At 59.1% G+C, this 57,394-nt stretch carries 55 protein-coding genes (2 of these 55 cut by a window edge); 35 read left to right on the forward strand and 20 right to left on the reverse strand.

The window, feature by feature from the left end; all coding sequences use genetic code 11:
* The 3 genes from AB4N48_RS24160 to AB4N48_RS24170 all read right to left on the reverse strand — a co-directional run.
* Window positions 1–174, reverse strand: partial view of a TerC family protein gene (locus AB4N48_RS24160; protein WP_041476497.1) — the beginning only. Its footprint begins 594 nt before the window's first position; only the first 174 of its 768 coding nucleotides appear in the window; it begins with the start codon at window positions 172–174; the stop codon falls past the left edge of the window.
* 85 nt (window positions 175–259) lie between these two features.
* A complete protein-coding gene (locus AB4N48_RS24165) occupies window positions 260–1,567 on the reverse strand; it encodes a CitMHS family transporter (protein ID WP_076564783.1) in 1,308 nt (435 codons plus the stop codon).
* A 381-nt stretch (window positions 1,568–1,948) separates the two neighbouring features.
* Entirely contained in the window at window positions 1,949–2,299 is a 351-nt protein-coding gene (locus AB4N48_RS24170; RefSeq protein ID WP_460094430.1) for a DOPA 4,5-dioxygenase family protein, read from the reverse strand.
* Between the two features lie 81 nt (window positions 2,300–2,380).
* Between AB4N48_RS24170 and AB4N48_RS24175 the strand changes: the two genes are divergently transcribed.
* A complete protein-coding gene (locus tag AB4N48_RS24175; RefSeq protein WP_041476500.1) occupies window positions 2,381–3,046 on the forward strand; it encodes an NAD(P)-dependent oxidoreductase in 666 nt (221 codons plus the stop codon).
* A gap of 23 nt (window positions 3,047–3,069) precedes the next feature.
* Here the strand turns inward: AB4N48_RS24175 and AB4N48_RS24180 are convergent, their stop codons facing one another.
* Complete coding sequence (locus AB4N48_RS24180) at window positions 3,070–4,020, reverse strand: choline sulfate utilization transcriptional regulator (protein ID WP_460094431.1); 951 nt, start codon at window positions 4,018–4,020, stop codon at window positions 3,070–3,072.
* A gap of 114 nt (window positions 4,021–4,134) precedes the next feature.
* Between AB4N48_RS24180 and betC the strand changes: the two genes are divergently transcribed.
* The 3 genes from betC (at window position 4,135) to AB4N48_RS24195 (ending at window position 8,411) form a co-directional block, all read left to right on the forward strand.
* Window positions 4,135–5,649, forward strand: a complete 1,515-nt coding sequence (betC, locus tag AB4N48_RS24185; protein WP_460094432.1) for a choline-sulfatase — start codon at window positions 4,135–4,137, stop codon at window positions 5,647–5,649.
* Between the two features lie 16 nt (window positions 5,650–5,665).
* A complete protein-coding gene (gene choX / locus AB4N48_RS24190; protein WP_041476503.1) occupies window positions 5,666–6,586 on the forward strand; it encodes a choline ABC transporter substrate-binding protein in 921 nt (306 codons plus the stop codon).
* A 256-nt stretch (window positions 6,587–6,842) separates the two neighbouring features.
* Window positions 6,843–8,411, forward strand: a complete 1,569-nt coding sequence (locus tag AB4N48_RS24195) for a SulP family inorganic anion transporter (RefSeq protein ID WP_252885082.1) — start codon at window positions 6,843–6,845, stop codon at window positions 8,409–8,411.
* Between the two features lie 77 nt (window positions 8,412–8,488).
* On the opposite strand, the gene aroE is transcribed toward AB4N48_RS24195, so the two are convergent.
* Both aroE and hemF read right to left on the reverse strand, forming a co-directional pair.
* On the reverse strand, window positions 8,489–9,310 hold the full coding sequence (gene aroE / locus AB4N48_RS24200) for a shikimate dehydrogenase (protein WP_460094433.1): 822 nt from the start codon (window positions 9,308–9,310) through the stop codon (window positions 8,489–8,491).
* A gap of 9 nt (window positions 9,311–9,319) precedes the next feature.
* Complete coding sequence (gene hemF, locus AB4N48_RS24205) at window positions 9,320–10,234, reverse strand: oxygen-dependent coproporphyrinogen oxidase (protein WP_024014963.1); 915 nt, start codon at window positions 10,232–10,234, stop codon at window positions 9,320–9,322.
* A gap of 150 nt (window positions 10,235–10,384) precedes the next feature.
* On the opposite strand from hemF, the gene AB4N48_RS24210 reads away from it, so the two are divergent.
* The gene (locus AB4N48_RS24210; RefSeq protein WP_122506322.1) at window positions 10,385–11,362 is read left to right on the forward strand and encodes a quinone oxidoreductase family protein; all 978 of its coding nucleotides are present in this window, start codon (window positions 10,385–10,387) and stop codon (window positions 11,360–11,362) included.
* Between the two features lie 179 nt (window positions 11,363–11,541).
* Here the strand turns inward: AB4N48_RS24210 and AB4N48_RS24215 are convergent, their stop codons facing one another.
* The 4 genes from AB4N48_RS24215 to AB4N48_RS24230 form a co-directional block, all read right to left on the reverse strand.
* A complete protein-coding gene (locus AB4N48_RS24215; protein WP_056791154.1) occupies window positions 11,542–12,210 on the reverse strand; it encodes a hypothetical protein in 669 nt (222 codons plus the stop codon).
* 261 nt (window positions 12,211–12,471) lie between these two features.
* The gene (locus tag AB4N48_RS24220) at window positions 12,472–13,029 is read right to left on the reverse strand and encodes an L-threonylcarbamoyladenylate synthase type 1 TsaC (RefSeq protein WP_039757175.1); all 558 of its coding nucleotides are present in this window, start codon (window positions 13,027–13,029) and stop codon (window positions 12,472–12,474) included.
* A 55-nt stretch (window positions 13,030–13,084) separates the two neighbouring features.
* Window positions 13,085–14,182 (reverse strand): DNA-processing protein DprA, encoded by a 1,098-nt coding sequence (dprA, locus tag AB4N48_RS24225; RefSeq protein WP_236167870.1) that lies wholly within the window; start codon window positions 14,180–14,182, stop codon window positions 13,085–13,087.
* An 84-nt stretch (window positions 14,183–14,266) separates the two neighbouring features.
* Window positions 14,267–15,292, reverse strand: coding sequence for a LysM peptidoglycan-binding domain-containing protein (locus tag AB4N48_RS24230; RefSeq protein WP_460094434.1), 1,026 nt, complete (start codon window positions 15,290–15,292; stop codon window positions 14,267–14,269).
* Between the two features lie 159 nt (window positions 15,293–15,451).
* Between AB4N48_RS24230 and def the strand changes: the two genes are divergently transcribed.
* From def to AB4N48_RS24255, 5 genes are all read left to right on the forward strand, one after another.
* Window positions 15,452–15,958: a peptide deformylase gene (gene def, locus AB4N48_RS24235; protein WP_095182315.1), complete on the forward strand. Its 507-nt coding sequence runs from the start codon at window positions 15,452–15,454 to the stop codon at window positions 15,956–15,958.
* Window positions 15,959–16,014: 56 nt separating this feature from the next.
* Entirely contained in the window at window positions 16,015–16,974 is a 960-nt protein-coding gene (gene fmt / locus AB4N48_RS24240) for a methionyl-tRNA formyltransferase (RefSeq protein ID WP_095182317.1), read from the forward strand.
* Entirely contained in the window at window positions 16,971–18,281 is a 1,311-nt protein-coding gene (gene rsmB, locus AB4N48_RS24245) for a 16S rRNA (cytosine(967)-C(5))-methyltransferase RsmB (RefSeq protein ID WP_252887062.1), read from the forward strand. The genes fmt and rsmB overlap by 4 nt, the downstream gene beginning before the upstream one ends.
* 21 nt (window positions 18,282–18,302) lie before the next feature.
* Entirely contained in the window at window positions 18,303–19,679 is a 1,377-nt protein-coding gene (trkA, locus tag AB4N48_RS24250; protein ID WP_016772381.1) for a Trk system potassium transporter TrkA, read from the forward strand.
* A 149-nt stretch (window positions 19,680–19,828) separates the two neighbouring features.
* Window positions 19,829–20,143 (forward strand): tetratricopeptide repeat protein, encoded by a 315-nt coding sequence (locus tag AB4N48_RS24255; protein WP_041476513.1) that lies wholly within the window; start codon window positions 19,829–19,831, stop codon window positions 20,141–20,143.
* A gap of 57 nt (window positions 20,144–20,200) precedes the next feature.
* Here AB4N48_RS24255 and AB4N48_RS24260 read toward each other — a convergent pair whose 3' ends face one another.
* Together AB4N48_RS24260 and tag are read right to left on the reverse strand one after the other, a co-directional pair.
* Window positions 20,201–21,088, reverse strand: a complete 888-nt coding sequence (locus AB4N48_RS24260) for a lysophospholipid acyltransferase (protein WP_460094435.1) — start codon at window positions 21,086–21,088, stop codon at window positions 20,201–20,203.
* 41 nt (window positions 21,089–21,129) lie between these two features.
* A complete protein-coding gene (gene tag, locus AB4N48_RS24265) occupies window positions 21,130–21,687 on the reverse strand; it encodes a DNA-3-methyladenine glycosylase I (RefSeq protein WP_460094436.1) in 558 nt (185 codons plus the stop codon).
* Window positions 21,688–21,768: 81 nt separating this feature from the next.
* Here tag and glyQ point away from each other — a divergent pair, with 81 nt between their 5' ends.
* The 4 genes from glyQ to AB4N48_RS24285 all read left to right on the forward strand — a co-directional run bounded on the left by glyQ (window position 21,769) and on the right by AB4N48_RS24285 (window position 26,181).
* Entirely contained in the window at window positions 21,769–22,722 is a 954-nt protein-coding gene (glyQ, locus tag AB4N48_RS24270; RefSeq protein WP_003187265.1) for a glycine--tRNA ligase subunit alpha, read from the forward strand.
* A complete protein-coding gene (glyS, locus tag AB4N48_RS24275; protein WP_056791129.1) occupies window positions 22,719–24,773 on the forward strand; it encodes a glycine--tRNA ligase subunit beta in 2,055 nt (684 codons plus the stop codon). The genes glyQ and glyS overlap by 4 nt, the downstream gene beginning before the upstream one ends.
* A 4-nt stretch (window positions 24,774–24,777) precedes the next feature.
* A complete protein-coding gene (gmhB, locus tag AB4N48_RS24280; protein WP_164488352.1) occupies window positions 24,778–25,317 on the forward strand; it encodes a D-glycero-beta-D-manno-heptose 1,7-bisphosphate 7-phosphatase in 540 nt (179 codons plus the stop codon).
* An 84-nt stretch (window positions 25,318–25,401) separates the two neighbouring features.
* Entirely contained in the window at window positions 25,402–26,181 is a 780-nt protein-coding gene (locus AB4N48_RS24285) for a lysophospholipid acyltransferase family protein (RefSeq protein ID WP_041476517.1), read from the forward strand.
* Window positions 26,182–26,351: 170 nt separating this feature from the next.
* On the opposite strand, the gene AB4N48_RS24290 is transcribed toward AB4N48_RS24285, so the two are convergent.
* A complete protein-coding gene (locus AB4N48_RS24290; protein WP_460094437.1) occupies window positions 26,352–27,887 on the reverse strand; it encodes a sensor histidine kinase in 1,536 nt (511 codons plus the stop codon).
* Window positions 27,888–28,051: 164 nt separating this feature from the next.
* On the opposite strand from AB4N48_RS24290, the gene AB4N48_RS24295 reads away from it, so the two are divergent.
* Window positions 28,052–28,771 (forward strand): response regulator transcription factor, encoded by a 720-nt coding sequence (locus tag AB4N48_RS24295; protein WP_073470814.1) that lies wholly within the window; start codon window positions 28,052–28,054, stop codon window positions 28,769–28,771.
* Between the two features lie 58 nt (window positions 28,772–28,829).
* Here AB4N48_RS24295 and gyrB read toward each other — a convergent pair whose 3' ends face one another.
* Genes gyrB through dnaA form a run of 4 tightly spaced genes read right to left on the reverse strand, consistent with a single transcriptional unit; the run spans window position 28,830 to window position 35,037 of the window.
* The gene (gene gyrB / locus AB4N48_RS24300; protein ID WP_024014948.1) at window positions 28,830–31,247 is read right to left on the reverse strand and encodes a DNA topoisomerase (ATP-hydrolyzing) subunit B; all 2,418 of its coding nucleotides are present in this window, start codon (window positions 31,245–31,247) and stop codon (window positions 28,830–28,832) included.
* Window positions 31,248–31,252: 5 nt separating this feature from the next.
* A complete protein-coding gene (gene recF, locus AB4N48_RS24305; RefSeq protein ID WP_056791117.1) occupies window positions 31,253–32,356 on the reverse strand; it encodes a DNA replication/repair protein RecF in 1,104 nt (367 codons plus the stop codon).
* Between the two features lie 14 nt (window positions 32,357–32,370).
* Window positions 32,371–33,474: a DNA polymerase III subunit beta gene (dnaN, locus tag AB4N48_RS24310; protein ID WP_016772390.1), complete on the reverse strand. Its 1,104-nt coding sequence runs from the start codon at window positions 33,472–33,474 to the stop codon at window positions 32,371–32,373.
* Window positions 33,475–33,513: 39 nt separating this feature from the next.
* Entirely contained in the window at window positions 33,514–35,037 is a 1,524-nt protein-coding gene (gene dnaA / locus AB4N48_RS24315; protein WP_252868523.1) for a chromosomal replication initiator protein DnaA, read from the reverse strand.
* A 566-nt stretch (window positions 35,038–35,603) separates the two neighbouring features.
* On the opposite strand from dnaA, the gene rpmH reads away from it, so the two are divergent.
* The 5 genes from rpmH (at window position 35,604) to mnmE (ending at window position 39,525) form a co-directional block, all read left to right on the forward strand.
* Window positions 35,604–35,738 (forward strand): 50S ribosomal protein L34, encoded by a 135-nt coding sequence (rpmH, locus tag AB4N48_RS24320; protein WP_003213577.1) that lies wholly within the window; start codon window positions 35,604–35,606, stop codon window positions 35,736–35,738.
* Window positions 35,739–35,754: 16 nt separating this feature from the next.
* Complete coding sequence (rnpA, locus tag AB4N48_RS24325) at window positions 35,755–36,156, forward strand: ribonuclease P protein component (RefSeq protein WP_056791338.1); 402 nt, start codon at window positions 35,755–35,757, stop codon at window positions 36,154–36,156.
* Entirely contained in the window at window positions 36,149–36,394 is a 246-nt protein-coding gene (yidD, locus tag AB4N48_RS24330; protein ID WP_027901580.1) for a membrane protein insertion efficiency factor YidD, read from the forward strand. The genes rnpA and yidD overlap by 8 nt, the downstream gene beginning before the upstream one ends.
* A 2-nt stretch (window positions 36,395–36,396) precedes the next feature.
* Window positions 36,397–38,076 (forward strand): membrane protein insertase YidC, encoded by a 1,680-nt coding sequence (gene yidC, locus AB4N48_RS24335; RefSeq protein ID WP_041476523.1) that lies wholly within the window; start codon window positions 36,397–36,399, stop codon window positions 38,074–38,076.
* Window positions 38,077–38,157: 81 nt separating this feature from the next.
* Window positions 38,158–39,525, forward strand: a complete 1,368-nt coding sequence (mnmE, locus tag AB4N48_RS24340; protein WP_460094438.1) for a tRNA uridine-5-carboxymethylaminomethyl(34) synthesis GTPase MnmE — start codon at window positions 38,158–38,160, stop codon at window positions 39,523–39,525.
* Between the two features lie 42 nt (window positions 39,526–39,567).
* On the opposite strand, the gene AB4N48_RS24345 is transcribed toward mnmE, so the two are convergent.
* The 3 genes from AB4N48_RS24345 to AB4N48_RS24355 all read right to left on the reverse strand — a co-directional run bounded on the left by AB4N48_RS24345 (window position 39,568) and on the right by AB4N48_RS24355 (window position 43,577).
* On the reverse strand, window positions 39,568–42,003 hold the full coding sequence (locus AB4N48_RS24345; RefSeq protein ID WP_460094439.1) for a TonB-dependent siderophore receptor: 2,436 nt from the start codon (window positions 42,001–42,003) through the stop codon (window positions 39,568–39,570).
* Window positions 42,004–42,120: 117 nt separating this feature from the next.
* Complete coding sequence (locus AB4N48_RS24350) at window positions 42,121–43,071, reverse strand: FecR domain-containing protein (RefSeq protein ID WP_305381880.1); 951 nt, start codon at window positions 43,069–43,071, stop codon at window positions 42,121–42,123.
* Window positions 43,071–43,577 (reverse strand): sigma-70 family RNA polymerase sigma factor, encoded by a 507-nt coding sequence (locus AB4N48_RS24355; RefSeq protein ID WP_375122920.1) that lies wholly within the window; start codon window positions 43,575–43,577, stop codon window positions 43,071–43,073. The genes AB4N48_RS24350 and AB4N48_RS24355 overlap by 1 nt, the downstream gene beginning before the upstream one ends.
* A 569-nt stretch (window positions 43,578–44,146) precedes the next feature.
* Here AB4N48_RS24355 and mnmG point away from each other — a divergent pair.
* The 15 genes from mnmG to AB4N48_RS24430 form a co-directional block, all read left to right on the forward strand.
* Window positions 44,147–46,045: a tRNA uridine-5-carboxymethylaminomethyl(34) synthesis enzyme MnmG gene (gene mnmG / locus AB4N48_RS24360; protein ID WP_252877167.1), complete on the forward strand. Its 1,899-nt coding sequence runs from the start codon at window positions 44,147–44,149 to the stop codon at window positions 46,043–46,045.
* Window positions 46,042–46,686 (forward strand): 16S rRNA (guanine(527)-N(7))-methyltransferase RsmG, encoded by a 645-nt coding sequence (rsmG, locus tag AB4N48_RS24365; RefSeq protein ID WP_095182341.1) that lies wholly within the window; start codon window positions 46,042–46,044, stop codon window positions 46,684–46,686. Before mnmG ends, rsmG begins: the two co-directional genes overlap by 4 nt.
* An 18-nt stretch (window positions 46,687–46,704) precedes the next feature.
* Complete coding sequence (locus AB4N48_RS24370; protein WP_016772400.1) at window positions 46,705–47,502, forward strand: ParA family protein; 798 nt, start codon at window positions 46,705–46,707, stop codon at window positions 47,500–47,502.
* Between the two features lie 9 nt (window positions 47,503–47,511).
* Window positions 47,512–48,384 (forward strand): ParB/RepB/Spo0J family partition protein, encoded by an 873-nt coding sequence (locus tag AB4N48_RS24375; protein ID WP_007960777.1) that lies wholly within the window; start codon window positions 47,512–47,514, stop codon window positions 48,382–48,384.
* A 148-nt stretch (window positions 48,385–48,532) separates the two neighbouring features.
* On the forward strand, window positions 48,533–48,940 hold the full coding sequence (locus AB4N48_RS24380; protein ID WP_016772401.1) for a F0F1 ATP synthase subunit I: 408 nt from the start codon (window positions 48,533–48,535) through the stop codon (window positions 48,938–48,940).
* 16 nt (window positions 48,941–48,956) lie between these two features.
* A complete protein-coding gene (atpB, locus tag AB4N48_RS24385) occupies window positions 48,957–49,826 on the forward strand; it encodes a F0F1 ATP synthase subunit A (RefSeq protein ID WP_016772402.1) in 870 nt (289 codons plus the stop codon).
* Between the two features lie 133 nt (window positions 49,827–49,959).
* Window positions 49,960–50,217 (forward strand): F0F1 ATP synthase subunit C, encoded by a 258-nt coding sequence (gene atpE, locus AB4N48_RS24390; RefSeq protein WP_003097235.1) that lies wholly within the window; start codon window positions 49,960–49,962, stop codon window positions 50,215–50,217.
* A 58-nt stretch (window positions 50,218–50,275) separates the two neighbouring features.
* Window positions 50,276–50,746, forward strand: coding sequence for a F0F1 ATP synthase subunit B (locus tag AB4N48_RS24395; RefSeq protein ID WP_016772403.1), 471 nt, complete (start codon window positions 50,276–50,278; stop codon window positions 50,744–50,746).
* Between the two features lie 12 nt (window positions 50,747–50,758).
* Window positions 50,759–51,295 carry a F0F1 ATP synthase subunit delta gene (locus tag AB4N48_RS24400; protein WP_016772404.1) on the forward strand — a complete coding sequence of 179 codons (537 nt, stop codon included), beginning with the start codon at window positions 50,759–50,761 and terminating at the stop codon, window positions 51,293–51,295.
* Between the two features lie 21 nt (window positions 51,296–51,316).
* Window positions 51,317–52,861 (forward strand): F0F1 ATP synthase subunit alpha, encoded by a 1,545-nt coding sequence (atpA, locus tag AB4N48_RS24405; protein ID WP_016772405.1) that lies wholly within the window; start codon window positions 51,317–51,319, stop codon window positions 52,859–52,861.
* Between the two features lie 50 nt (window positions 52,862–52,911).
* Entirely contained in the window at window positions 52,912–53,772 is an 861-nt protein-coding gene (gene atpG / locus AB4N48_RS24410; RefSeq protein WP_007911960.1) for a F0F1 ATP synthase subunit gamma, read from the forward strand.
* 27 nt (window positions 53,773–53,799) lie between these two features.
* Window positions 53,800–55,179 carry a F0F1 ATP synthase subunit beta gene (gene atpD / locus AB4N48_RS24415; protein ID WP_016772406.1) on the forward strand — a complete coding sequence of 460 codons (1,380 nt, stop codon included), beginning with the start codon at window positions 53,800–53,802 and terminating at the stop codon, window positions 55,177–55,179.
* 45 nt (window positions 55,180–55,224) lie between these two features.
* A complete protein-coding gene (locus AB4N48_RS24420) occupies window positions 55,225–55,650 on the forward strand; it encodes a F0F1 ATP synthase subunit epsilon (RefSeq protein ID WP_016772407.1) in 426 nt (141 codons plus the stop codon).
* A 116-nt stretch (window positions 55,651–55,766) separates the two neighbouring features.
* Window positions 55,767–57,134: a bifunctional UDP-N-acetylglucosamine diphosphorylase/glucosamine-1-phosphate N-acetyltransferase GlmU gene (glmU, locus tag AB4N48_RS24425; protein WP_305381875.1), complete on the forward strand. Its 1,368-nt coding sequence runs from the start codon at window positions 55,767–55,769 to the stop codon at window positions 57,132–57,134.
* A gap of 205 nt (window positions 57,135–57,339) precedes the next feature.
* Window positions 57,340–57,394 carry the 5' end (the start) of a DeoR/GlpR family DNA-binding transcription regulator gene (locus AB4N48_RS24430; RefSeq protein WP_016772409.1) on the forward strand. The gene runs 722 nt beyond the window's last position, so only the first 55 of its 777 coding nucleotides appear in the window; the start codon lies at window positions 57,340–57,342; the stop codon falls past the right edge of the window.

The following is a 57,394-nucleotide window of genomic DNA, read 5'->3' on the forward strand; positions in this document are numbered from 1 at the left end:
CCGGGTGACCATGGCCAGGCCAAGACCGAAGATCCGCGTGCGCTGCTGCATGTGTTTCGGCATGCGGCTGACCAGGATCGAAATCATGATGATGTTATCGATACCGAGGACGATTTCCAGGGCGGTCAGGGTAAAAAAGGCAACCCAGATTTCGGGGTTGGTCAGCCAATCCATGTGTATTCCTTTGAGCGAGTGTTAAACCGAAACAGGTCCGGGCTTCAAACCGCGAAGCCGGGACCCGTAACGGTGAGTCTTGGGCTTATAGAGTGCTGAACAGCGGGAAAGTCCCCAACAGCAGTGCAGCAATCAGAATGCAGATGCACACCAGGATCGCCCATTTCAGGGTGAAACGCTGGTGATCACCGAAATCGATACCGGCCAGCGCCACCAACAGATAGGTCGACGGCACCAACGGGCTCAGCAAGTGGACGGGCTGGCCGACGATCGAGGCACGGGCCATTTCCACCGCAGTGATCCCATAGTGGCTGGCCGCTTCGGTCAGCACCGGCAATACACCGTAATAGAACGCATCGTTGGACATGAAGAAGGTGAAAGGCATGCTCACCAGCGCCGTGATCACCGCCAGGTACGGGCCGAGGAAATCCGGGATCACCGCCAACAGGCTCTTCGACATCGCATCGACCATGCCGGTGCCCGACAGGATACCGGTGAAGATACCGGCCGCAAAGATCAGCCCGACCACTGCCAGCACGCTGCCGGAATGCGCGGCGACGCGATCCTTCTGCATTTGCAGGCATGGGTAGTTGACGATCATCGCAATACTGAACGCCACCATGAACAGCACCGGCAGCGGCAACAGGCCGCCGATCAGCGTGCACATCAGGCCGAAAGTCAGTGCGGCATTGAACCAGATCAGCTTCGGACGGCGTGCGTCGGGGAATTGCGAGACGCTGATTTCACTGTGATCGATCTCATCGCCGACCAAGTGCAGTTCACCGAGGCGGGCACGTTCACGCTTGCCGTAGAAGTAGGCAATCACCAGGATCGCCAAGACACCGGCGGCCATGGCCGGGATCATCGGTACGAAAATGTCCGACGGATCGACATGCAGGGCACTCGCCGCGCGGGCGGTCGGGCCGCCCCACGGGGTCATGTTCATTACGCCACCGGCGAGGATGATCAGACCGGCCATGATTCGCGGGCTCATGCCGATGCGGCTGTACAGCGGCAGCATCGCAGCCACACAAATCATGTAAGTGGTCGCGCCGTCACCATCGAGGGAAACGACGAGCGCCAGAACGGCGGTACCGACCGAAACTTTCAGCGGGTCGCCCTTGACCAGTTTGAGGATCTTGCGCACGGCCGGGTCGAACAGGCCGGAGTCGATCATCAGGGCGAAATACAGAATGGCGAACATCAACATCACGCCGGTCGGCGCCAGTTTGGTGATGCCTTCAAGCATCATCGGGCCGATCTTCGGCGCGAAACCACCGAACAGGGCGAACAGGATCGGGATGATGATCAGGGCGATCAGCGCGGACAGGCGCTTGGTCATGATCAGGAACATGAACGTGATGACCATGGCGAAGCCAAGGAAAGTCAGCATGGGAATACTCCAGGCGTAGCGCGGCTAGTTGAATGAGCGGATCGGGCGGGATCAGCGCAGAACGGGAGGCGCGAGGCGTACGGGCGGAGTGACCAGCAGGAAGCGGGAGAAACGGCGGGTTGCAGAAGACATCAGAATCACCATTGTTGTTGTTAATTGGGCCGGGCCTGTGGAAAAAACACAGGGCTTGGGCCAACCGGTCTGTTGCCGGGAGTGGGGCGATCCTAATCGGGGAAGCTTTCAGCTACCTTTCGCGACCGAAAGCGATGAATGAATGGTCAACCGGCGGTCGGATGCAGCGACAGCCAATGAATACGGGACGAGAAGCGATACGAGGGAACGGATAGACAACGCTGGCTGGCAGTCTGGACATATTCGTTATCAGTTCAGTCCAAGCACCTGGTTAAAAAAAATCGACAGATCCAGCGGCCGCACCGCGCCCATCCAGATCGCGTGTTCGGTGTGGTCGAGCAGGTCATCGCCAGTGTCCGGATGCAGGAACACCACCAACCCCTTGCGGTTAAGCGCCAGCCACGGCAGCACCTCGCCGATCAGCTCGGGACCGAAAGCCAGTTGGCAGCTCCAGTCGGGGTGCGGCCCCACCGGGCGTTCGTGCACGCGGCCCATTTTCAGCGCAAACAACTGCGCGGCCTGTTCGCACAAGGCCCGCGCCTGGTCGATGGTTTGCGCGTCGAAATAGACATGGGCGTGATAGCCCTTGATCCCTTGCATCGTTTCGCCTCTCAATCGGTTCGAACCCTTGGCTGTTTCCACCGTCACAGGTCATATAGGACAACTATAAGGAAAACAGCCATGAAAAATGCCGAGACCCCAGTGGTCAAAGTGGTGCTTTATGGTGCCATGGCCAGCCTGGGCGGTGCATTGATGGCTGAATTGCTGCGTCGCCAACACGAAGTCATCGCCATTCTCGACGATCTCACCGCACTCGCGCCGCGTCCGGGGTTGCGCACCAAGACCGGCGATCTATTCGATGCCGAGCGGGTCAATCAGAGCGTCGCCGGCAGTTCGGCGGTGATCTGCCTGCTGGACGCGCCGGGGCTGCCGTTCAGCAGCGACCACGTTGAGCGCTCGGTGACGCTCGGCCCAGTGGAGCAGGTGCTGGCAGTCGACGCCTTGGTCGAAGGTTTGCAACTTGCCAGCGTGCCGCGCCTGTTTCTGGTCGGCAACTTCGGTGTGCTCGACGAGCCTGACAATGACGAGCGCCTGCAACGTCACGCTGCCGAAGAAATCCTCGAGGCGGTACAAAGCAGCTCACTGCGCTGGACCTTGGTCAATGCGCCCCATGGAGTGGCCGGATTGACCATCGAGCACTTCAGTCAGGTCGGCGGCAATCTCGAACCGGGATTGGCCGAACCGCTGGAACGCTTGAACCGTGTCGCGGTGGGGATTGCCGATGAACTGCGGTTGAACCTGCATGTGGGGCAGCATGTGAATTTTGTGGCGGCTTCTGATTCGTAAAAGATCGGACGATCTTTTGCTCTTCACACCGCAATCGAGGGCAGGGCCAGACCGTTAAGCGATTCGGCACTGCTGGCCTGTTCCGCCACTAACCAATCAACAAATTCTTGAATCAATGCACCCCGACGCTTGCGTTGCGGTAACACCACGTAATACCCCAGCCGCGACAGCGTGGTTTCCGCCAGCGGTCGGCACAGCAAACCCTGCACCAGCAAGTTATCCACAAGGTGGCGCCAACCGATTGCCACGCCTTGCCCGCCGATCGCCGCTTGGATCAATAACGTGTAATTGTCGAAGCGCAGCTGCCCCGGCGCCGGCGGCGTGGTCAGGCCAAGTTGACGGAACAGCCCGCTCCAGTCGAACCAGTTGCTGCTGTTTTCTCCACGCAGATGCAACAGCGGAAATTCCAGCAGGGCCTGCGCGGGCAACGGCAATGAACGCTCCTTGAGCAGCAGCGGGCTGCACACCGGGAACACTTCTTCGCTGAACAGCCAGTGGCTCTCACCCTGCTTGAATCGACCATCGCCAAACAGGATCGCCACGTCGATGTCGGTGCGCAGCATGTTGTGGTTGCGCTCGCTGGTGACCAGGCTGACATCGATATGCGGATTGGCCTCATGGAAGCGATGCAGGCGCGGCATCAGCCAATAAGCGGCGAAAGCGAAATCCGTGGCCACTTGCAGCACTTCATGTTGCTGCTGAGTGCTGATTGCACTCAATCCTGCATCGATATTCTGCAAACCGAGGCTAACTTGCTCGAAAAGCAGGGCGCCAACCTCTGTCAACTCGATACCCCGGTAGATCCGATCGAACAGGCGCGTACCGAGCTGCTCTTCCAGACGTTTCATCTGCTGGCTGATCGCCGGCTGCGTGGTGCCAAGCTCCACCGCAGCAGCGGTAAAACTGCGATGGCGGGCCGCCGCTTCAAAAGCGCGCAGCAGATCGAGGGAGAGGTCACCGAGGGCGTCATACATAAGCTGTACTTATCCTAGTCATTGTCCGGCGCGGGCTTTACCGGAAGAAGCATGGAATCCATGCTCGATCGCAGCACTCTCGCATAAATATTCAACATGGAATGACGCGATCACATGAAGCGCAAGAACATTCTTTTCATCATGGCCGATCAAATGGCCGCGCCAATGTTGCCGTTCTACGGCCCATCGCCAATCAAACTGCCGAATCTGTCCCGCCTCGCCGCCCAAGGCGTGGTGTTCGATGCTGCTTATTGCAACAGCCCGCTGTGCGCGCCGTCGCGTTTCACCCTGGTCAGCGGCCAGTTGCCGAGCAAGATCGGCGCCTACGACAACGCCGCTGATTTCCCCGCCGACATTCCGACTTACGCGCATTACCTGCGGCGTCTCGGCTACCGCACCGCGCTGTCGGGCAAGATGCATTTCTGCGGGCCGGACCAGCTGCACGGTTATGAAGAACGCCTGACCAGCGATATCTACCCGGCCGATTACGGTTGGGCGGTGAACTGGGACGAGCCGGACGTGCGGCCGAGCTGGTATCACAACATGTCTTCGGTATTACAGGCCGGGCCGTGCGTGCGCACCAATCAGCTGGATTTCGACGAAGAGGTGGTGTTCAAGGCGCAGCAATATCTTTTCGATCACATTCGCGAGGATGGCGAGCAACCGTTCTGCCTGACCGTGTCGATGACCCACCCTCACGATCCGTACACGATTCCCAAGGCTTTCTGGGATCTGTATGACGATGCCGATATCCCGTTGCCTACAGCCTTGAACCAGGACGAACTCGATCCGCACTCGCAACGTCTGCTCAAGGTTTACGACCTGTGGGACAAGCCGCTGCCTGTGGATAAGATCCGCGATGCACGTCGCGCCTACTTCGGCGCTTGCAGCTATATCGATGCCAATGTCGGCAAACTGCTGCAAACCCTCGAGGAAACCGGGTTGATCGATGACACCATCATCGTCTTCTCCGGTGACCACGGCGACATGCTCGGTGAGAAAGGCCTCTGGTACAAAATGCACTGGTTCGAGATGGCTGCGCGAGTGCCGCTGCTGATCAGCGCCCCGGGACAATTCGAGGCCGGCCGGGTCAGCGCCGCCGTTTCCACCGCCGACCTGCTGCCGACCTTCGTGGATCTGGCCGGTGGCACGCTTGAGCCCGACTTGCCACTGGACGGCCGTTCCTTGCTGCCGCACCTGCAAGGGCAGGGCGGGCATGACGAGGTGTTCGGCGAATACATGGCCGAAGGCACTGTGAGCCCGCTGATGATGATTCGCCGGGGCGCCTACAAATTTATCTACAGCGAAAGCGACCCGTGCCTACTCTTCGATGTGGATAACGATCCGCGCGAAGAAGAAGAGCTGAGCCAATCGCCGCAACATCGTCCGCTGTTCGAAGACTTTCTCGCCGAAGCGCGGGCCAAGTGGGACATTCCGGCGATCCATCGGGACGTACTGGCCAGCCAGCGCCGACGCCGTTTCGTCGCCGATGCGTTAACCATCGGCAAGTTGAAGAGCTGGGATCACCAGCCGCTGGTCGATGCCAGTCAGCAGTACATGCGCAACCACATCGACCTTGATGATCTGGAGCGCAAGGCCCGTTATCCACAACCCTGCCAAAACCAATAACGTTAAGGGGAAGTCCATGCGCAAGTTATCCACAGCTGTCACCGTTGGCCTGATCGCATTGAGCAGCGCCTCGGCCTTCGCCGAGCAAAGTTGCGAAACCGTGAAGATGGCCGATCCGGGCTGGAGCGACATCGCCGCGACCAATGCCATCACCGGATTTCTGCTCGACGGCATGGGCTACAAGGCCAAGGTCGACACCCTCGCGGTGCCGATCACCTTTGGCGGCTTGAAGGATGGCCAGGTGGACGTGTTCCTCGGCAACTGGATGCCGGCGCAGCAGGGCTTCTATGACAAGTTCGTCGCCACCGGTGATGTGACGCAATTGGCCAAGAACCTGGAAGGCACCGAATTCACTCTCGCCGTCCCCGACTATGTCTGGGAGGCAGGCGTGCATGATTTTGCCGACCTGAACAAATTCGCCGACAAGTTCGACAAGAAGATCTACGGCATCGGCTCAGGCGCGCCGGCGAACATTTCGCTGCAGGAGATCATCAAGAAGAACGACTTCAACATGGGCCAGTGGAAGCTGATCGAGTCCAGCGAACAGGCGATGCTCGCCGAAGTGTCGCGGGCGGTGAAGAAACAGAAATTCGTCACCTTCCTCGGCTGGACTCCACACCCGATGAACGTGCAGTTGAAAATGCGTTACCTCAAGGGCGGCGAAAAATACTTCGGCGATACCGGCAGCGTATTCACCCTGACCCGTAAGGGCTACGCCGAGGCCTGCCCGAATGTGGGCAAGTTGCTGACCAATCTTGCGTTTACCCAGGACATGGAGAACAGCATCATGGCCGAGGTGGTGAACAAGAAGATCAGCAATGCCGAAGCGGCGAAGGCGTGGATCAAGGCCAATCCGGCGGTGCTGGACAAGTGGCTGGACGGGGTGAAGACCGTGGATGGCAAGGATGCGTTGGTGGCGGTGAAGGCCAAGCTTTGATCTCAGTGTTGCTGGAATAGCGTTCGGCTGGAGATTTTTTCCCCCTCACCCCAGCCCTCTCCCCCAAGGGGGCGAGGGGGAAAGGGAGCCGATCGCTGTTGAATCAAAACTTGCGTTCAACGCCGAAATCGCAGGTCGGTGAATCTTCAACAAACAGCTCGGTCAGTCCCCTCTCCCTCAGGGAGAGGGCTAGGGTGAGGGGCCTTTACACCTGACACCCTGATAACCTTGAACAAAACCCCAACCGCGAGGACCCATGGCCTTCCCCAGCCGCCATTCACTTTTTCCTTTCCTGAGCTGGTTGCCACGGCAAACCCGCGCCAGCGTCGGGCGGGACCTGATCGTCGGCCTCAGCGGTGCGATTCTCGCCTTACCCCAGTCGATTGCCTACGCGCTGATTGCCGGGCTGCCACCGGAATACGGCCTGTATGCGGCGATCATCCCGGTGTTGATCGCCTGCCTGTGGGGTTCGTCATGGCATCTGATCTGCGGCCCCACCGCAGCGATTTCGATCGTGCTGTACGCCAGCGTCAGCCCGCTCGCGGTGCCGGCTTCCGAGGACTACATCACCCTGATCCTGCTGCTGACGTTCCTTGCGGGGATTTTCCAGTGGTTGCTCGGCTTGCTGCGCTTTGGCGCACTGGTGAATTTCGTTTCGCATTCGGTGGTACTCGGTTTCACCCTCGGCGCCGCAGTGGTGATCGCCATCGGGCAATTGCCCAATCTGCTCGGGCTGGAATTGCCGGCCAACACCACGGCGCTCGCCAGCCTGATGGATCTGCTGCGACATCTGGGGGCTGTGGATAAGCCCTCGCTGATGCTCGGCGTTGCTACAGTGATCGTCGGCGTGGCCCTGAAAAAACTCCTGCCGCGCTGGCCGACGCTGTTGCTCACGCTGGTGCTGGCCAGCCTGCTGGTGTGGATCTGGCCAGCGATGTTCGGCCATGTGCATCTGGTCAGCGCTTTCGTCGGACGCCTGCCGCCGTTCAGTACGCTGCCGCTGGATCTGGAGGTTATCCTGCGCCTGCTGCCAAGCGCGGTGGCAGTGGGCATGCTCGGGCTGGTCACCAGCCTGTCGATTGCCCGCTCGATTTCGGCGCGCTCGCAACAGTTGCTCGACGCCAATCAGGAAGTCCGCGCACAGGGTTTGTCGAACATCGTCGGCGCGTTCTTTTCCGGGTCGCTGTCCGCCGGATCGTTTACCCGCTCGGGATTGAGTTACGAGGCGGGTGCCTGCTCGCCGCTGGCCGGGGTGTTTTCGGCGCTCTGGGTGGCGCTGTTTGCGGTGTTCGGCGCAGGGCTGATCGCGCACATCCCGATCCCGGCCATGGCCGGCAGCATCCTGTTGATTGCCTGGGGTCTGGTCGATCACCGGGGCATTCGCGCCTTGCTGCGGGTCAGCCGCGCCGAGTTCGTGGTGATGGCCCTGACTTGCCTGGCGACTCTGCTGCTGGAATTGCAGACGGCGATCTACGCCGGGGTGCTGGCGTCATTGTTTTTCTACCTCAAGCGCACCTCGCAACCACGGGTGCAGCATTGGCGCGACGGTGACGACGATGTGTTGCGCGTGGGTGGTTCGATCTTTTTCGGCGCCAGCCATTACCTGCAAGTGCGCCTGCAACGCCTGCATGGCGCACGGGTGGTGATCGAGGCGCAGCAGATCAACTTCATCGATTATTCGGGGGTGGAGATGCTGCATCAGGAAGCGCGACGCCTGCTGGGCCAGGGTCGCAGCCTGACCCTGCGCCGGGCGCGGTCGCCGGTCGTGGAGGAGTTGAGGAAGCTGGAGGGGGCGGAGAAGTGCCCAATCAGGTTTGAGGATTGATCTGATATCGCGGTGGTGATGCGATTCGCGAGCAGGCTCGCTCCCACATTGATCGTATTTCAATGTGGGAGCAAAGCTTAAAGGGCCAGTTGGCGGCGCAGTTCGGCGAGTACCGGCGCGGTATCCGGGCGTACGCCACGCCACAGCCAGAACGCCTCGGCTGCCTGTTCGGCGAGCATGCCCAGACCATCCATCGCCAGCGCCGCGCCGTGCTCAGTGGCCCAGCGGCAGAACGCGGTCGGTTCCTTGCCGTACATCATGTCGTAGCACAGCGTCTGGCCTGGCTCGATCAGGCTTGGCGCAATCGGCGGCACGTCACCGGTCAGGCTGGCGGAGGTGGCGTTGATGATCACGTCCACCGGTTCGCGCAGCCAGTCGAAACCACTGGCCGACACCGGCCCGAGGTCGCAGAACAACTCGGCCAGCAGTTCAGCCTTGTCCACGGTGCGATTGGCGATGATCACCGAGGCCGGCTTCTCCGCCAGCAATGGCTCCAGCGCACCGCGCACCGCGCCGCCAGCGCCGAGCAAAAGGATGCGCTTACCGGTCAGGCTGAACCCGGCATTCACCGTCAGATCGCGGACCAGGCCTGCGCCATCGGTGTTGTCGCCGAGCAGTGAGCCATCGTCCAGTTTGCTCAAGGTGTTCACCGCACCGGCGCGCTGCGCGCGGGCGGTCAGGCTGTTGGCCAGACGGTAGGCGTCTTCCTTGAACGGCACCGTCACATTGGCGCCGCGCCCTTCGCGAAAGAACGCCTTGGCGTAGCCGACAAAATCATCCAGCGGCGCCAGCAGCGTGCTGTAGTCGAGGCGCTGGCCGGTCTGTTCGGCGAACAACTGGTGAATCATCGGCGACTTGCTGTGGCCGATCGGATTACCGAAAACGACGTAACGATCCATCACCCGTCCTCAGGCCTCGGCCAGCCAGTCGCGATCCTGCAGGAAGTAATCGGTCAGGCGCGCTTCTGCGCTGCCCGGCTCGGCCTTCCAGTCATAGCCCCAGCGCACTTGCGGTGGCAGCGACATCAGAATCGATTCAGTGCGGCCACCCGATTGCAGACCGAACAGCGTGCCACGGTCGTAAACCAGGTTGAATTCGACGTAGCGGCCTCGGCGGAATTCCTGGAATTCGCGCTGCTGGGCAGTGAAGGCGTCGTTCTTGCGCCGTTGCACGATCGGCAGGTAGGCCTCGATATAGGCATCGCCGATGGCGCGCATGAAGGCGAAACTGGTGTCGAAATCCCACTCGTTCAGATCGTCGAAGAACAGACCGCCAATGCCACGTGGCTCATGACGATGCTTGATATGGAAATAGGTGTCGCACCAGGCCTTGTAACGCGGATAGACGTCCGCACCGAACGGCGCACAGGCTTGCTCGGCGACGCGGTGCCAATGAATGCAATCTTCCTCAACGCCGTAATACGGGGTCAGGTCGAAACCGCCGCCAAACCACCAGACCGGTTCTTCGCCTTCTTTTTCAGCAATGAAAAAACGCACGTTGGCGTGGGAGGTCGGCACATGCGGATTGTGCGGGTGGATCACCAGCGACACGCCGAGCGCCTCGAAACCACGCCCGGCCAGTTCCGGCCGATGGGCGCTGGCCGAGGGCGGCAGGCCGCTGCCGAATACGTGGGAAAAATTGACGCCGCCCTTTTCGATCAGCGTACCGTTTTCCAGCACGCGGGTGCGCCCGCCACCGCCCGCCGGCCGGGTCCAGGCGTCTTCGACGAAGCATTTGCCGCCGTCTTCGGTTTCCAGTGCAGCGCAGATGCGGTCTTGCAGATCGAGCAGATAGGCCTTTACGGCGTCGGTGCGGGTCGTCATGGCTTCACCTTGAATCGGGCGGCGCCCCGGCAGGCGGGCGGCGCAAATGGGCGCGTAGCATACCATCGCAGACCGGCGCGCCGCAGTTGACGAAGATCAAGCAGGGGAGTTGGATAGAGGGCTTAGCAACGACCCAAGGAGAGCAGGCAGATGGCAAAGCGTATCCAGTTCCGCGCCCACGGCGGTCCCGAAGTGCTCGAATATGTAGACTACGAACCGGCTGCGCCCGGGCCGAATCAGGTGCGCGTGGCTAATCAGGCGATCGGCTTGAACTTCATCGATACCTACTACCGCAGCGGCCTCTATGCACCACCTGCCTTGCCGTCCGGCCTGGGTTCTGAAGGCGCCGGCACGGTCGAAGCGGTGGGCAGCGAAGTCACCCGTTTCAAGGTCGGCGATCGCGTGGCATACGGCAGCGGCCCGCTCGGCGCCTATAGCCAGCTGCATGTTCTGCCGCAGGACAATCTGGTGCACCTGCCCGATGAAATCAGTTTCGAAACTGCCGCCGGGGTCATGCTCAAGGGTCTGACGGTGCAATATCTGCTGCGCCAGACCTACCAACTGCAGGGCGGCGAAACCATTCTGTTCCACGCCGCAGCCGGTGGAGTCGGCTCTCTGGCCTGCCAATGGGCCAAAGCGCTGGGCGTGAAGCTGATCGGCACCGTCAGCTCGAAGGAGAAAGCCGAACTGGCCAAGGCCAACGGCGCCTGGGCCACCATCGACTACAGCCATGAAAACGTTGCCGAGCGCGTGCTGGCGCTGACTGACGGCAAGAAAGTCCCGGTGGTGTATGACGGCGTCGGCAAGGACACCTGGCTCACGTCCCTGGACAGCGTGGCACCACGTGGCCTGGTGGTGAGTTTCGGCAATGCTTCGGGCGCAGTCGACGGCGTCAACCTGGGCATTCTTGCCGCGAAGGGCTCGTTGTACGTCACCCGGCCTACGCTGGCGACCTACGCCAACAACGCCGAGAACCTGCAGCGCATGGCCGACGAGCTGTTCGAGATGATCATCAGCGGCAAGCTGAAGGTCGACATCAGCCAGCGCCATGCATTGGCCGATGCGGCAAAAGCACAAACCGAACTGTCGGCACGGCGCACTACCGGTTCCACGATTCTGTTGCCATAACGCTTCAAGTTGATACTCGGTGAACTCTTCCATGAGTTCGCCGAGTATCTTTCAGCTAGATCAAGTACATCTTCCGGTGAAGTTTCTTCGCCGCTGGCCTACGACCGGAAAACTTCCTGCGCAACTTCTTCGACTCGTATACAAGCCATTTCTCTGCCCACTCTTCGATTATTGGCGGATCAATACTGACGGTTGTGAACATCACGATACTCCGGCTGATGCACGTTCATGTTCACTGGCTGATCCAGGGCCATCAGAATTTGCCGCCATTCGGCGGACAACAGCCAATAATCGCCCCGGGCACGCTGCTCGATATGCATGGCGTGCGAAGCGATCGGTGTCAGGCCGAAGCGCTGAAACAGTTGCCGCTGTGGCGATCTGCACAAGGCCGTCACCCCCTGATATCCGCGATCGATCGCCCATTCGGCGGCGGTGGCGAGCAAGCCATTGATCGACACCGGCCGGTGCTGCTGGGAATGGGTAATCAAGCGACTGAATTCGACATGCCGCGCCAATGCCACAGTGGGAGACACATGATGCTGCGCCAGTGAGGCCCATTCGAACGGCGCCGGGGTTGCCCGCAGCACTGCAATGAGTTGATCTCGCTGGTAGAGCAAGAAGTGCGTACTGCGCGAGGTGATCGCCAAGCGGGTTTCCAGCGCCCGGGCTCTGGAGGTGAGCATGTAATGCTGCAATCGCAGGCGAAACTGCCGACCAATGAAACGCTCGAATTCTCCGGCGTCCGACCCCGCCTCAAGAATGGCCACACGATAGTCGGCCTGTTGATTCTTGAGTGCCTCTTGAAAGCCCTGCAGATAATCCTTGAGGTGTAAATCCGTAATATCCATTACTTCTCCGCAGCCATTAACATTTCGAAGTTGTATCAAGCACATTGAAAGAATGGATGCTTTTGAAAATCTCGCCACTGCACGCGTTCTGATAATCGCGTGGGAAAACTTACAGATATTCCAGAGTCGAAGAACCGTCTGACGCATGCAAGAACAATGGCAACGGATAAGTTTTAAACGAGTGCAGGAACAAACTGCGGGCATGCGCAAAACTCCTCGTCGATAGCGCCGAGGAGTCCGCAAAAAATAAAAAGAATGGCGTCAGTCAGGACGAACGACGTTACCGGTGGCCAGGTCGCGGATCACGCTGGGATTCTTGCGCCCGCCAAGGCTCCCGCCGAGCACCAGATCGACCTGCCCACGGAAATACTGCTCGATGCGCAAACGCGTGCGCGCGGGCGGTCGCCCCTGTGGATTGGCTGATGTCGAGATCAGCGGCCCGACCAGCGAGCACAAGTCGCGCACCTGCGGGTGATCGCTGACTCGCAGCGCCACGGTGTCATGCACGCCTGTGACCCATTCCGGCAACAGGTTCTGGTGCGGCACCAGCCAGGTGTTCGGCCCCGGCCAGGTGCTGGCCATGCGGTCGATCCAGTCCTGCGGGAAGTCCTCGAAGAGGAAATCGAACTGGCGGATATTGTCGGCGACCAGGATCAGCCCTTTGCTCACCGAGCGATTCTTGATCGCCAGCAAGCGGTCCACTGCGTCTTCGTTCCACGGGTCGCAACCCAGCCCCCAGACGGCTTCGGTTGGATAGGCAATCACCGCGCCGGCGCGAACTTCCCGCGCGGCTTGTTGCACACGCCAACTGTTGACCATGAAAAAACTCTCCACAAACAGGTTTCGCGCAGTTTACCGATCTTCATCGTAAAACCTAGCTTGACCGCGCCAACCAGCGACCGTTTTCGCATACCGCACGGCCTTCGATTTCCAGCTCGGTCAACGTTGCCAGCACTTTCGGCAACGCCCAGCCACAGCTCGCGGCCAACGCCTCGCTGGTGTGGGGCGCCGCGTGCAACAGCGTCAGCAACGGATGATCAGCCTGCGGCGGCGCTGTGGATAGCAACGGTTGCTGCCAGCCGCGCAGGGCTTCGAGGATATGTTCGATAGTCTCCACCAACACCGCCCCGTCGCGAATCAACTGATGACAACCGCGCGCGCCGGGGTGATGGATAGAGCCCGGAATGGCATAAACCTCGCGCCCTTGCTCTGCCGCCAGCCGCGCGGTAATCAACGAACCGCTGGCAACACTGGCCTCGACCACCAGCACGCCAAGGGATAACCCGCTGATGATGCGATTGCGCCGGGGGAAGTTGCTCGCGGTTGGCCCGGCGTCCAGCGGAAACTCCGAGAGCACCGCGCTTCCCGACGCAATCATCGCCTCAGCCAGGCGTTTATTGCGCTGTGGATAAAAATTCTCCAGGCCCGTGCCAAGCACCCCCACGGTCAACCCGCCAACGTCCAGAGCAGCCTGATGGGCAGCGGCATCGATGCCCAGCGCCAGACCACTGGTGATGACAAAACCGGCCCCGGCCAGACTGCGAGAAAACGCCGCCGCCGTGTCCATGCCCGGGCGCGAAGCGCGGCGGCTGCCGACCATCGCCAGTTGCGGTTTTTCCAGAATCGACGGATCGCCGGCGACGAATAACAGTGGCGGCGGGTCAGGAATCTGCGCCAGCAACGCTGGATAGTCCGCCTGGTCCCACATCAGCAAATGTTGACCGGGGCGCTCTAGCCAGCGCATTGCGTGGCTGGCGCCGTCGCGCACCGTCGGACAACGCCGTGCCTCGGCGCACGCCGCCGGCAACCCGAGCGAGCGCCAGGCACTGGCCGGCGCGCTGAGGGCTTTGGACGCCGAGCCGAAGGCTTCGAGCAGTTTGGCAAAACGCTTGGGGCCGATATCCGGCATGCGGTGCAGACGCAGACGCGCCTCCAGTTCCGCCGGGGAAATGGCCGTACTGACAGACAACATGAAGGGATCATCCTTGATCGTTCGATGCTCCGAACCATTCGGAACAAGCTGTGGATAACTCTGTTGGTAACTTGTTAAGCAAGCTTACGGATTTCGCACCTTGTCGAGCACCGCCAGCGAGCGTGAAGCATTGAGGACCAGGCCGTAACTGAGTTTGTCGTAGGTGCGGAACACCATCAGCAGGCCGGCTCGTTCATCGGGAATTTTCAGCGGTTGGCCGGTAATCCGGTCGCGCACCGTTTCGCCGGTTTTCATCACCGCCAGAACATTGCCTTCGGCCAGACCGTCACGTTTGCCCTTGTTCAGGGTGACCACGTCCATCACACCGATCTGCGTGACGCCGCGTGGCACGTCGATGATCAGGCCGTCGATGGAACGCTTCGGCGCGCTGGGCATGAAAGTCGAATTGATCGAGCGTTCTTCACCGCCGAACAAGCGGTCACCGAGGCGCACTTCCTGGGTGGTGCGTTGCAAGGCGAGAGTGGCAACGTCGCCTTCGGTGGCAACAACCTCGCCGCCGCCGATATCGTCGGCGTTGATGCCGAGGAATTCCTTGGTCTGCGGGTCGGTGTAGACCTTGCCCTGGCGGAAGATGCCGTACACCGGCTGCTCCGGATCGAAATGGCCACGGGCGAAGATGCGGTCACCGGTACCGCTGAGCACCCGTTCGGCATCGCCGGCGACGATGTACGGCGCGTTGTCGAAGTCTTCGGCCTTGTCGACGATGCGATTGCTCAGCAGAAAACTGTTGATCGATTTCAGCGGAATGCTCGGAATCGCCTCGGCCACCGGGCTGGTGCGAATCCGTGGCGAGAGCTTGATGGTGCCGCGCGACTCGCCACGATGGACGGTCAGTTGCGGCTGGCCGTTGACGTAGCTGAGGGTCAGCCTGTCGCCGGGATAGATCAGGTTGGGGTTTTCGATCTGCGGATTGGCCCGCCACAGTTGTGGCCACTGCCACGGCTCGCGCAGGTATTTGCCGGAAATGTCCCAGAGCGTGTCCCCGGAAACCACCGTGTATTGCTGTGGAAAACCATCCTTGAGTTGCACTTGCCCTTGCGCGGCGCCGGCCGAAGCCAGAAGCAGCAGGGCGAGTAGTGTTTTCCTCATGCAGTGAATCCCTTTATCATGTGCGTTCGCGTGAATCGTCAGAGCCCCCGTGGCTCGCTTCTGTTTTTCAGAAGCTACGCTTCACAACGGTAGCCTGCATCCTCGGACCCGCCAGGCCATCGACCCGACTTTACTCAACGTGTGCAGCAATCGAAGCCTATGGCCATTTTAAACATCCTCGAATTTCCGGACCCGCGTCTGCGCACTATCGCCAAACCAGTGGCTGTAGTGGACGACGAAGTGCGTCAGTTGGTCGACGACATGTTTGAAACAATGTATGAAGCGCCGGGCATCGGCCTCGCCGCGACCCAGGTCAACGTGCACAAACGTATCGTCGTGATGGACCTGTCCGAAGACCGTACCGAGCCACGGGTGTTCATCAACCCCGAGTTCGAATCGCTGACCGACGAGATGGACCAGTATCAGGAAGGCTGCCTTTCGGTACCGGGCTTCTACGAAAACGTCGACCGCCCGCAAAAGGTCAAGATCAAGGCGCTGGACCGCGACGGCAAGCCCTATGAACTGATCGCCGAAGGCCTGCTCGCCGTGTGCATCCAGCACGAATGCGACCACCTCAACGGCAAATTGTTCGTCGATTACCTGTCCACGCTCAAACGCGACCGGATCAAGAAGAAACTGGAAAAGCTGCACCGCCAGAACGCTTGATGCCCCTCTTCAAAGGCTTGCTGCGGCAAGCCTTTTTCTTTTATGAGACGCCTTTCATGACTGAGCCACTGCGCATTGTTTTTGCCGGTACCCCGGAATTCGCCGCCGAACACCTCAAGGCCCTGCTGAGCAGCCCGTACGAGATAGTTGCGGTCTACACCCAGCCGGATCGCCCGGCCGGCCGTGGGCAAAAACTGATGCCAAGCCCGGTCAAACAACTCGCCCTGGAAAATAATATCCAGGTGTTGCAGCCGCCGACCTTGCGCAATGCCGAGGCCCAGGCGGAGCTGGCCGCGCTGAAGCCGGACTTGATGGTGGTGGTCGCCTACGGTTTGATCCTGCCGCAAGCGGTGCTGGATATTCCGCGTCTGGGTTGCATCAACAGCCATGCGTCGCTGCTGCCGCGCTGGCGCGGTGCGGCGCCGATCCAGCGCGCGGTTGAACACGGCGATGCCGAAAGCGGTGTAACGGTGATGCGCATGGAGGCCGGGCTGGATACCGGGCCGATGTTGCTCAAGGTCGTCACGCCGATCAGCGCTGAAGATACCGGCGGCACCCTGCATGATCGCCTCGCCGAGATGGGTCCGCCCGCTGTGGTGCAGGCGATTGCCGGTCTGGCTGCCGGCACCCTGCAAGGTGAGGTGCAGAACGACGAGCTCGCCACTTACGCGCACAAACTGAACAAAGACGAAGCACGCATCGACTGGAGCCGTCCGGCGGTGGAGCTGGAACGTCTGGTCCGCGCCTTCAATCCATGGCCGATCACCCACAGCACGCTCAATGGCGAAGCGTTGAAAGTGCTTGCCGCATCCGTGGCCGAAGGCACTGGCGCCCCGGGTGAAATCCTCAGCGCCAGCAAAGACGGGCTGATCGTCGCCTGCGGCGCACAAGCGCTGTGCCTGACCCGCCTGCAATTGCCCGGCGGCAAGGCGCTGAACTTCAGTGACCTGTTCAACAGCCGCCGCGAGAAATTCGCCGTCGGCAGCGTGCTCGGCGCTGCGGTGGAAGCGCAATGAACCCGCGTCTGGCCGCCGCCAAGGCGCTCGCCGCCGTACTCAGCGGCAAGGCTTCGCTGAACAGCTCCCTGCCGACGCAACTGGACAAGGTCGAGGATCGTGATCGCGGTTTCACTCAGGATCTGGCCTTCGGCACCGCACGCTGGCAGCCACGCCTGTCGGCATTGGCGGAAAAACTTCTGCAGAAACCGTTCAAAGCCGCCGACGCTGATGTCGAGGCGTTGCTGCTGGTCGGTCTGTATCAACTGCTCTACACCCGGGTACCGGCCCATGCCGCGATTGGCGAAACCGTCGGCTGCGCAGACAAGCTGAAAAAGCCCTGGGCCAAAGGCCTGCTCAACGCCGTGCTGCGCAATGCCCAGCGCGAAAGCGAGACGATCTTCGCCGAACTGGAACGCGACCCGGTGGTGCGCACAGCTCACCCGCGCTGGCTGCAAAAATCCCTGAAGGCATTTTGGCCCGAGCAGTGGGAAGCGATCTGCGCAGCGAACAACGCGCATCCGCCGATGATCCTGCGGGTCAACCGCCGTCATCACAGCCGCGATGCTTATCTTGCGTTGCTGGGCGAAACCGGGATCGCCGCGACACCGTGCGTTTACAGCCGCGACGGCATCGTCCTCGAAGCTGCTGCCGACGTGCGCAGCCTGCCGGGTTTCGCCGAAGGCTGGATCAGCGTGCAGGACGAAGCCGCGCAACTGGCCGCCGACCTGCTCGATCTGGCCCCGGGCCAGCGCGTACTCGACGCCTGCTGCGCCCCTGGCGGCAAGACCTGCCACATCCTCGAAGCCGAACCGGCGCTCGCTGGCGTGGTAGCGGTGGATCTGGAAGCCAAGCGTCTGGTGCGGGTGAAGGAAAACCTTGAGCGCCTCGGCCTCGACGCTGAACTGATCGCCGCCGACGGTCGCGATACCGAGAAATGGTGGGACGGCAAGCCGTTCCAGCGCATCCTCCTCGACGCGCCATGCTCGGCCACCGGCGTGATCCGCCGTCATCCGGACATCAAACTGACCCGTCAGCCGGACGACATCGTTGCCCTCGCGCAACTGCAAGGCGAACTGCTCGACGCCATGTGGAAAACCCTCGAAGTCGGCGGCATCCTGCTCTACGCCACCTGCTCGACGCTGCCGACCGAGAACACCGAAGTCATCGCTGCGTTTCTCGAACGCACCCCCGGTGCCCGTGAACTGGATCTGGCCACAGCGGCCGGCATCAAGCAGCCCCATGGTCGCCAGTTGCTGGCCCAGCAGGGCGGGCATGACGGGTTTTACTACGCCAAGCTGATCAAGATCGCCGCCGCGCGCGGCTAAACGGATTCATGGAGTGACTGGATGAAAATCATCATCCTCGGTGCGGGACAGGTCGGCGGTTCGCTGGCCGAACATCTGGCCAGCGAGGCCAACGACATCACTGTGGTCGACACCGATGGCGAGCGCCTGCGCGACCTCGGCGACCGCCTCGATATCCGCACCGTGCAGGGCCGGGGCTCGCTGCCCTCGGTGCTGCGTCAGGCCGGTGCCGACGACGCCGACATGCTGGTAGCGGTGACCAACAGCGACGAAACCAACATGGTTGCCTGCCAGGTCGCGCACACGCTGTTCCACACGCCGACCAAAATCGCCCGGGTGCGCGAAGCGTCATACCTCAATCGCGAGGAACAACTGTTCCAGAACGAAGCGATTCCGGTCGACGTGCTGATCAGCCCCGAGCAGGTCGTGACCAACTACATCAAGCGCCTGATCCAGCATCCCGGCGCCTTGCAGGTGATCGACTTCGCCGAAGGCGCGGCGCAACTGGTGGCGGTGCGCGCCTATTACGGCGGGCCGCTGGTGGGCCAGCAACTGCGCCAGTTGCGTGAGCACATGCCGAACGTCGAAACCCGCGTAGCGGCGATCTTCCGCCGTGACCGGCCGATTTTGCCGCAGGGCGACACGGTGATCGAGGCCGATGACGAGGTGTTCTTCATCGCTGCCCGTGAGGACATTCGCGCAGTGATGAGCGAAATGCGTCGCCTCGACGAAACCTACAAACGCATCGTTATCGCCGGGGGCGGGCAGATCGGCGAGCGCCTGGCCGAGGCGATCGAAAGCCGTTATCAGGTGAAGATCATCGAGATGAGCCCGGCGCGCTGCCGCTACCTCTCCGATACCCTCGACAGCACCGTGGTCTTGCAGGGCAGTGCGTCGGATCGCGATCTGCTGCTGGAAGAGAACATCGCCGACGCCGATATCTTCCTCGCCCTGACCAACGACGATGAAGCCAACATCATGTCGTCGCTGCTGGCCAAACGGCTGGGGGCGAAGAAGGTCATGACGATCATCAACAATCCGGCCTACGTCGACCTGATCCAGGGCGGCGACATTGATATCGCCATCAGCCCGCAACTGGCGACCATCGGCACCTTGCTCGCCCACGTGCGCCGAGGCGATATCGTCAGCGTGCACTCACTACGGCGCGGCGCGGCGGAAGCGATCGAGGCGATTGCCCACGGTGATGCGAAGTCCAGCAAGGTCATCGGCAAGCCGATCGAGAAGATCGGCCTGCCGCCGGGCACCACCATCGGCGCAGTGATCCGCAACGAGAAAGTGATCATCGCCCACGACGACACGGTGATCGAAGCCGGCGACCACGTGATTCTGTTCCTTGTGGATAAAAAGCATATTCGCGATGTGGAGAAGCTGTTTCATGTGGGATTGAGCTTTTTCTGACCTGAAGACAACGTTGCCCGTGATGGCCCCTTCGCGAGCAGGCTCGCTCCCACAGTGGAATGCATTCCAAATGTGGGAGCGAGCCTGCTCGCGAAAGCGGTTTGACAGACTCGCAGGTTCTCTGACGAACAATAGAAAGGAATCCGCCAATGCTCGAATCCCTGGAAAAAATGCTCGCCAAGGGTGTGGATAACGCGCTGTTGCGCTTCGGTCTGGGCAAGGGTTATCTGGACCTGGGTGAAAACGCCAAGGCTGCCGAGCATTTTCAGCGTTGTGTCGCTTTCGATCCGAAATACTCGGCAGCGTGGAAGCTGCTGGGCAAGGCGCAGCTGGCGCTAGGCGATCACGCCGCTGCGCGTCAGGCCTGGGAACAAGGCTTGGAAGCGGCCCGCGCCCACGGTGACAAACAGGCCGAGAAGGAGATGACGGTATTCCTGAAAAAGCTTGAGCGGCAGGCGCCTTGAGCTACCGATTGAGCAAGGCGAGCCCGTCTGCATCAACCGTCACCCCATCGAAGTTGCTCAGTACCAGCGCGCCTCGCCCGGCGGACGCTTCTTGAAGCGTTTCATGCTCCACATGTACTGGCTCGGATACGCCGCAACATAACGTTCCACTACCTTGCTCATCGCCGCGCAGGACTCTGCGGTATCGGTGCTGTACATCGCTTCGGGCGCGGCTTCGAGAATGACTTTGTAGCCCGAGCCGTCAGGCAGGCGCAGGGCGTGCAGGAACACACCGACCGCTTTGCCGCCGGCCAGCATGTTCGGCACGAATTTGCTGGTCAGTGCCTGAGTGGCAAAGAACGGCACGAAAATCCCTGCGGATTCGGCCGGTTCCGGGTCGGCGGGGATGCCCACGGCACCGCCCTTGCGCACTTCCTTGATGACGCTGAGAATGCCTTCCTTGGTCGACGCCGCGACCTTGTTGCCCAGCTGCACGCGCTGTTTGCGCAGCAATTCATCCACTGCCTTGAGCTTCGGCGGACGGTAGAAAATGATCGGTTTGCACTCGCTGCAATAGAAGTGGTTGAGCACTTCCCAGTTGCCGAGGTGGCTGGTGATGCCGACCACGCCTTTACCCGAGGCCAGCGCGTCTTTCAACACATCTAGGCCTTCGACTTCGCGGACCAGATCGATCGAGCGCTGCGCCGGCCAGATCCACGCGCAGGCGCTTTCGGTCAGCGACTTGCCGATGTCCTTCAGACTCTGCCCGACCAGACGCTCACGTTCGGCCGCATCCATCTGGGGAAAACACTTCGACAGGTTGATCCGCACCACGTCGCGGGAACGGTTGGGGGTCTTCCACATGATCCAGCCGATCGCCGAACCCACGGCCTGCACGGCCCGCCATGGCAGCAGGGCAAACAGCCGCAGAGCGCCTACCAGCAAGGCGCCTTTAAACTTTTCCACAGGTCACTCCTGATCTTTGTGCTGTGCGCGAGGCGGGCATTCTAACCGGCGTTGGCGAGCTGCGCGTAGCGGTCGCAATCCTGGGTGTGGTCCATGACCATGCCCGAGGCCTGCATCAGCGCGTAGCAAATGGTCGGACCGACGAAGGTGAAGCCGGCTTTTTTCAGCGCCTTGCTCATCGCCAGCGCTTCGGGGGTGATCGCCGGGACTTCGCTGCGATCCTTGAAATGATTGATGATCGGTTGGTCGCCCACGAACGACCAGAGCAATGCCACCGGATCCTCCAGCGCCAGCCACGCCTGGGCATTGCGCCGCGCGGCGTTGAGTTTCAGGCGATTGCGGATGATGCCCGGGTCGAGCATCAGTTCGTCGAACTCGGCGTCACTCATCTGCGCCACGCGCTGCACATCGAAGCCGAACAGCACCTGACGGTAACGCTCGCGTTTGCGCAGCACAGTGATCCACGACAACCCGGCCTGGAACCCTTCGAGCAAAAGCAACTCGAACAAACCCTGCGCATCGCGCAGCGGCGTGCCCCACTCCTGATCGTGATAAGCCATGTACAGCGGATCTTCGGTACACCAAAAGCAGCGTGGCATAAGGCTCCAGGGGGCGTGCGCAGCAACGAATCGGGTATACTCCCGCTCTTTAAATCGCAGCCCAAGAAACAGGTGAATTTCGTGAGCCAGCCTACGCCAGCCGTGCGTACCTTCCAAGACTTGATCCTCGCGCTCCAGCAATACTGGGCCGAGCAAGGTTGTGTGGTACTTCAGCCCTACGATATGGAAGTAGGCGCCGGCACTTTCCACACCGCGACCTTCCTGCGCGCCATCGGCCCGGAAACCTGGAACGCCGCGTACGTGCAGCCAAGCCGCCGTCCGACTGACGGCCGTTACGGCGAAAACCCGAACCGTCTGCAGCACTACTACCAGTTCCAGGTCGTGCTCAAGCCGAACCCGGACAATTTCCAGGAACTGTACCTGGGCTCGCTCAAGCATGTCGGCCTCGACCCGCTGGTGCACGACATCCGCTTCGTCGAAGACAACTGGGAATCGCCGACCCTCGGCGCCTGGGGTCTGGGCTGGGAAGTCTGGCTCAATGGCATGGAAGTCACCCAGTTCACCTACTTCCAGCAAGCGGGCGGCATCGAGTGCTACCCGGTGACCGGCGAGATCACCTACGGTCTCGAGCGGCTGGCGATGTATCTGCAAGGCGTCGATTCGGTCTACGACCTGGTCTGGGCTGACGGCCCGTTCGGCAAAGTCACCTACGGCGATGTGTTCCACCAGAACGAAGTGGAGCAGTCCACCTACAACTTCGAACACGCCAACGTCGACAAACTGTTCGAGCTGTTCGACTTCTATGAAAGCGAAGCCAAGCGCCTGATCGAACTCGACCAGCCGCTGCCGTTGCCGAGCTACGAAATGGTGCTGAAGGCGTCGCACACCTTCAACCTGCTGGATGCGCGCCGGGCGATCTCGGTGACTGCGCGTCAGCAATACATTCTGCGCGTACGCACCCTGGCGCGTTCCGTTGCGCAAGCCTACCTGCTGGCCCGCGCCAAGCTGGGCTTCCCGATGGCGACCCCGGACCTGCGTGACGAAGTACTGGCCAAGCTGGAGGCTGCACAATGAGTGCGCAAGATTTTCTGGTTGAACTGGGCACCGAAGAACTGCCACCCAAAGCCCTGAACACTTTGGCTGATGCGTTCCTCGCCGGTATCGACAAGGGCCTGCAAGCCGCTGGCCTGAGCTACGAAAGCAAAACCGTTTATGCCGCGCCACGTCGTCTGGCTGTGCTGATCACTGCGCTGGCCACTCAGCAGCCGGATCGCAGCATCAACCTCGATGGCCCGCCACGTCAGGCCGCGTTCGACGCTGACGGCAATCCGACTCAGGCCGCCCTGGGCTTTGCCAAGAAGTGCGGCGTCGAGCTGAGCGAAATCGACCAGAGCGGTCCGAAACTGCGTTATAGCCAGAACATCGCCGGCAAGCCGACCGCGAGCCTGCTGCCGACCATCGTCGAAGATTCGCTGAACGACCTGCCGATCCCGAAACGCATGCGTTGGGGTGCGCGCAAGGAAGAATTCGTGCGTCCGACCCAGTGGCTGGTGATGCTGCTCGGTGACCAGGTCATCGATTGCACGATCCTCGCGCAGAAGGCTGGCCGTGAATCCCGTGGTCACCGTTTCCATCATCCGGAGAGCGTGCGCATCGGTTCGCCATCGAGCTACCTCGCCGACTTGCGTGCCGCTTACGTATTGGCCGATGCCAACGAGCGTCGCGAGATCATCAGCAAGCGCACCGAAGAGCTGGCCACCCGTCAGGAAGGCACGGCGATCGTGCCGCCGGCACTGCTCGACGAAGTGACTGCGCTGGTTGAATGGCCGGTGCCGCTGGTGTGCTCGTTCGAAGAACGCTTCCTCGACGTGCCGCAGGAAGCGCTGATCACCACCATGCAGGACAACCAGAAGTATTTCTGCCTGCTGGATGCCGACGGCAAGTTGCTGCCACGTTTCATTACCGTGGCCAACATCGAAAGCAAAGACCCGCAGCAGATCATCGCCGGTAACGAGAAAGTGGTGCGCCCACGCCTGACCGACGCCGAGTTCTTCTTCAAGCAGGACAAGAAGCAGAAACTCGAAGACTTCAACCTGCGCCTGCAGAACGTGGTGTTCCAGGAAAAACTCGGCAGCGTCTACGACAAGGCCGAGCGCGTATCGAAACTGGCCGCGTACATCGCCGCACGTATCGGCGGCAACGCCTCGTGGGCTGCCCGCGCGGGCCTGCTGTCGAAGTGCGACCTGGCCACCGAAATGGTTGGCGAGTTCCCGGAGATGCAAGGTGTCGCCGGTTACTACTACGCCCTCAATGACGGCGAGCCGCAGGACGTCGCGCTGGCGCTGAACGAGCAGTACATGCCACGCGGTGCCGGTGCCGAATTGCCAGCGACCCTGACCGGTGCAGCCGTGGCGATCGCCGACAAGCTCGACACTCTGGTCGGCATCTTCGGTATCGGCATGCTGCCTACCGGCAGCAAAGACCCGTATGCCCTGCGCCGTGCGGCCCTGGGCGTGCTGCGTATCCTGATCGAAAAGAAACTCGATCTAGACCTGAACGACGCCGTGGCGTTCGCCGTGACTGCATTTGGCGGCAAGGTCAAGGCGGCCGGCCTCAACGAAGCCGTGCTGGAATTCATCTTCGACCGTCTGCGTGCGCGTTATGAAGACGAAGGCGTCGACGTCGCCACCTACCTGTCGGTACGTGCATTGAAGCCGGGTTCGGCGCTGGACTTCGACCAGCGTGTGCAAGCGGTTCAGGCCTTCCGCAAACTGCCGGAAGCGGCAGCGCTGGCGGCGGTGAACAAGCGCGTGTCGAACCTGTTGAGCAAAGTCGAAGGCTCGGTACCGACCGTGGTCGAAGCCAAGTATTTCGACAACGCCAACGAGTTCTCGCTGTACTCGGCGATCCAGCAAGCGGATCAGGCCGTGCAGCCAATGGCCGCAGCGCGTCAGTACAACGAATCGCTGGCACGCCTGGCGGCACTGCGCGAGCCGGTCGACGCGTTCTTCGACGCGGTGATGGTCAATGCCGACGACGCCAATGTGCGAGCTAACCGCTACGCGCTGCTGGCGCGCCTGCGTGGCCTGTTCCTCGGTGTTGCCGACATTTCGCTGCTGAGTTGAGGGATTGCTGTTGAAACTGCTGATTCTCGATCGTGACGGCGTGATCAATTACGACTCCGATGCCTACATCAAGTCGGTGGAGGAGTGGATCCCGCTGCCCGGCTCGATCGAAGCGATCGCGCAGTTGAGCAAGGCCGGCTGGACGGTGGCGGTGGCCACCAACCAGTCGGGCATTGCTCGTGGCTATTACGACCTCGCCACCCTCGAGGCCATGCACGCGCGCCTGCGCGAGCTGGTCGCGGAGCAGGGCGGTGAAGTCGGTTTGATCGTGTATTGCCCGCATGGCCCGGATGAAGGTTGCGATTGCCGCAAACCGAAACCGGGAATGCTCAAAACCATTGCCGAGCATTACACGGTGCCGTTGACCAACGTCTGGTTCGTCGGCGACAGCCTTGGTGACCTGGAGGCCGCCAAAGCCGTCGATTCACAGCCAGTTTTGGTGAAGACCGGGAAAGGCGAAAAGACTCAGGGTAAAACCCTGCCGGTTGGCACCCTGATTTTTGACGATCTGGCGGCGATTGCCGCAGAACTTATCCACAACTAGAGTACTTCTGAATTTCCTGGCCAGGGATTGCTCGGGAGTGCGCTTGAACAGTCGGGGCATTGCCCCGTAACGGTAACCGTCGCCATGTCGATACTGCGGGCCTTCAGAATCTTTGTTTTTTACCTGCTGCTGGGCACAACAGCGTTGCTGTGGTGCAGTCTGAGCTTTTTCATCGCGCCGTTTCTGTCCTTCAAGGCGCGCTATCGTTTCATCAACGTGTACTGGTGCCGTTGCGCCCTGTGGCTGACCAAGGTTTTCCTTGGCATCCGCTACGAAATCAAAGGCGCGGAAAACGTGCCTGACCGGCCCTGCGTGATTCAATCGAACCATCAGAGCACTTGGGAGACCTTCTTTCTCTCCGCTTATTTCTCGCCATTGAGCCAAGTGCTCAAGCGCGAATTGCTCTACGTGCCGTTCTTCGGCTGGGCCATGGCAATGCTGCGCCCGATCGCCATTGACCGCGACAACCCGAAGGCCGCGCTCAAACAAGTCGCGGCTAAAGGCGACGAGCTGCTCAAGGACAACGTCTGGGTGCTGATCTTTCCCGAAGGCACACGAGTCCCCTACGGCACTGTCGGAAAATTCTCTCGCAGTGGCAGTGCGTTGGCGGTGAATGCGGCGCTTCCTGTGCTGCCGATTGCACACAATGCCGGCAAATTCTGGCCAAAAATCGGCTGGGGCAAACAGGCCGGAGTGATCACCGTGGTCATCGGCGAACCGATGTATGCCGAAGGCAGCGGGCCGCGCGCCATCGCTGATCTGAATGACCGTGTGCAGGCGTGGAACGAGAAAACCCAGCGTGAAATGGGCTCGCTGCCACCGGCGCCACAGGCACCGGCAGCGAGTGACCAGCTGGCTGTCTGAATTTTGTGGATAACCTGTGTACGCTTTTGCTAAAAAAGACCGCAATTGTTTTCTAACTTATTGATTTTCATAGATATTTATAAATTTATGAATTGAATAAAATCCGTGCATAAGTTTTATTCGGATGTAAAAAAACCGGCCGTTATAGCCGGTTTTTTTGTGCCCCTTTTTCATTCAGCGAGCAGCGGCAACTCGATAAGGAAAGTGGTTCCCGCATCGACCACGCTACGACACTCAATCGTACCGCCATGATGATCAATCACGGCTTTGACCATCGACAAACCCAAGCCCACGCCGTCGATGCCTTGGGCCGAAGAGAAACGCCGATACTGGCTGAACAGGTCAGGCAATTCATCGGCGGCAATGCCCTTGCCCTGATCGGTCAATTCGCAGCGCAGCCACTGTCCAGCACAGCTGACCTGCAGTTGCACAGTGCTGTCTGCGGGGCTGTACTTGATCGCGTTTTCCAGCAGGTTGAACAGGGCGCGCGTCAGCAATCCCTGATCGGCCAGAATCAGCCGCTCCTGGCATTGCTCATCGACCTCGTTGAGCAGCTCGATGCGTTTCTGCTGGGCGATCGGCAACGCCTGATCCAGCACGTCCAGTACCAGCATGGCGAACAATGTCGGGCGGAACTGGTAGGTTTCGGATTCAGCCCGCGCCAACAAGACAAAACCATCAGTCAGATCCAGCGCGCGGCGCACCTGACGCTCAATCTGCTCGAACAGCGGCGCATCAGCACCCGCCTGGTGACGATGCACATCCAGCAGGGCGAGGATCGCCGAATGGGGGGCGCGCAGGTCGTGGGAAAGAAAACGCAGCAGGACGCCGCGCTGCTCCTCAGCCGCACGCTCGGCACTCAAGTCCGTCAGGCTGAGCAGCCAACCGATCGGCGTATCGCCGTCGACCGGCAGCAGCGCCGCTCTTTCCAGGCGCAGACTGCGCTCCTTGTGATCGCGAAATTCCAGCAGCGGCAGGGTGGCCAGCGGCGGCCGCGGCGCTGTGGATAATTCCGGATAGCCGAGCCGTGCCAGTTGATCGAGTACGTCATCGCCCACCAGCGGAACCTCGAACAACTCTCGAGCTTTGCGATTACCCAGCAGGATCTTGCCCTGCGGATCACTGATCAGCGTCGCCACCGGCAGGTATTCCAGGCCATCGGCAATGAAGCGCCGGGTGTCGCGGGTGCGGCTCATGGCTTGTTCGAGCGCCATGATCTGGCCCTGCAAACGGTCGGCACCGGTGAAGCGGGTCCGCCGACGTTCAGGGAAGACTTTCGGTTCGCTGTCCAGACGTGCCAGCTCCCAGCCGAAATACGTCAGCACAACACTCAAGCGTCGCCAGTTCCAGATCAGGTAACCGAACAACATCCCCAGGGCTGCTGGCGTTGGCGACCACCAGTAGCGGACTTCGGCCAGCAGGGCGCTGGCGATCAGCGCACAGGCCATACCGGCCAAGGTTACCCAAAGCGCCCAACGCGGCCGCCACAGCAACAATCCCAGCACACCCGCGACCATCGCCACGGACAACAGAGCGCCGGGCGCTGGCGACGGATTGTGCAGATTGATCTGGGCGCGATAAGACAACAAGGCAGTCAGCGGCAACAGCACTAGACTTATCCACAACCACTCGCGCACCAGCCGCCGGAACAGACGCTGGACCTGGCTCGGCTCACGACTTTCACGTCGGCGTTGAGGGTTACGCATGAGGCAAAGGGCAGGGCAGTGGATAGGGTTTCATAGGTCTCTGGTCGGAGGCGTAGACCCGAAGAATCATAGCGGACGTCGACCACCGACGGGCTGCTTCTTTCATCGCGGCCGGGGAGTCGCTATTGTCGACATCCCAGCCCCAGCGACAAGGAACACCGCCGATGCGCGTTGCCATTCTGGACGACGAACCCGCCGAACTGCGCCGGGTCGAGCAAACCCTGGAGCAAATGGCCGAAGCGGGCGAGCAGCCGTGGTCACTGCACAGCTTCGAGCGCGGCGAAGACTTGTTGCGCCAGCTGCGCCGGGAAACCTTCGACCTGTTGATTCTCGATTGGCAACTTCCTGATCTCACGGGTCTGGCACTGCTGCGCTGGACCCGCGAACACATGGACGCGCCACCCGCTGCAATCATGCTCACCAGCCGCGATGGCGAGAGCGATATCGTTCAAGCCTTGAATGCCGGGGCTGACGATTATGTCAGCAAGCCGTTTCGCCCCAATGAGTTGAAGGCGAGGGTGGCAGCGGTATTGCGTCGGCATAGCCAACCGCGCAGCGCGGCGGGCGAAATACAGACGTTTCACGATCTGACTTTCGACGACGCCGAACTGACCGTCACCCGTGAAGGCAAACCGATCCTCATGACCGAACGCGAATACCGCTTGGCGCGCTGCCTGTTCAGCAACCTGGGGCGGCCATTGTCGCGGGATTACTTGTACGAGCGCTTCTGGCCGAACGAGGAGACAACTTCCTCGCGGCCACTGGATACGCATATCTACCGATTGCGCAACAAGCTCGGGCTGACAGCGGATCGGGGTTGGCAGTTGCTGACAATTTATGGGTATGGGTATCGGTTGGAGAGTGTCGGCACTGGGAATGAGTGAGGCAACAAAAAAACCCCGGCATTGGCCGGGGTTTTCCATGAGCGGGTAGCAAACAGGATCAGAAGTCCAGGTTGGAAACCGCCAGTGCGTTGCTCTCGATGAAATCTCGGCGAGGTTCGACCGCATCACCCATCAGGGTGTTGAAGATCTGGTCTGCACCGATGGCGTCTTCGATGGTGACTTTCAGCATGCGCCGCACGCTTGGGTCCATGGTGGTTTCCCACAGCTGATCCGGGTTCATTTCGCCCAGACCTTTGTAGCGCTGGATGGTGTGGCGCTTGGTGCTTTCGGCCATCAGCCAGTCGAGGGCTTCCTTGAACTCGGTAACGGCTTTCTTGCGCTCGCCACGCTGGATGTACGCGCCTTCATCGAGCAGGGTGCTCAGTTGCGCGCCCAGGGTGACCACGGTTTTGTAGTCGTTGCTGCCGAAGAAGTCGCGGTTGAAGGTGACGTAGTTCGACAGACCGTGGGAGATCAGTTCGACCTCTGGCAGCCAGACGCCACGTTCGCGATCCTCACGCAGGCTGGCCTTGTAGACCAGACCCGACTTCTCGTTGGTACGCAGACGGACTTCATACTGCGCCAGCCACTCTTGCATCGCTGCGTGGTCGCCCAAGGTTTCCAGACTGACGGCCGGCAGATAGATGAAGTGCTCGGTCAGCTCCTGAGGGTACAGACGCGACAGACGCTTGAGGGTCTTCATGACCATGCGGAAGTCGTTCACCAGACGTTCCAGCGCTTCACCGGAAATGCCCGGGGCTTCTTCGTTCAGGTGCAGGCTTGCATCTTCCAGGGCCGACTGCGTCATGTACTCTTCCATGGCGTCGTCGTCTTTGATGTATTGCTCTTGCTTGCCTTTTTTGACTTTGTACAGCGGTGGCTGGGCGATGTAGATGTAGCCACGCTCGATCAGCTCCGGCAGTTGACGGAAGAAGAAGGTCAGCAGCAGGGTACGGATGTGCGAACCGTCGACGTCAGCATCGGTCATGATGATGATGTTGTGATAGCGCAGCTTGTCGATGTTGTACTCTTCGCGACCGATGCCGCAGCCCAGCGCGGTGATCAGCGTGCCCACTTCCTGGGACGAGATCATCTTGTCGAAGCGTGCCTTCTCGACGTTGAGGATCTTGCCCTTCAACGGCAGGATCGCCTGGGTCTTGCGGTTACGTCCCTGCTTCGCAGAACCGCCCGCGGAGTCACCTTCCACCAGGTACAGTTCGGACAGCGCCGGGTCTTTTTCCTGGCAGTCAGCGAGCTTGCCCGGCAGGCCGGCGATGTCCAGCGCGCCTTTGCGGCGGGTCATTTCACGGGCCTTGCGCGCAGCTTCACGGGCACGGGCGGCGTCGATCATCTTGCCGACTACCAGCTTGGCTTCGTTCGGGTTCTCCAGAAGGAAGTCGGAGAAGTATTTGCCCATCTCCTGTTCCACTGCAGTCTTCACTTCGGAAGACACCAGCTTGTCTTTAGTCTGCGAGCTGAACTTCGGATCCGGCACTTTCACCGAGATGATCGCGGTCAGGCCTTCACGAGCGTCGTCACCGGTGGTGGCGACTTTGTGCTTCTTCGCCAGACCTTCCTGCTCGATGTAGTTGTTCAGGTTACGCGTCAGCGCCGAGCGGAAGCCCACCAGGTGGGTGCCGCCGTCGCGCTGCGGAATGTTGTTGGTGAAGCACAACAGGTTCTCGTTGAAGCTGTCGTTCCACTGCAGGGCGATTTCCACGCCGATGCCGTCTTCACGCTGGATGTTGAAGTGGAACACCTGATTGACCGCAGTTTTGTTGGTGTTCAGGTATTCAACGAACGCACGCAGGCCGCCTTCGTACTTGAACAGCTCTTCCTTGCCGCTGCGCTCGTCCTTGAGGACGATGCCGACACCGGAGTTGAGGAAGGACAGTTCACGAATGCGCTTGGCGAGGATGTCCCAGCTGAAGTGAATGTTCTTGAAGGTTTCGCTGGAAGCCTTGAAGTGGATCTGGGTACCGGTGGTTTCGCTGTCGCCAACGATGGCCATCGGTGCCTGAGGCACGCCGTGGACGTAGGTCTGTTCCCAGATCTTGCCACTGCGGCGAACGGTCAGTACCAGCTCTTCGGACAGTGCGTTCACTACCGACACACCCACACCGTGCAGACCGCCGGAGACTTTGTAGGAGTTGTCGTCGAACTTACCGCCAGCGTGGAGGACGGTCATGATGACCTCGGCGGCGGAAACGCCTTCCTCTTTATGCACGTCTACCGGGATGCCACGACCGTTGTCTTTAACGGTGATGGATTCGTCCGGGTGAATGATGATGCTGATGTCGTCGCAATGGCCGGCGAGGGCTTCGTCGATCGAGTTGTCGACCACCTCGAACACCATGTGGTGCAGACCGCTGCCATCGTCGGTGTCACCAATGTACATACCGGGACGTTTGCGTACGGCATCCAGGCCTTTCAGCACTTTAATGCTCGTTGAGTCGTACGTATTTTCTTCGCTCAATGCCTTCACTCCCGATGGTCGTGGGTCTGGGTGATACGGCCCTGTTCCACGTGGAACAAAGCGACTGGCGTTTCCGTCTGCCAGCCTTCCCTCAGTAATTCGTGATCTACACAGGTGATAAACACCTGGCAGCGTAAGTCTTCCAGCAAGCGGCACAGCGCGCGGCGGTGGCTCTCGTCCAGCTCGGACGGCAAATCATCCACCAGATAAATACACTGTCCGCGACGGGCCTGGCTGACCAGGTGCCCTTGGGCAATCCGCAGTGCACACACCACCAACTTCTGCTGACCCCGGGACAAAATGTCCGCGGCATTGTGTGCGCCCAATCTGAGACGCAAATCAGCTCGTTGCGGTCCGGCCTGGGTGTGCCCCATCTGCTGGTCCCGTTGTACGGAAGCGGCGAGTACGGCGCTCAATTCGCGGTCCTTGTCCCAGCCTCGGTAATAGCTGAGCGTCAAACCCTCGAGCTCAACCAGTTCGCTCAAGGTCTGTTCGAAGACCGGTTTCAAGGCTGTGATGTAAGCGCGGCGGTATTCATCGATTTCAGCGCTGGCCTGGCACAGTTCCCTGTCCCAAACCGCTTGCGAAACGGCGTCAAGTGTACCATGCCGCAGCCAGGAGTTTCTCTGGCGCAGCGCCTTCTGCAAACGCTGCCAAGTGGCCATGAAACGCGGTTCGACGTGGAACACGCCCCAGTCGAGAAACTGCCGGCGAATCTTCGGCGCGCCTTCCAGCAGACGGAAGCTGTCCGGATTGATCAACTGCAGCGGCAGGATCTCCGCCAACTGCGCAGCGCTACGGGCGTTCTGGCCGTCGATGCGAATCTGGAACTCGCCCTGACGGTCGCGGGAAATCCCCAGCGCACTGTGTCCGCCTTCAGCCAGCTCAACCTGACCGAATACGGTACAGGCGAGCTGTTCGTACTGAATAACGGGCAACAGCCGCGTGCTGCGAAACGAACGGGCAAGCCCCAGCAGATGAATGGCTTCCAGAACACTGGTTTTGCCGCTGCCGTTGGCGCCGTAAAGAATGTTGATGCGGGGGGAGGGGGAGAAGGTCACCGGGTGCAGATTGCGCACCGCGGTGACCGAAACACGACTTAACGACATTCAGGATCAGCTGATTACAGACGCATCGGCATGACAACGTAAGCCGAATCGTCATTGTCGGACTCTTGCACCAGCGCACTGCTGTTGGAGTCGGACAGGATCAGGCGAACCTGCTCGGTGGTCATCACGCCCAGCACGTCGAGCAGGTAGCTGACGTTGAAGCCGATCTCCAGCGAGCCGCCGTTGTATTCAACGCCCACTTCTTCTTCCGCTTCTTCCTGCTCCGGGTTGTTGGCCTGGATCTTCAACTGACCGCTGGCCAGTTGCAGACGGATACCGCGGTACTTCTCGTTGGACAGAATCGCGGTACGGCTGAACGCTTCACGCAACGCCTGACGATCGCCGAGTACCAGCTTGTCACCACCTTTCGGCAGGACGCGCTCGTAATCCGGGAATTTACCGTCGACCAGTTTCGAGGTGAAAGTGAACTCGCCAGTGGTGGCGCGGATGTGGTGCTGGCCGAGGACGATGCTGACATTGCCATCCGGCTCGGTGAGCAGACGCGCCAGTTCGAGGATACCTTTGCGCGGCACGATCACCTGATGGCGATCCGGCTGACCGATATCGGCCTGCATCGAGCACATTGCCAGACGGTGTCCGTCGGTGGCCACGGCGCGGATCACACCAGCGGAAACTTCCAGCAGCATGCCGTTGAGGTAGTAACGCACGTCCTGCTGGGCCATGGCGAAGCTGGTGCGTTCGATCAGACGACGCAGTTTGCTTTGCTCCAGGCTGCAGGTCAGCGAGCCCGGGCCTTCTTCGACGGTCGGGAAATCGTTGGCCGGCAGGGTCGACAGGGTGAAGCGGCTACGACCGGCCTTTACCACCAGCTTCTGCTCGTCGACCTTGATGTCGATCAGCGCATCGTTGGGCAGGCTTTTGCAGATATCCATCAGCTTGCGCGCCGGCACGGTGATGGAACCGGTTTCGGCCGGCTCTTCGAGTTGCACACGACCGACCAGCTCGACTTCCAGGTCGGTACCGGTCAGCGACAGTTGCTGGCCTTCGACGACCAACAGCACGTTGGACAGTACCGGCAAGGTCTGTCGGCGCTCGACGACGCCTGCGACCAGTTGCAGGGGTTTCAACAGGGCTTCGCGTTGAATGGTGAAATGCATGGTCTAGTCCCTTGCCTTAATAAGCTGCGCTGGTGTTCATCAAGTGGTCAGTGTACGCAGCAGGTTCTTGTAGTCCTCGCGGATGTCCGCGTCGGATTCCTTAAGTTCGTTGATCTTGCGGCAGGCGTGCAGCACGGTGGTGTGGTCGCGGCCGCCAAACACATCGCCGATTTCCGGCAGGCTGTGGTTGGTCAGTTCCTTGGACAACGCCATGGCCACCTGACGCGGACGAGCCACCGAGCGCGAGCGGCGCTTGGACAGCAGGTCGGAAATCTTGATCTTGTAATACTCGGCGACGGTGCGCTGAATGTTATCCACAGAAACAAGTTTGTCCTGCAACGCCAGCAAGTCTTTCAGGGATTCGCGAATCAGCTCGATGGTGATGTCGCGGCCCATGAAGTGCGAGTGAGCGATCACACGTTTCAGCGCGCCTTCCAGCTCACGAACGTTCGAGCGGATGCGCTGGGCGATGAAGAACGCGGCGTCATGGGGCAACTCGACTTTGGCCTGATCGGCCTTCTTCATCAGGATCGCCACGCGGGTTTCCAGTTCCGGCGGCTCGACCGCAACGGTCAGGCCCCAGCCGAAGCGGGATTTGAGGCGTTCTTCAAGGCCTTCGATTTCTTTCGGGTAGCGGTCACTGGTGAGAATGACCTGCTGACCACCTTCAAGCAGCGCGTTGAAGGTGTGGAAAAACTCTTCCTGGGAACGCTCCTTGCGGGCGAAGAACTGAATATCGTCGATCAGCAAGGCGTCCACCGAACGGTAGAAACGCTTGAATTCGTTGATGGCGTTCAGTTGCAGCGCTTTGACCATGTCGGCCACGAAACGCTCGGAATGCAGGTACACGACCTTGGCATTCGGATTCTTCTTTAATAGATGGTTGCCCACTGCGTGCATCAAGTGGGTTTTACCCAGGCCGACGCCACCATAAAGGAACAGCGGGTTATAGCCGTGCTTGGGATTGTCCGCCACCTGCCAGGCCGCCGCACGGGCTAGCTGGTTGGATTTACCTTCAACGAAGTTTTCGAAGGTGAACGTGCGATTCAGGTAACTGGTGTGCTTGAGCGCACCTTCTACCTGCACGGTGCGCTGCTCCGCGCGAACCGGGGCCTGCTGCGAAGCAGCACCCGCCATCGGGTCGAAGCTGTCGCGGGAAGGCTCTTCGCTGACTTCAGCGGCCTTCTGTGTGGAACGCTTGGCCGGAGCAGGGGCTGGCGTCGGTGCCGGATTGCTCGGCGGCACATTATTGGCCTGCGCCTGAGCAACCTGCGCGGCCGCCAGCGGCGCATTGGGTGCGGCACGAGGTGCCGAGCTGCGCTTGCTGCCTATTAACAAGGACAGCGCCGGCGTCGAGCCATTGCCGTGCTCATCCAGCAATTCAAGGACGCGGCCCAGGTACTTTTCGTTGACCCAGTCCAGCACGAAACGATTCGGTGCGTAGACGCGCAACTCGTCGCCTTCGGCTTCGACCTGTAGTGGACGGATCCAGGTGTTGAATTGTTGGGCAGGCAGCTCTTCGCGCAAAAGCTCCACGCACTGCTGCCAAAGTTCCACTGACACGGATATCCCCTAAGTTGAAAGCCGGTGAGGCAAAAACAAGCGGCCATTGTAGCGGCGAGCGGTTCACTTATCCACATGCAGGTAGGTCCATCTCCATCATTTATCAATGCGTTAAAGCATTAAAAGGCGACCAACGGCACATGAATAAGGCCTGTGGATAAACACCTCTGAGGACACTGGACAACTGGGGGCTAAACCCGGTGGATAACCAGCCTGTGGATAACAAGCCCTTTCACACACAGCTTTTCCGATAGCGCAGCACAGGCTGAACACGGTTTTCCACTGTAGTTGTCATTCTCTGTACACCACACAAAATAAGGCCTGATAGCAGTTATCCACAGAAGATGACGTGTCTAGCTTTTACAAGCTTTACAGAAAAGCTTTAAATAATTCCCTTCTTTATTTCTATATCAGGCTGACAGGCTTTCGAGCTGAAACCCTCCCCGGATCTATTTATAAGGAAACGCTGGTTGGAAATTGACCTGAAGGCTTGCTTTCTCTAGAATCCCCGGTCTCTTAAAACGGGGGCCATTCCGGCCCGTTGTGGACGAACCAGGTAACACGACATGAAACGTACTTTCCAACCAAGCACTATCAAACGCGCTCGTACCCACGGTTTCCGTGCTCGCATGGCTACCAAGAACGGCCGCGCAGTCCTGTCGCGTCGTCGCGCCAAAGGTCGTGCGCGTCTGGCAGTTTGATAATCCGGTACTGGAGGTGAGTCAGGACTTCAGTCGGGAAAAGCGTCTGCTTACCCCCCGGCATTTCAAGGCAGTCTTTGACTCCCCTACCGGCAAGGTTCCGGGGAAAAATCTCCTGCTCCTTGCACGTAACAACGATCTTGATCACCCCCGTCTCGGGCTGGTTATCGGGAAAAAGAGCGTAAAGCTCTCCGTTGAGCGCAATCGCCTCAAACGTCTGATGCGCGAATCGTTCCGTCTGCACCAGGATTCACTGGTCGGCTGGGACATCGTTATCGTCGCGCGCAAAGGTTTGGGTGATGTAGAAAACCCCGAATTGATTCAGCATTTCGGCAAACTCTGGAAGCGTCTGGCACGCAACAAGCCCGTTCCGGCAGTCAACACCGAAACTGTAGGGGTAGACAGTACCGATGCGTAAACTGGCCCTCGTTCCGATCCAGTTTTATCGCTATGCCATTAGTCCTTTAATGGCCAGCCACTGTCGCTTCTACCCCAGTTGTTCCTGCTACGCGTATGAAGCCATTGAAAATCATGGCCTTCTGCGCGGTGGCTGGCTGACCTTTCGTCGTTTAGGTCGCTGTCATCCGTGGAATCCCGGTGGTTATGACCCGGTTCCACCTGTCCCTACCTCCCGTTCTTCTTCGATGGCCGAGTAATCATGGATATCAAACGCACGATCCTGATCGTCGCCCTGGCAATCGTGTCCTACGTCATGGTTCTTAAATGGAACCAGGATTATGGCCAGGCTGCCCTGCCGACTCAGAATGTTGCTTCCAGTACGACTACATCCGGTTTGCCGGACACCGCCACTGGCACAAATGCTGCCAGTGACGATATTCCGCGCGCCGCCAGCGATACCAGCGCACCTGCCGAAACGCCGGTCGCCGCCAGCAAGGATCTGATTCAGGTCAAGACCGATGTGCTCGATCTGGCGATCGATCCACAGGGTGGCGACGTTGCGCAACTGACTCTGCCTTTGTACCCACGTCGTCAGGATCGTCCTGACGTTCCGTTCCAGCTGTTCGATAACGGCGGCGAACGTGTATATCTGGCGCAAAGCGGTCTGATCGGTACCAACGGCCCGGATGCAAACCCGGCCGGTCGTCCGGTTTATTCCTCGGAGAAGAAGGTTTACCAACTGGCTGACGGTCAGGATCAACTCGTCGTTGACCTGAAATTCAGCAAGGACGGCGTCAACTACATCAAGCGTTTCACCATGAAACGTGGGCTGTACGACGTCGCTGTCTCCTACATTGTGGATAACCAGAGCGCTCAGCCCTGGAACGGCGCAATGTTTGCCCAGTTGAAGCGCGACGCCAGCGCTGATCCTTCGTCGACCACTGCTACTGGCACCGCGACTTACCTGGGCGCTGCCCTGTGGACAAGTTCCGAGCCGTACAAGAAAGTGTCGATGAAGGACATGGACAAGGCGCAGCTCAAGGAAACCGTCACCGGTGGTTGGGTAGCCTGGTTGCAGCACTACTTCGTGACCGCGTGGATTCCGGCCAAGGGCGAAAACAATATCGTCCAGACCCGTAAAGACAGCAAAGGCAACTACATCATCGGTTACACCGGTCCGACTCTGACCGCTGCTCCAGGTGCGAAAGTTGAAACCAGTGCTGTGCTGTACGCCGGTCCGAAGAGTCAGGCTGTACTGAAAGAGTTGTCCCCAGGTCTGGAACTGACCGTCGACTACGGCATTCTGTGGTTCATTGCCCAGCCGATCTTCTGGCTGCTGCAACATATCCACGCCATTGTCGGTAATTGGGGCTGGTCGATCATCTTCCTGACCATGCTGATCAAAGGGATCTTCTTCCCGCTGTCGGCCGCCAGCTACAAATCGATGGCGCGCATGCGTGCCGTGGCTCCGAAACTGGCTGCGCTGAAAGAGCAACATGGCGATGACCGGCAGAAAATGTCGCAGGCCATGATGGAGCTGTACAAGAAAGAGAAGATCAATCCACTGGGCGGCTGCTTGCCGATCCTCGTGCAGATGCCGGTCTTCCTGTCGCTGTACTGGGTTCTGCTGGAAAGCGTGGAGATGCGCCAGGCGCCGTTCATGCTGTGGATCACTGACCTGTCGATCAAGGATCCGTTCTTCATTCTGCCGATCATCATGGGCGCAACCATGTTCATCCAGCAGCAGCTGAACCCGACGCCTCCGGATCCGATGCAGGCGAAGGTCATGAAAATGATGCCAATCATCTTCACCTTCTTCTTCCTGTGGTTCCCGGCGGGCCTGGTACTGTACTGGGTTGTGAACAACTGCCTGTCGATTGCACAACAGTGGTACATCACGCGTAAGATCGAAGCGGCGACGAAAAAAGCCGAGGCGTAACTTGCACTGTGGATAACACCACTCAAAGCGCCCCCTAGTGGGGCGTTTTGCTATCTGCCACTTTTGTCTGGATGCCGCTTTATGAGCACACCCCGTGAAACCATCGCCGCTGTCGCCACCGCTCAAGGGCGCGGCGGTGTGGGCATCGTCCGTATTTCCGGGCCGTTGGCCAGCGTTGCGGCAATAGCCATCAGCGGCCGAGAACTGAAACCACGTTACGCCCATTACGGACCGTTTTTCAGTGACGACCAGCAGGTGCTGGACGAAGGTCTGGCTTTGTATTTCCCGGGGCCGAACTCGTTCACCGGCGAAGACGTCTTGGAATTGCAGGGCCATGGCGGCCCGATCGTTCTGGACATGTTGCTCAAGCGTTGTCTGGAACTGGGCTGCCGTCTGGCCCGTCCAGGTGAATTCAGCGAGCGCGCCTTCCTCAATGACAAACTCGATCTGGCCCAGGCCGAAGCAATATCCGATTTGATCGAAGCCAGTTCTGCACAGGCTGCGCGCAATGCGCTGCGTTCATTGCAGGGTGCGTTTTCCCAGCGTGTGCATAACTTGACCGAGCAGCTGATCGGTTTGCGTATCTACGTCGAAGCCGCCATCGACTTCCCGGAAGAGGAAATCGACTTTCTCGCCGACGGCCATGTATTGAGCATGCTCGACAAAGTACGCGATGAGTTATCCACAGTACTGCGCGAAGCAGGGCAGGGCGCGTTATTGCGTGATGGCATGACCGTCGTCATCGCTGGGCGGCCGAATGCTGGTAAATCCAGCCTGTTGAATGCATTGGCCGGTCGCGAAGCCGCCATCGTCACCGAGATTGCTGGTACTACGCGGGATATCTTGCGCGAACATATCCACATCGACGGGATGCCGTTGCATGTGGTCGATACTGCAGGACTGCGTGACACCGATGATCATGTGGAAAAGATCGGTGTGGAACGGGCGTTGAAAGCCATCGGTGAAGCGGATCGGGTTTTGCTGGTGGTCGATGCGACCGCACCAGAAGCACTGGATCCTTTTGCTTTGTGGCCAGAATTCCTCGAATCACGACCGGATCCGGCGAAAGTCACCCTGATCCGGAACAAAGCCGATCTGACCGGTGAAGCGATTGCTCTGGAAACCAGTGACGACGGCCACGTGACCATCAGTCTCAGCGCCAAGTCCGCTGAAGGCCTCGACCTGCTGCGTGATCATCTAAAGGCGTGCATGGGTTACGAGCAGACCTCGGAAAGCAGCTTCAGCGCACGTCGCCGGCATCTGGAGGCACTGCGCCACGCCAGCGCGGCATTGGAACATGGCCGCGCGCAACTGACCCTGGCGGGCGCTGGCGAGTTGCTCGCCGAGGATTTGCGCCAGGCTCAACATTCCCTGGGTGAAATTACCGGGGCGTTCAGCTCTGATGATTTGCTCGGAAGGATTTTCTCCAGCTTCTGCATCGGCAAATAAAGAAAGGGGCTGTGGATAATCCATCCACGGCCCCTTTTTTGTTCACCAGTTATAGGACACCGTACCGAGCAAAGTACGATCCTCGCCCCAGTAACAGCGACCTGCGTCGTTGCATCCCGAAACGTATTCCTTATCGAACAGGTTCTTCGCGTTCAGATCGACACTCCAGTGTGTATCGATCTGATATCCAACAGCCGCGTCGACCAATGTCACGTCGCCGGCATCCAGTTTTCCGTAGAGAGAAGGCGAAGTGTAGGCAAACGCACTGTCGAAATAGCGCACGCCACCGGCCACATACAAGCCTTTCAGATTACCGTCGAGGAAGCGATATTTCGCCCAGGCCGACGCTTGATTACGCGGCACGCCGGTCATTTGATGGCCCTTGACCAGCGACGTCGCCGAATCCTTGGTAATTTTTGCGTCGGTGTAGGTATAAGCCGCCGTGACATTGAGGTTCTGCGTCAAATTACTGTTGAGTTCCAGCTCCACCCCTTTGGCGCGGCTTTCGCCCACCTGGCGATAGGTTGACGTCGTTGCGTCGAAATAGGTGTCGTCCTTTTTGCGCAGGTCATACACCGAAGCGGTGAAAGCGGTGTCCCAGCCCATCGGTTCGTACTTCAAACCCACTTCGTACTGGCTGCTGGTGATCGGATCAAGCGGTGCGCCGGCATTGGAAATCTGCTGCACCGGCACGAACGCTGTTGAATAGCTGACATACGGCGTCATGCCGTTGTCGAACTCATACATCACGCCGCCCTGATAGGTGAACTTCTTGTCCTCGGAGCTGATGTTGCTGCCTCGCGCCACCTTGTCGCGGAAGTCACTGTCGACCCAGTCCTGGCGCCCGCCCAGCAGGAACAGCCAGTGGTCGTACTTGCTCTGAATCTGTGCATAAACACCCTTCATCTGCTGCTCGAGCAAAGTGTTCTGCACGGCAATTGGCGTGGTCGGATCGCGCAGGTAAACCGGGTTATACACATCGATCGGCCCGACAACGCCGGCATTCCAGTCCTGGTTGAACGAGGTGCGATCGTAGCTGACGCCAAACAGCACGGTGTTTTCCAGCTCGCCCGCCTCGAACTTGCCTTCGAGCTGGTTATCCAGCGAATACACCATGGATTTGTTGAAGCGATCGTAAGCGGTCACGTTCAACCGCGTGCCGAAACCGGCGTTGTTCAGATTGCCCGGCCAGGTTTCGTGGCGGGTGATGCGCGACTGCATGTAACGCGAGTTCTGGCGGAACTGCCAGTCATCGTTGAACGAGTGGCTGAACTCGTAACCGCTGCTCCAGGTTTCCCGTTCGAAGGTATTCCAGTCCGGATCGCCGAGCATCGTGTCTTTGGATAACCGGCCGTTGGGATTGCTCAGCAACGTACCGGCGGCCGGCAGGCCAAGCTCCATGTTGGTGTGGTCTTTCTGGTAGTTGGCCAACAGCGTCAGCGTATTGAAATCGTCGAAATTCAGGGTCAGCGAAGGGGCGACATAAATCCGGTCGTCAGGAACGTGCTCGGTCTGGGTATCGGATTTGCGCCCCAGCATCACCACGCGTCCGAGAACGTTGCCGCTGTCATTGAGCGGGCCGGAGACATCTACGCCGATTTGCCGGCGATTGTTCGAGCCATAGCCCAATTGCACTTCGCCCTGAGGCGCGGCGGTCGGGCGTTTACTGACCAGATTGACCAGACCGCCCGGCGCATTTTCGCCATACAGCAGCGACGACGGGCCACGGAATACCTCGACCCGTTCAAGTCCGTACGGCTCGGTGCTGGTGTCATAGCGATTGCCCTGCACGCGCAGTCCATCGCGCAGCAGACCGTAGCCGTAATCGGTGGCGTTGAAACCACGGATATAGAACAGGTCGCCAGCCAGGCTGTCACCGGCGGCGAACGGTGGGGCGAAGATCCCCGGCACGTAGCCGAGGACGTCGGTGAGAGTCTGGGATTTCTGATCCTTGATCCGCTGCCCGGTCACCACTGACACCGAACGCGGTGTTTGCGACAGCGGCGTACTGGTTTTCGTACCGATCCGGCTGTTTTGCGCCTTGTAGCCGACGTCGGCGGCGTAATCCAGATGCATTGGATTGCCCAACTGCGCATTGATGTTGGTCGGCGCCAGTTCCAGGGCGTCACCGTTGGGCACGTTCTGCAGAATGTAACTGCCGGGTGCTTGTGGCACTGCCTGTAAACCCGAGCCTTGCAGCAATTGAGCGAAACCTTGTTCGACGCTGAAATCGCCATTTAAACCGGCACTGCGCAAGCGGCTGGTCTGCTGCGGCGAGAACGACAAAATCACATTGGCGGCAGCGGCGAACTGGCTCAAGGCACTATCCAGCGGGCCGGCGGCAATGGCGTAACGCTGGGATACCGACGCCGCGAAGGCGCTGTTGCTGATCACCAGATAAGACGCAGCGCTGGCCATCAATAAGCTGCATGCAATGCAATGTGGAGAAAAGCGCTGACGGAACGTGGGAAGACGCATGTGTGGATTAGCCCTAAGGTGGCGAAGAGCCGCGTTTATCGCGATTACCTGTAGGGCCGGGTCAGGGCGAAAAAAGATAACCCTGCTTGAAATTATTTTTCCCCAGGCATTTTTTGATCAAGCGCTATGGCTGATCGAGATCCAGTAACGGCTGAAATAGCGCACGTTGATTGGCAACGAGGCCTGAAGGTTGGCCAGCACTGCGTCGGTCGAATCGAGCCGGAAAGTCCCGGAGACCCGCAGATCCCGGGCGCGGCGATCACAATGCAATACACCACTGCGATAGCGTCCCAACTCCGCGATTACGTCGCCCAGGCGCGCGTCGAGAACGATTAACTGGCCGTTGATCCAGCCGACGTCTGATGGTTGGAAGGGATGACTGAGGCCGATATGTCGACTGTCGAAATCCGCGCCTTCGCCTGCTTTCAGAATGAGCGCAGCAGTGGATGACTGCGCGGGTTGAACGCTGACTCGATCTTCCAGCACCCCAACTCTGGTTGAGCTGGACATCTGATGCACCGAGAACCGGGTGCCCAAAGCTTGAATCCGCCCGTCGCGGGTTTGCACATAAAACGGCCGCTGATCGCCAAGCTTGCCGGTTTGGATGAGGATTTCACCGGCACGCAGTTGAATCAGGCGTTGCGCTGCGTCGAAAGAAACATCGATGGCCGAGTCGGTGTTGAGCTGGATCTGGCTGCCATCGGCCAGGCTGATGGTGCGACGCTGACCCACACCGGTTTTATAGTCGGCCCAAACGTTGCCGAGGGATGTGTGTCGTTGAGCACTCCAGCCAACGAAGCCTGTTCCCGCTGCGAGCAGCAACAGCTTGAGCACCTGCCGGCGGTGCTGACCAGTGTTATTGAGCGCACGTCGTTTCAGATCCTGCGGCAGCGTACCGAGGTGGCGCTGCAATTGTTCCATCTGGTTCCACGCCGCCAGATGCGCTGGATCGCTGTCTATCCACAACTGCCAGGCCTTTTGTTCGGCAAGGCTCGGTGGCTGAGACTGAAACTGCACGTACCAGCTGGCGGCAGTTTCCAATACCTGACGGTTTGCAGCGGCGGCCATCATGGCTGCGCCATGACCAGGGCGCACTCAGTCAGGGCGCGGATCATGTGTTTTTTTACTGTGGTCAGCGAGACTCTCAATTGCACGGCGATCTGTTGATAAGTCAGTCCGTCGACTTGCGAAAGCATGAAGATCTGCCGTGTTCGCGGACCCAGCCCGGTCAATGCTTTATCCACAGCGATCAGGGTTTCAATGATCAGCGCCCTGTCTTCTTCGCTAATGACTGACGCTTCCGGCCGAGCTGCGAGGGCCTGCAGATAAGCTCTTTCAATCGCCCTGCGTCTATAACGATCGATGACCAGGCCGCGCGCAATAGTCGTCAGGTAATCCCTCGGCTCACGAATATGAGCTGCATTGCGCGCCGCCAGAACTCGCAAAAACGTGTCATGCGCCACATCGGCTGCATCGCAGGCGTTGTGCAGTTTGCCCTTGAGCCAACCATACAGCCACGAATGATGTTGCTCGTAGATTTGCTCGATCGCAGCGGTGTGGGCGGGTAGGGGCATGGGAGAAACTGATGTTTTAATGATAATGGCTATTATTAGCTTCTGTTACGTCCTCTCACAATAGCCTTTTCATTTCCTGCCCTTGGCTTGCCGAGCGTCACTAATCCCTAGCTGACGCTTTTTTTGCGTCCAGAAAAAGACATGTTGGCGATTTTCTGTGGACTAAGACCTGTGAATAACTGCTCCTGAGGTCAGTTGATAAAGGGGGTTGAAAACTGGATATAACCCGCTCTGTGGATAACCATCCCTTTCATCCACAGGCTTACACCGGTTATCCAAGGGCCTCATTGCCACATGAGCACAGAGTTTTGAACCTCTGTACACACTGTAAAACATGGCCTGTAGCGATCTATCCACAGAAATGGTGCTCAGTAAGAATAAACATAAAAACAAAGGTTTTATAAATTTCTCTTTTTTTTATTCTTTTAACCTCGAGTTCTCCACAGCTGGTTAAATTTTGTGCAAAGGGTTCTTTAGAAAGGGCGAAGTCCCTATACTTGCCGACCAGGTCCAGAAACCTGGTTTCAATATTTCCTGAATGACCTACTTAAGCAGGCACGAGGTGCGTGGTGGATTTCCCTTCCCGTTTTGAAGTGATCGTCATCGGCGGCGGTCATGCCGGTACCGAGGCAGCACTGGCGTCAGCACGCATGGGGGCAAAAACCCTGTTGCTGACGCATAACGTGGAAACCCTCGGCGCCATGAGTTGCAACCCGGCCATCGGTGGCATCGGCAAAAGCCATCTGGTCAAGGAAATCGATGCCCTCGGCGGCGCGATGGCCATGGCTACCGACAAGGGCGGCATCCAGTTTCGTGTGTTGAACAGCCGCAAAGGCCCGGCAGTACGGGCCACCCGTGCGCAAGCCGACCGAATTCTCTATAAGGCCGCTGTCCGCGAAATCCTGGAAAACCAGCCAAACCTGTGGATATTTCAACAGGCTGCTGACGACCTGATCGTCGAGCAGGAGCAAGTCCGTGGTGTCGTCACACAGATGGGTCTGCGTTTCTTCGCCGATTCCGTGGTGTTGACCACCGGTACATTCCTCGGTGGACTTATCCACATTGGTTTGCAGAATTTCTCTGGCGGTCGCGCCGGTGATCCACCGTCGATTGCTCTGGCCCACCGTCTGCGTGAGTTGCCATTGCGTGTCGGGCGCCTGAAAACCGGTACACCGCCGCGTATTGATGGCAAATCTGTGGATTTCTCGGTGATGACTGAGCAGCCGGGTGACACTCCGATCCCGGTGATGTCGTTTATGGGCAGCAAGGAGCAGCATCCCCGTCAGGTCAGCTGCTGGATCACCCATACCAATGCGCGTACCCACGAAATCATCGCGGCGAACCTTGATCGTTCGCCGATGTATTCCGCTGCCGGTGAAATCGAAGGTGTCGGCCCGCGTTATTGCCCGTCGATCGAAGACAAGATTCATCGCTTTGCCGACAAGGAAAGCCATCAGGTGTTCATCGAACCGGAAGGTCTGACCACCCATGAGCTGTATCCGAACGGGATATCCACAAGCCTGCCGTTCGACGTGCAATTGCAGATCGTGCAGTCGATCCGCGGTATGGAAAACGCGCACATCGTGCGTCCGGGTTATGCGATCGAGTACGACTACTTCGATCCCCGCGACCTCAAGTACAGCCTGGAAACCAAAGTCATCGGCGGTCTGTTCTTCGCCGGGCAGATCAACGGCACCACCGGTTACGAAGAAGCCGGCGCTCAAGGTCTGCTCGCCGGCGCCAACGCTGCGCTGCGGGCCAAGGGCAAAGAAGCCTGGTGTCCGCGCCGCGATGAAGCGTACATCGGCGTTCTGGTCGACGACCTGATCACCCTCGGTACCCAAGAGCCGTACCGCATGTTCACCTCTCGCGCCGAGTACCGCCTGATTCTGCGCGAAGACAACGCCGACCTGCGTCTGACCGAAAAAGGGCGCGAGCTCGGTCTGGTCGATGACGCGCGCTGGGCGGCCTTCTGCAAGAAACGCGAAAGCATTGAGCTTGAAGAGCAGCGCCTGAAAAGCACTTGGGTGCGGCCAAATACTCCGCAGGGCGATGCTATTGCTGACAAGTTCGGCACGCCGCTGACCCACGAATACAACTTGCTCAACCTGTTGAGCCGTCCGGAAATCGATTACGCCGGTCTGGTCGAAGTGACCGGGCAGGGCGCCGAAGATCCACAGGTCGCCGAGCAGGTTGAGATCAAGACCAAATACGCCGGTTACATCGACCGCCAACAGGACGAAATCGCTCGTCTGCGCGCCAGCGAAGACACAAAATTGCCTGTGGATATCGATTACACCAACATCTCCGGTCTGTCCAAGGAGATCCAGAGCAAGCTCGGCGCCACACGTCCCGAAACGCTGGGCCAGGCTTCGCGGATCCCGGGCGTAACCCCGGCGGCGATTTCGCTGTTGATGATTCATTTGAAAAAACGCGGCGCGGGCCGTCAGTTGGAGCAAAGCGCTTGAGTGCCAAGGTCACTTCGCAACACGCCGAAGAGTTATCCACAGGAGCCCGCGAGCTCGGTGTCAATCTCACAGAAACCCAGCACAAATTGCTGCTGGGTTACCTGGCCCTGTTGATCAAATGGAACCAGGCCTACAACCTGACCGCCGTGCGCGATCCGGACGAAATGGTTTCGCGGCACTTGCTCGATAGTCTCAGCGTGATGTCGTTTATCGAAAACGGTCGCTGGCTCGATGTCGGCAGTGGTGGTGGCATGCCTGGTATTCCGCTGGCGATCCTGTATCCGGACTCGCAGGTGACCTGTCTGGACAGCAATGGCAAGAAAACCCGCTTTCTGACTCAGGTCAAACTCGAACTGAAGCTGGATAACCTGCAAGTTATCCACAGTCGCGTCGAAGCGTTCCAGCCTGCACAGCCATTCAACGGGATCATTTCCCGGGCCTTCAGCAGCATGGAAAACTTCACCAACTGGACTCGCCACTTGGGCGATGCCGATACACGCTGGCTGGCAATGAAGGGCGTTCATCCGGCCGATGAGCTGGTAGCATTGCCGGCAGATTTCAAACTCGATAGCGAACACGCCCTGGCCGTCCCCGGTTGCCAAGGCCAACGCCATCTGCTGATACTGCGCCGCACGGCATGATTGGGAACACAAGCAAGAATGGCTAAGGTATTCGCGATAGCGAACCAGAAGGGTGGTGTGGGCAAAACCACCACCTGCATCAACCTCGCAGCATCCCTGGTCGCGACCAAGCGACGGGTGCTGTTGATCGATCTCGATCCACAGGGCAACGCCACCATGGGTAGCGGTGTGGATAAACATGGTCTGGAAAACTCGGTCTACGATCTGCTGATCGGTGAATGCGACCTGGGTCAGGCCATGCACTTCTCCGAGCACGGCGGTTATCAATTGCTGCCGGCCAACCGCGATCTGACCGCGGCCGAAGTGGTGCTGCTGGAAATGCAGATGAAGGAAAGCCGTCTGCGCAGCGCGCTGGCGCCGATCCGTGACAACTACGATTACATTTTGATCGACTGCCCACCGTCGCTGTCGATGCTCACACTCAACGCACTGGTCGCCGCTGACGGGGTGATTATCCCCATGCAGTGCGAATACTTTGCGCTGGAAGGTTTGAGCGACCTTGTGGATAACATCAAGCGCATCGCCGAGCTGCTCAACCCGAACCTGAAAGTCGAAGGCCTGCTGCGGACCATGTACGACCCGCGCTTGAGCCTGATGAACGATGTTTCGGCGCAGCTCAAGGAGCACTTCGGCGATCAGCTGTACGACACGGTGATCCCGCGCAACATTCGCTTGGCCGAAGCACCGAGCTACGGCATGCCGGCGCTGGCTTACGACAAGCAATCGCGTGGTGCCCTGGCCTATCTGGCTCTGGCAGGCGAGATGGTTCGTCGTCAGCGCAAAAATTCACGCATTGCTGCTGCTCAGCCAACTTAAGGAATCCCCATGGCCGTCAAGAAACGAGGTCTCGGACGTGGACTCGATGCACTGCTGAGTGGTCCGACGGTCAGCGCGCTGGAAGAACAAGCCGCGCAGGCCGACACCCGCGAACTGCAACACCTGCCGCTGGACCTGCTGCAGCGTGGCAAATATCAGCCGCGCCGTGACATGGACCCGCAGGCCCTGGAAGAGCTGGCGCAGTCGATCAAGGCCCAAGGTGTGATGCAGCCGATCGTGGTGCGCCCGATTGGCGGCGGTCGCTTCGAGATCATTGCCGGTGAACGCCGCTGGCGCGCCAGTCAGCAGGCCGGGCAGGAAACCATCCCGGCGATGGTCCGCGATGTGCCGGATGAAACCGCCATTGCGATTGCGCTGATCGAGAACATCCAGCGCGAAGATCTCAATCCGATCGAAGAAGCCGTCGCCTTACAGCGCTTGCAGCAGGAATTCCAGCTGACTCAGCAGCAGGTTGCCGAGGCTGTGGGTAAGTCGCGGGTGACTGTGGCTAACCTGTTGCGACTTATTGCACTGCCTGAAGTGATCAAGACAATGCTGTCGCACGGTGACCTGGAAATGGGTCACGCGCGTGCCTTGCTCGGTCTGCCGGACAATCAGCAGGTCGAAGGGGCGCGACATGTTGTCGCACGAGGACTGACTGTGCGCCAAACCGAGGCACTGGTTCGCCAGTGGTTGAGTGGCAAACCGGAGCCTGTGGAAGCTGCAAAACCCGACCCGGATATCGCCCGTCTCGAGCAGCGTTTGGCCGAGCGCCTAGGCTCTGCGGTGCAGATTCGCCATGGCAAGAAGGGCAAAGGCCAATTGGTGATTGGTTATAACTCGCTCGACGAGCTTCAAGGTGTGCTCGCACACATCCGCTGAAACATTTCCTCATGTAGCGCGCAGTCGGAAATCACTACCTGACAGTTGAATAGGGGCAGAACCGCCCCTATACTCTGCGCGCATTTTGTCGGCACAAATTATGCCAAGTTATTGAATTTCGGCAGCCGACCATTGGAGAGCAACTGTGATGGAAACCCGCACGCCAAACCGCTTGCCTTTCCATCGCCTGGCGGTTTTTCCGGTGTTGATGGCTCAATTTGTCATTCTGCTCATTGCCGCTTTGGCGCTCTGGCAATGGCATGGAGTCGTTGCCGGATACTCGGGACTTTGCGGAGGCCTGATAGCCTTGCTGCCCAATGTTTATTTCGCTCACAGGGCATTTCGGTTTTCCGGCGCCCGAGCAGCCCAGTCCATCGTCCGGTCTTTTTATGCCGGCGAGGCAGGCAAACTTATTTTGACGGCAGTGCTGTTTGCACTGGTGTTCGCAGGTGTGAAGCCACTGGCGCCGATCGCAGTATTCGGCGTGTTCGTGCTGACGCAGTCGGTCAGCTGGTTCGCTCCCCTGCTGATGAGAACAAGACTTTCGAGACCTTAGGGCGTTTGAGGCAACCATGGCAGAGACAACCGCTTCGGGCTATATCCAGCACCACTTGCAGAACCTGACTTTCGGTCAGCTACCCAACGGCGGCTGGGGCTTTGCCCACACCGCAGCAGAAGCCAAGGAAATGGGCTTCTGGGCTTTCCACGTCGATACCCTCGGCTGGTCGGTCGCGCTGGGTCTGATCTTCGTTCTTCTTTTCCGCATGGCGGCAAAGAAAGCGACTTCGGGTCAGCCGGGTGCCTTGCAGAACTTCGTTGAAGTATTGGTCGAATTCGTCGATGGCAGCGTGAAAGACAGCTTCCATGGCCGTAGCCCGGTGATTGCACCGCTGGCACTGACCATCTTCGTCTGGGTGTTCCTGATGAACGCCGTCGACCTGGTACCGGTCGACTGGATTCCTCAGCTGGCCATCCTGATCTCCGGCGATGCCCACATCCCGTTCCGCGCCGTGTCGACTACCGACCCGAACGCGACTCTGGGCATGGCGTTCTCGGTGTTCGCACTGATCATTTTCTACAGCATCAAGGTCAAGGGCATCGGCGGCTTCATCGGCGAACTGACCCTGCACCCGTTCGGCAGCAAGAACATCTTCGTTCAGGCCCTGCTGATCCCGGTGAACTTCCTGCTGGAATTCGTCACCCTGATCGCCAAGCCGATCTCTCTGGCTCTGCGTCTGTTCGGCAACATGTATGCCGGCGAGCTGGTGTTCATTCTGATCGCTGTGATGTTCGGCAGCGGCCTGCTCTGGCTCAGCGGCCTGGGCGTTGTTCTGCAGTGGGCGTGGGCTGTATTCCACATCCTGATCATCACCCTGCAGGCGTTCATCTTCATGATGCTGACCATCGTCTACCTGTCGATGGCGCACGAAGAAAACCATTAAGACCAGTCTCGACTAGTCTGATGTTCCTCCCGGTCAAACGGGAGGGAGCTCCTTGCGGGGCAGCTGAAACGATTTTTTTTACCGCTTTAATCTAAAAAACCTAAACCATACGACGTAAAAGTCGGGAGGAAAGATGGAAACTGTAGTTGGTCTAACCGCTATCGCTGTTGCACTGTTGATCGGCCTGGGCGCACTGGGTACCGCAATTGGTTTCGGCCTGCTGGGCGGCAAGTTCCTGGAAGGCGCAGCGCGTCAGCCAGAAATGGTTCCAATGCTGCAAGTGAAAATGTTCATCGTTGCCGGTCTGCTCGACGCCGTAACCATGATCGGTGTTGGTATCGCTCTGTTCTTCACCTTTGCGAACCCGTTCGTTGGTCAGATCGCTGGCTGATTACTCGGATCTTCCGGGTAATTTGGTGTGATGGACAACGTAACTGCGAGGTGTTGGCGTGAACATTAATGCGACCCTGATTGGCCAGTCCGTTGCGTTCCTGATTTTTGTACTGTTCTGCATGAAGTATGTATGGCCTCCGGTCATCGCTGCTCTGCACGAACGTCAAAAGAAGATCGCTGATGGTCTGGACGCTGCCAGCCGTGCAGCTCGCGACCTGGAGTTGGCCCAAGAGAAAGCGGGTCAGCAACTGCGCGAAGCGAAAGCTCAGGCAGCTGAAATCATCGAGCAAGCCAAGAAACGCGGTAACCAGATCGTCGAAGAGGCTGTTGAAAAAGCCCGTATCGACGCTGACCGTGTGAAGGTTCAGGCTCAAGCCGAGATCGAACAGGAACTGAACAGCGTCAAAGACAAGCTGCGTGCCCAAGTGGGCTTGCTGGCTGTTGGCGGCGCCGAGAAGATCCTGGGTGCCACAATCGATCAAAACGCGCACGCAGAGCTGGTTAACCAACTGGCTGCTGAAATCTAAGCGAGGGCGATCATGGCAGAACTGACCACGTTGGCCCGACCTTACGCTAAGGCGGCCTTCGAGCACGCTCAGGCCCACCAGCAACTGGCCAATTGGTCAGCCATGCTCGGCCTGGCAGCAGCGGTGTCGCAAGACGACACCCTGCAGCGCGTGCTCAAGGCCCCGCGACTGACGAGCGCAGAAAAGGCCGCCACGTTCATTGACGTGTGCGGCGACAAGTTTGATGAAAAGGCACGCAATTTCATCAACGTCGTTGCCGAGAACGACCGTCTCCTGCTTCTGCCGGAGATCGCCGCTCTGTTCGACCTGTACAAGGCCGAACAAGAGAAATCGGTAGACGTTGAAGTAACCAGTGCATTTGCATTGAACCAAGAACAGCAAGACAAACTCGCCAAGGTTCTCAGTGCACGACTCAACCGGGAAGTGCGCCTGCAAGTTGCGGAGGACGCTGCCTTGATTGGTGGTGTCGTGATCCGCGCCGGCGACCTGGTTATCGATGGCTCGATTCGCGGCAAAATCGCGAAACTTGCCGAAGCATTGAAATCTTGAGTTTGAAGGGGCAGCAGAGCAATGCAGCAACTCAATCCTTCCGAAATAAGTGAAATTATCAAGGGCCGCATCGACAAGCTCGATGTGACCTCCCAAGCCCGTAACGAAGGCACTGTCGTCAGCGTATCTGACGGCATCGTGCGGATTCACGGTCTGGCCGACGTCATGTACGGCGAGATGATCGAGTTTCCGGGCGGCGTCTACGGTATGGCCCTCAACCTGGAGCAGGACTCCGTAGGTGCCGTGGTATTGGGCTCCTACCAGTCGCTGGCTGAAGGCATGAGCGCCAAGTGCACCGGCCGCATCCTCGAAGTTCCTGTTGGTAAGGAATTGCTGGGCCGCGTAGTCGATGCTCTGGGTAACCCTGTTGACGGCAAAGGTCCACTGGGCAACACCGAGACCGACGCGGTCGAGAAAGTTGCTCCAGGCGTGATCTGGCGTAAGTCGGTAGACCAGCCTGTACAGACTGGCTACAAGGCTGTCGATGCCATGATCCCTGTCGGCCGTGGCCAGCGTGAGCTGATCATCGGTGACCGTCAGATCGGTAAAACCGCTCTGGCGATCGACGCGATCATCAACCAGAAAGACAGCGGCATTTTCTGCGTCTACGTAGCCATCGGTCAGAAGCAATCGACCATCGCCAACGTGGTTCGCAAGCTGGAAGAAAACGGCGCCCTGGCCAACACGATCATCGTGGCTGCCAGTGCTTCGGAATCTCCTGCGCTGCAATTCCTGGCACCGTACTCCGGTTGCACCATGGGTGAATTCTTCCGCGACCGCGGTGAAGACGCGCTGATCGTTTATGACGATCTGTCCAAGCAGGCAGTGGCTTACCGCCAGATTTCCCTGCTGCTGCGCCGTCCACCAGGCCGTGAAGCTTACCCAGGCGACGTGTTCTACCTCCACTCCCGTCTGCTGGAGCGCGCATCCCGCGTTTCGGAAGAATACGTAGAGAAGTTCACCAACGGCGCAGTGACCGGCAAAACCGGTTCCCTGACCGCACTGCCGATCATCGAAACCCAGGCTGGCGACGTTTCCGCGTTCGTTCCGACCAACGTGATTTCCATCACCGACGGTCAGATCTTCCTGGAATCGGCCATGTTCAACTCGGGCATCCGCCCTGCAGTGAACGCCGGTGTTTCGGTATCCCGTGTGGGTGGTGCCGCTCAGACCAAGATCATCAAGAAGCTCTCCGGTGGTATCCGTACCGCTCTGGCTCAGTACCGTGAACTGGCGGCATTCGCCCAGTTCGCTTCTGACCTGGACGAAGCGACCCGCAAGCAACTTGAGCATGGTCAGCGCGTTACCGAGCTGATGAAGCAGAAGCAATACGCACCAATGTCGATCGCTGACATGGCGCTGTCGCTGTATGCCGCTGAGCGTGGGTTCCTGACTGACATTGAAATCGCCAAGGTCGGCAGCTTCGAACAAGCGCTGATTGCTTTCTTCAACCGCGATCACGCCGATTTGATGGCCAAGATCAACGTTAAAGGTGACTTCAATGACGAAATCGACGCTGGCATGAAAGCCGGTATCGAGAAGTTCAAGGCCACCCAAACCTGGTAAGCCGCAGCGGGAGCCGCGAGGCTCCCGCTTGCTAACCTGATAGGTGTTACATGGCAGGCGCAAAAGAGATTCGCAGTAAGATTGCGAGCATCAAAAGCACGCAAAAGATTACCAGCGCCATGGAAAAAGTGGCGGTCAGCAAAATGCGCAAGGCACAAATGCGCATGGCTGCTAGCCGTCCTTATGCGGAGCGTATCCGCCAGGTAATTGGGCATCTGGCCAACGCCAACCCGGAATACCGCCACCCGTTCATGATCGACCGCGAAATCAAGCGCGTCGGTTATGTCGTCGTGAGCAGTGACCGTGGTCTGTGCGGCGGCTTGAACACCAACCTGTTCAAGGCCCTGGTCAAGGACATGGCGGTAAACCGCGAAAACGGCGTCGAGATTGATCTGTGTGTAGTCGGTAGCAAGGGTGCGGCCTTTTTCCGCAACTTCGGCGGTAACGTCGTTGCAGCTATCAGCCACCTGGGTGAAGAGCCGTCGATCAATGATCTGATCGGCAGCGTCAAGGTGATGCTGGATGCCTACCTGGACGGCCGTATCGACCGCCTGTCCGTGGTGTCCAACAAGTTCATCAACACCATGACGCAACAGCCTACCGTGGAGCAGTTGATTCCACTGGTGGCAACCCCGGATCAGGATCTCAAGCACCACTGGGACTATCTCTACGAACCGGACGCCAAAGAGCTGCTTGACGGCTTGATGGTCCGTTACGTCGAGTCGCAGGTCTACCAGGCGGTGGTCGAGAACAACGCGGCTGAACAGGCTGCGCGGATGATCGCGATGAAGAACGCTACCGACAACGCCGGTGATTTGATCAGCGATTTGCAGCTGATCTACAACAAGGCGCGTCAGGCTGCGATCACCCAAGAGATCTCGGAAATCGTCGGCGGCGCTGCCGCGGTTTAACGGTTCAAATATTCAGAGGATCCAGCTATGAGTAGCGGACGTATCGTTCAAATCATCGGCGCCGTTATCGACGTGGAATTTCCACGCGACAGCGTACCGAGCATCTACAACGCGCTGACTGTACAAAGCGCGGCCGCAACCACTCTGGAAGTTCAGCAGCAGCTGGGCGACGGCGTGGTGCGTACCATTGCGATGGGTTCCACCGAGGGCTTGAAGCGCGGTCTGGAAGTCACCGACTCTGGCGCAGCCATCTCCGTACCGGTCGGTAAAGCGACCCTGGGCCGGATCATGGACGTCCTCGGTAACCCGATCGACGAAGCTGGCCCGATCGACACCGAAGAGCGCTGGGGCATTCACCGCGCAGCACCTTCGTTCGCCGAGCAAGCAGGCGGCAACGACCTGCTGGAAACCGGCATCAAGGTTATCGACCTGGTCTGCCCGTTCGCCAAGGGCGGTAAAGTCGGTCTGTTCGGTGGTGCCGGTGTAGGCAAAACCGTAAACATGATGGAACTGATCCGTAACATCGCCATCGAGCACAGCGGTTATTCCGTGTTCGCCGGTGTGGGTGAGCGTACTCGTGAGGGTAACGACTTCTACCACGAGATGAAGGACTCCAACGTTCTGGACAAAGTGGCACTGGTTTACGGTCAGATGAACGAGCCGCCGGGAAACCGTCTGCGCGTAGCGCTGACCGGCCTGACCATGGCCGAGAAGTTCCGTGACGAAGGTAACGACGTTCTGCTGTTCGTCGACAACATCTATCGTTACACCCTGGCCGGTACTGAAGTATCCGCACTGCTGGGCCGTATGCCTTCGGCAGTAGGTTACCAGCCGACCCTGGCTGAAGAGATGGGCGTTCTGCAAGAACGTATCACTTCGACAAAGGAAGGTTCGATCACCTCGATCCAGGCGGTATACGTACCTGCGGACGACTTGACCGACCCGTCGCCAGCGACCACCTTCGCCCACTTGGACGCCACCGTCGTTCTGTCCCGTGACATCGCTTCCCTGGGTATCTACCCAGCGGTAGATCCACTGGATTCGACTTCGCGCCAGCTGGACCCGAACGTGATCGGTCAGGACCACTACGACACCGCTCGCGGCGTTCAGTATGTTCTGCAGCGTTACAAAGAGCTGAAAGACATCATCGCGATCCTGGGTATGGACGAGCTGTCGGAAGCCGACAAACAGTTGGTTAACCGTGCTCGTAAGATCCAGCGCTTCTTGTCGCAGCCGTTCTTCGTGGCTGAAGTCTTCACCGGTGCTTCGGGTAAATACGTTTCCCTGAAAGACACCATTGCTGGCTTCAAAGGCATCCTCAACGGTGACTACGACCACCTGCCAGAACAAGCGTTCTACATGGTTGGCGGCATCGAAGAAGCGATCGAGAAAGCCAAGAAACTGTAATCCCGGCGCCCGGCAACGGGCGCTAATTTAGGTTGAGGCAATCAGATGGCTATGACAGTCCATTGCGATATCGTCAGCGCGGAAGGGGAAATCTTTTCCGGCCTGGTCGAGATGGTGATTGCGCACGGTGCACTGGGTGATCTTGGTATCGCTCTGGGTCACGCGCCGCTGATCACTAATCTCAAGCCGGGTCCGATCCGCCTGATCAAGCAAGGCGGGGAAGCCGAGGTGTTCTACATCTCCGGTGGTTTCCTCGAGGTTCAGCCGAACATGGTCAAGGTACTTGCCGATACCGTGCAACGTGCCGCCGACCTGGATGAAGCTCAGGCTCAGGCAGCTCTCAAGGCTGCCGAGAATGCCCTGAACGAAAAAGGCGCGGACTTCGATTACGGCGCCGCTGCCACTCGTCTGGCCGAGGCTGCAGCCCAGCTGCGCACCGTCCAGCAGATCCGCAAGAAGTTTGGCGGTTAATCCGTCATCCGCTTGTTGTGCGATTGATAAAAAAGGGTAGCCTCGGCTACCCTTTTTTCTTTTCCGAATTTCAAACCCGGTCGCAGTTGCTGACCACCCAGGATTGGTAGCCAGTCATGTCTCTCGAAATCGTTATCCTCGCGGCCGGTCAAGGCACGCGCATGCGCTCGGCGCTGCCCAAGGTGCTGCACCCGATTGCCGGCAATTCCATGCTCGGCCATGTTATCCACAGCGCTCGGCAACTTGATCCACAACGCATTCACGTGGTGATCGGTCACGGTGCCGATGTGGTGCGTGAGCGGCTGGCAGCTGATGACCTGAATTTCGTGTTGCAGGACAAGCAACTGGGCACTGGCCATGCCACCGCCCAGGCGGTGCCGTTCATTGATGCCGACACCGTGCTGATTCTTTACGGTGATGTGCCGCTGATCGAAGTCGAAACCCTGCAACGTCTGCTCAAGCATGTCGTGCCGGGCCAGATGGGTTTGCTCACTGTCGAGCTGGATGACCCGACCGGTTACGGCCGCATCGTGCGTGATGCTGACGGCAAGGTCGCGGCAATCGTCGAGCACAAAGACGCCAGCGAAGCGCAACGTGCGATCACCGAAGGCAACACCGGCATCCTCGCTGTGCCGGCCAATCGCCTGGCGGACTGGATGAGTCGCCTGTCGAACAACAACGCGCAGGGCGAGTACTACCTCACCGACGTGATCGAAATGGCGGTCAGCGATGGTCTGGTGGTTGCCACCGAACAGCCGCACGACCCGATGGAAGTGCAGGGCGCCAACGATCGCAAGCAGCTCTCTGAACTGGAGCGTCATTACCAGTTGCGCGCCGGCCGCCGCCTGATGGCTGAGGGCGTGACCCTGCGTGACCCGGCCCGCTTCGACGTACGCGGCGAAGTCAGCGTCGGTCGCGATGTGCTGATCGACATCAACGTGATCCTCGAAGGCAAGGTCATCATTGAAGACGACGTACAGATCGGCCCGAACTGCGTGATCAAGGACAGCACCCTGCGCAAAGGCGTGGTGATCAAGGCCAACAGTCATATAGAAGGCGCCATTCTCGGTGAAGGCAGCGACGCTGGTCCCTTCGCGCGTTTACGCCCGGGCACTGTGCTCGAAGCGCGCGCCCATGTGGGTAACTTCGTTGAGCTCAAAAACGCCCACATGGGCGAGGGTGCCAAGGCTGGCCACCTGACCTATCTGGGCGACGCAGAAATTGGCGCACGCACCAACATCGGCGCCGGCACCATCACTTGCAACTACGATGGCGCCAACAAGTGGAAAACCGTGCTGGGTGCTGATGTGTTCATCGGTTCCAACAACTCGCTGGTCGCGCCTGTGGATATCTCCAACGGTGCGACGACTGCGGCCGGCTCGACCATCACGCAAAATGTGGATAACGCTCAGTTGGCGGTAGGCCGAGCCCGCCAGAAGAACATCGACGGCTGGAAGCGGCCGGAAAAAATCAGGAAATCCTGATTTATCCACAACTCCTGTGGGAGCGAGCCTGTTCGCGAATGCGGTTTGTCAGTCACGTCTTCAGTGGCTGAAACTCCTTTTCGCGAGCGGGCTCACTCCCACAGTCATTTCAATCTTTCTGAATTTTTCTCCCCGCGTCTTGACGGCAACCTTTCGATAGAGTTTCATTGCTTGCGTTATCTTTCGAATCGAAACTTAAGTCGCCATGTCCAAGCGTAACACTCCCCAACGTCGCCATAACATCCTAGCCTTGCTCAATG

Source organism: Pseudomonas sp. S2_C11 (genome assembly GCF_054668395.1).

Bases quoted from the DNA above. Each gene is read 5' to 3' on its own strand.
- AB4N48_RS24165 (WP_076564783.1), bottom strand. From the start codon at position 1,567: ATGCTGACTTTCCTTGGCTTCGCCATGGTCATCACGTTCATGTTCCTG.
- AB4N48_RS24170 (WP_460094430.1), bottom strand. From the start codon at position 2,299: ATGCAAGGGATCAAGGGCTATCACGCCCATGTCTATTTCGACGCGCAA.
- AB4N48_RS24175 (WP_041476500.1), top strand. From the start codon at position 2,381: ATGAAAAATGCCGAGACCCCAGTGGTCAAAGTGGTGCTTTATGGTGCC.
- AB4N48_RS24180 (WP_460094431.1), bottom strand. From the start codon at position 4,020: ATGTATGACGCCCTCGGTGACCTCTCCCTCGATCTGCTGCGCGCTTTT.
- betC (WP_460094432.1), top strand. From the start codon at position 4,135: ATGAAGCGCAAGAACATTCTTTTCATCATGGCCGATCAAATGGCCGCG.
- choX (WP_041476503.1), top strand. From the start codon at position 5,666: ATGCGCAAGTTATCCACAGCTGTCACCGTTGGCCTGATCGCATTGAGC.
- AB4N48_RS24195 (WP_252885082.1), top strand. From the start codon at position 6,843: ATGGCCTTCCCCAGCCGCCATTCACTTTTTCCTTTCCTGAGCTGGTTG.
- aroE (WP_460094433.1), bottom strand. From the start codon at position 9,310: ATGGATCGTTACGTCGTTTTCGGTAATCCGATCGGCCACAGCAAGTCG.
- hemF (WP_024014963.1), bottom strand. From the start codon at position 10,234: ATGACGACCCGCACCGACGCCGTAAAGGCCTATCTGCTCGATCTGCAA.
- AB4N48_RS24210 (WP_122506322.1), top strand. From the start codon at position 10,385: ATGGCAAAGCGTATCCAGTTCCGCGCCCACGGCGGTCCCGAAGTGCTC.
- AB4N48_RS24215 (WP_056791154.1), bottom strand. From the start codon at position 12,210: ATGGATATTACGGATTTACACCTCAAGGATTATCTGCAGGGCTTTCAA.
- AB4N48_RS24220 (WP_039757175.1), bottom strand. From the start codon at position 13,029: ATGGTCAACAGTTGGCGTGTGCAACAAGCCGCGCGGGAAGTTCGCGCC.
- dprA (WP_236167870.1), bottom strand. From the start codon at position 14,182: ATGTTGTCTGTCAGTACGGCCATTTCCCCGGCGGAACTGGAGGCGCGT.
- AB4N48_RS24230 (WP_460094434.1), bottom strand. From the start codon at position 15,292: ATGAGGAAAACACTACTCGCCCTGCTGCTTCTGGCTTCGGCCGGCGCC.
- def (WP_095182315.1), top strand. From the start codon at position 15,452: ATGGCCATTTTAAACATCCTCGAATTTCCGGACCCGCGTCTGCGCACT.
- fmt (WP_095182317.1), top strand. From the start codon at position 16,015: ATGACTGAGCCACTGCGCATTGTTTTTGCCGGTACCCCGGAATTCGCC.
- rsmB (WP_252887062.1), top strand. From the start codon at position 16,971: ATGAACCCGCGTCTGGCCGCCGCCAAGGCGCTCGCCGCCGTACTCAGC.
- trkA (WP_016772381.1), top strand. From the start codon at position 18,303: ATGAAAATCATCATCCTCGGTGCGGGACAGGTCGGCGGTTCGCTGGCC.
- AB4N48_RS24255 (WP_041476513.1), top strand. From the start codon at position 19,829: ATGCTCGAATCCCTGGAAAAAATGCTCGCCAAGGGTGTGGATAACGCG.
- tag (WP_460094436.1), bottom strand. From the start codon at position 21,687: ATGCCACGCTGCTTTTGGTGTACCGAAGATCCGCTGTACATGGCTTAT.
- glyS (WP_056791129.1), top strand. From the start codon at position 22,719: ATGAGTGCGCAAGATTTTCTGGTTGAACTGGGCACCGAAGAACTGCCA.
- AB4N48_RS24285 (WP_041476517.1), top strand. From the start codon at position 25,402: ATGTCGATACTGCGGGCCTTCAGAATCTTTGTTTTTTACCTGCTGCTG.
- AB4N48_RS24290 (WP_460094437.1), bottom strand. From the start codon at position 27,887: ATGCGTAACCCTCAACGCCGACGTGAAAGTCGTGAGCCGAGCCAGGTC.
- AB4N48_RS24295 (WP_073470814.1), top strand. From the start codon at position 28,052: ATGCGCGTTGCCATTCTGGACGACGAACCCGCCGAACTGCGCCGGGTC.
- recF (WP_056791117.1), bottom strand. From the start codon at position 32,356: ATGTCGTTAAGTCGTGTTTCGGTCACCGCGGTGCGCAATCTGCACCCG.
- dnaN (WP_016772390.1), bottom strand. From the start codon at position 33,474: ATGCATTTCACCATTCAACGCGAAGCCCTGTTGAAACCCCTGCAACTG.
- rpmH (WP_003213577.1), top strand. From the start codon at position 35,604: ATGAAACGTACTTTCCAACCAAGCACTATCAAACGCGCTCGTACCCAC.
- yidD (WP_027901580.1), top strand. From the start codon at position 36,149: ATGCGTAAACTGGCCCTCGTTCCGATCCAGTTTTATCGCTATGCCATT.
- yidC (WP_041476523.1), top strand. From the start codon at position 36,397: ATGGATATCAAACGCACGATCCTGATCGTCGCCCTGGCAATCGTGTCC.
- mnmE (WP_460094438.1), top strand. From the start codon at position 38,158: ATGAGCACACCCCGTGAAACCATCGCCGCTGTCGCCACCGCTCAAGGG.
- AB4N48_RS24345 (WP_460094439.1), bottom strand. From the start codon at position 42,003: ATGCGTCTTCCCACGTTCCGTCAGCGCTTTTCTCCACATTGCATTGCA.
- AB4N48_RS24350 (WP_305381880.1), bottom strand. From the start codon at position 43,071: ATGGCCGCCGCTGCAAACCGTCAGGTATTGGAAACTGCCGCCAGCTGG.
- AB4N48_RS24355 (WP_375122920.1), bottom strand. From the start codon at position 43,577: ATGCCCCTACCCGCCCACACCGCTGCGATCGAGCAAATCTACGAGCAA.
- AB4N48_RS24370 (WP_016772400.1), top strand. From the start codon at position 46,705: ATGGCTAAGGTATTCGCGATAGCGAACCAGAAGGGTGGTGTGGGCAAA.
- AB4N48_RS24375 (WP_007960777.1), top strand. From the start codon at position 47,512: ATGGCCGTCAAGAAACGAGGTCTCGGACGTGGACTCGATGCACTGCTG.
- AB4N48_RS24380 (WP_016772401.1), top strand. From the start codon at position 48,533: ATGGAAACCCGCACGCCAAACCGCTTGCCTTTCCATCGCCTGGCGGTT.
- atpB (WP_016772402.1), top strand. From the start codon at position 48,957: ATGGCAGAGACAACCGCTTCGGGCTATATCCAGCACCACTTGCAGAAC.
- atpE (WP_003097235.1), top strand. From the start codon at position 49,960: ATGGAAACTGTAGTTGGTCTAACCGCTATCGCTGTTGCACTGTTGATC.
- AB4N48_RS24400 (WP_016772404.1), top strand. From the start codon at position 50,759: ATGGCAGAACTGACCACGTTGGCCCGACCTTACGCTAAGGCGGCCTTC.
- atpA (WP_016772405.1), top strand. From the start codon at position 51,317: ATGCAGCAACTCAATCCTTCCGAAATAAGTGAAATTATCAAGGGCCGC.
- atpG (WP_007911960.1), top strand. From the start codon at position 52,912: ATGGCAGGCGCAAAAGAGATTCGCAGTAAGATTGCGAGCATCAAAAGC.
- atpD (WP_016772406.1), top strand. From the start codon at position 53,800: ATGAGTAGCGGACGTATCGTTCAAATCATCGGCGCCGTTATCGACGTG.
- AB4N48_RS24420 (WP_016772407.1), top strand. From the start codon at position 55,225: ATGGCTATGACAGTCCATTGCGATATCGTCAGCGCGGAAGGGGAAATC.
- glmU (WP_305381875.1), top strand. From the start codon at position 55,767: ATGTCTCTCGAAATCGTTATCCTCGCGGCCGGTCAAGGCACGCGCATG.